A 46381-nucleotide genomic window follows, 5' to 3' on the forward strand; every position below is an offset into this window, starting at 1 on the left:
GCAATTTCAAAATATGATAAAAAGTAATCAGCAGCAAGCTCCCTGCCCAAAAGAACAAGGTGAAAAGAACGTGATTACTTCCTTGCGTAAATTCATAGCCTATAAGTACAAAAATCAAAACATGAAAAAAGACGATTTTTAAACTGGTTGTCCAGACTAGACTTTTGAAATTTCGGGTTCTAATTGCCATCTATAGCCTACTCCTCTCACTGTTGCGATTGCTTGCAGCCCTTCTTGTTTGCATTTTTGGCGAATCTGATATACGTATTCTGAGATGGAGCGAAGCTGTGTTTCTGAGCTTTCTGGGTAAAGCAAGGTATGCAGGCGTTCAGCTGAAAAGGTCTGCTTGGGATTGCTAGCTAGTAAATGCAGCAACTTAAACTCTCGCTCTGAAAATTTCAAGACTTTACCAAAACAGGCAACTTCATAGCGCTCTGGATAAAATTGACAAGAAGCAATTTCAGAATATCGCTCCTCCCGTCTTTCCTCCCGCCGAAAATGAGCCCTGACACGCGCCAGCAATTCTTTGGTCCCAAAAGGCTTGACAATATAGTCATCTGCTCCACGAAAGAGCCCTTCCACTTTGTCCGCCTCCAACTCCTTGGCCGTCAGAAAGATGATTGGACACGAAAGATGAGGACGAATATAGGAACACAGCTCAAAACCATTAACAGGCTCCATCATCACATCCAGCAGAATCAAGTCATATCCGACAAAATGCGTCAATTCTAACTCTTCTATCCGATCAAGCGTCGTCACATCATAAGCATCGAGCTCCAGGACATTTTTCACTAGCTTCAAAATGCTCCGGTCGTCATCAACCACCAAAATACGATACTGTCTCATGATTTCCATTATAGCATACCTCTAGCGAACATCTCGTTTCAAGGTTAAGAATATAGCAGAGCTCCAAACCAAAGCTAACCATAACAGCTGTGTTCCCAGCCCTGATAAATCTATTGAATGCTGAAGCCCTTCATACTCAAAAAGATTTAGGGTAGCCAGATCGGGCAGGTATTTTGCTTCCTTGATGAAAGTTGCCAACAAACGACTGAGACCAATCAAGAGAGGAAAGAGCACTGACACCGGCACAACCCAAGATTGAAATAGCAAAGCGAGGCCGGCAGTTAAAAAAGCCAGAAAAAGATTGCTGAGAAGACCAAAAGAGCTGTAATAAAGGAATTTCCCCAGCAAGGACCAGCTAAAGTCCAGGTCAAAACGAGCCAGCATAACAAAGAAACAGCTACTTATAATGACACTATAGAGAACCAAGAGCAGCAGGACCAGAAAAAGGAATTTCCCAGCCAACCAAGCCTTTCTATTTGATACGGTTAGAAAATTCGTTCGCATCCCAGACTTGACAAACTCCTGAGCAAAATAGAGGGAAGTAAAGATGACGATGACAGGCTGCGCCAGATAGAGGGCATGCAAAGCCTCGCTCAGAGCCTTTGTCTGGCCAACTGCCGTTTGACTGTAGTCAAGATTCATCAGAAAAAATGGAACGATTACCAGAGCCACCAAGGCTGCACCAAGAGCGAGATAGTAAGAACGGAACTTAATCCATTCACTTCTAAGCAGAGCTTTTATCATCAGTATCGCCCTCCTAAATCCGTCTTCAAAAAGCGCAGAGAGGTCATACCGCCGATGACTAGTGACCATGCACCAAGTATTAACAGTCCTTGCAAGGGATTGTTGGTATATTGGGAAGTTGGCGTTGCCGCAAACAACTCTCCTGCTGGCTGTGGCAGATAAGCTCCCCAACTCGTGTGAGCTGCCAGGTAGTTTCCCAGATTATAGATCTGGGGTACGAGAAATAGCAGAGGAACTAGCATGGTCCGAGCCAATAAACCTAACAAAAATGAAAGGATTCCCAATAAGGTTAGAGATAGGGTTTTCCACAAAATCAGAGTCCAAGCTGCCTGATTGAGCAAAATCGGATCAAGCCCTTCCTTTCCTAAAGCCAGATGCATGACCATATAACTAAAGTAGATTGATAAAAAGCTAGTGGCAAGAGAAAAGCAAGTAAAGGTCATGAGTTTCCCCACAAGCAACTTCAGGCGGTTATTACAGGTCAAGAGGCTAGTTCTCAAGCTATGAGACTGAAATTCCATAGCTCCCAAAATTCCAGCTAAGATGACCAAAACCATGCCTGCCATTGAGGCACCATTGAGGCCTAGATATTCCAGCGGGTCAATGGCTTCTGCCAGACCGGGAACCGTCTCAGGTGTGGCATCCAAGCCGACAGATAAATACTGTCGGCCCTCCAGCCAGGATACGGCAGGCACCAATAGCAGCATGAAGGCCATACTCACTTTGAAAGCCTTGGTTGAGCAAATTTTCAACCATTCTGAATGCAATAAAGACATCGTTTCTTTCATCTTAAACCTCCTCTGTCAAATCAAAGAAGAGATCTTCTAGGCTGTCTGAATCTTGCAGCACCTCTTCCAATTGTCCCTGCTCAATAATTCGCCCATGATGAATCAAGACTACATCATCTGTCACCATTTGCACCTCTGATAGGATATGAGAAGATAGAAGTACCGTTTTCCCTAAATCAGCCTGCTGACGGATGAACTTTCTAAACCACTTAATCCCACTTGGATCTAGTCCATTAGTCGGCTCATCTAATATAAGAAACTGAGGATCACCCAGCAAAGCTGCTGCCAAACCCAGCCGCTGACTTTCCCCTAGAGACAGGCTTGACAAAAGGTCCTTCCTCTTATGAGTAATTCCAGTCATCTCCAAAACCTCATCGATTCGAGACTTGGAAATAGCATTACTCGCCGCAATAATCCTCAAGTGGTCATAGACCTTTCGATTTGGCAGACCGCCAATGCCGTCAAAGGCTGCACCTACCGTTCTGAGCGGATAGGTCATTGACTGATAGGTTTGCCCATCAAAAGTCGCAGTCCCAGACGTCGCCCGATCTAACCCCAAGAGAATCCTCAAGGTCGAGCTTTTACCAGCACCATTTGGGCCCAGAAAGGCTGTAATCCGCCCGCTTCTAGCTGTAAAAGAAATATCTTCTAAAATCTGCTTGCTGCCATGCTTTTTGCAGACTCCTTCTATTTTCACTATATGTTCCATACTGAACTCCTTTTGATTTTTCTTTAGTATACAGGGGCAAGTTCAGAGAAAGTTCAGACAATAAAAAAACTTGCCTTGCGACAAGTTTCTTTTCTCATTTTTCAACCGCATCCCAGAGCTGGTGGATGCTTTTTTTCTGCACGGGATCGACAAAGTGTGGCGCGATTTCCACCAGAGATTGCAAGACAAAAGCTCGCTCAGCCACATAAGGATGAGGAACAATCAAGTCCGGACTGTATAGCTCTTCCTGTCCTATGTAAAGAATATCCAGGTCAATCACACGCGGACCCCATTTGATTTCCCGCACGCGCCCTATATCCGCTTCGATAGCCAAGAGGGTCTGCATTAACTCCTCAGGATTGAGCCAAGTCTCAACTTCAACAACTTGATTGAGAAACGGATCCTGCTCAACGCCACCCCAAGGCTCTGTCTGGATACGGCTTGATGCCTGCAAAACTCTTATATTTTGCTCTGCTATTTTTTCCAAAGCCGCATCCAGATTGGCAGCTAGGTTTCCTTGATTGCTCCCCAGAGCGATAAAGGCTTTCCGCTTTTGACGCACCAGCTTGACTGAGCAGGTCTCTAAAGGCAGCGGCACGGGTGCCCAAGGCTTCTTGACCTCCAAGCTGACCTTCTGCACCAAAGGATGAGTCAGAAAAATCCGATCAATCAGCTTGTAAGCCAACGTCTCAATCAAGTCTTCCTTGCTTTCCTGACACCAGTGGGTCAAATCCTGAGCCAATTCTCCATAGTGGATAGAAGCTGTCAGATCGCCTGCTTTGGCAGCCCGAGTCATATCATAGTCCAAAATCAGATCCAGCACAAAACGCTGGCCCAATTCTTTCTCTGCTCCAAACAGACCGTGATAAGCATACACTTCCAAATCCTTAATGCGCAGCTGATCCATTTTCTTATCCTTTCTGATTCAAGTTTCTGCATTTCATCCTTAATAAAACTATTTAGCCTTTCCTAACATGCTCCACCACTAATAAGATCAATGTCCCATCAGTTTGTAAGCTTCATTTTTTAGGTCCTTGTCCGTCGCTAAAATGCCACGCGCTGCTGTAGTAACCGTTGCAGTGCCAGGCTTTCTGACTCCGCGCATATTCATACACATATGCTCAGCTTCCACCCAGACCAGAGCCCCTTGAGCACCCAGATAGTCCATCAAGGCCTCAGCAATCTCTACGGTCAATCGCTCTTGAATCTGCGGTTTCTTGGCATAAACCTCAACCGTTCGGGCCAGCTTGGACAGGCCTGCTACCCGACCATTAGGCACATAGGCGATATGAACTTTTCCGTAAAATGGCAGGAAGTGATGCTCACACATGGAATGAAAGAAAATATCCTTCTCCACTACCATATTATTGTCAATGATTTCAAAAGACTTGGCCAGATGCTCCTCAGCAGTCTCACCCAGCCCCGCAAAGATTTCCTGGTACATTTTAGCAATGCGCTGTGGCGTCTCCTGCAATCCTTCGCGGCTTCCGTCTTCTCCAACCGCCTCAATAATCTGGGCTACAGCTGCTTCAATTTTCTTCGTGTCCATATACGCTCCTATGTTCATTTTTATTTTTGGATAACTGACTTGACTGAGAAGGACGCTCAGCAAAGTCTAACTCGCGATTCTCAAGGATTGATTTTCTAACCTGAGCCAGAAAATAAAGAGAACCCGTAATCAGCAAAAGCTCATCCGGCTCATGCTCTACTGCTAAATAATCTGCTAAATAATCCGGCCATTCTTTGTAAGACAGGCCTTGCTGCTCAGCCAAGGATTGCATGCTCTCTTTAGAAAAACTCCGCGGATCAGCAAAGGCTGTCAAGCTTATAGCTGCTTTGGGAATCTTTTGCAGCAGCTCCACCATATCATCCAAGGCCTTGGTTTGGATACAAGCAAATAAAATGTGCTTCTTATAAGTCGGATAATGCTGGTCCAGTGTCGCTGCTAACGACCGCAGGGCATGGGGATTATGGGCTCCATCCAGAAGAATAAGCGGCTGATCCGATATCCTTTCCAAACGCCCTGGCCATACAGCAGCAAGCAAAGCCCTCTCAACCTCTGCTTTTGTCAATAAGGGCAGCGACTGCAACTGACAGTATAGGTCACACAAGTGCAGAGCTAATCCAGCATTGTCCGCCTGATGCAGTCCCATCAGAGCTGTTTGATACGATTCTTTGGCCCGATAGGCATTCGAAAAGGAAAAGCACTCCCCCTCCTCTGACTCTTGATGTTCCACTTGATAAGCTTGAGACCAAGAAAAGAGCGGAGCATCTTTTTCAGCAGCCTTTTGCTCGACTACTGCCAGAGCCTCTGACTCCAACCTACCGGTCACAATGGGAACTCCATGCTTGATAATGCCAGCTTTCTGCTGGGCAATAGCCTCTAGACTGTCACCTAGCAAGGCCACATGATCCAGACCGACTGTTGTGATTGCAGTCAGTAAGGGCTGGCAGACATTGGTACTATCCAAAAGCCCACCCATGCCGACCTCGATAATAGCCACATCCACCTGCTGCTGGGCAAAATAATCATAAGCCAGAGCCGTCACAATCTCAAACTCAGTTACCCCCTGCAAGCTAGAGTCTGTCGCATGCTGGGCCAAAAGCTCTTGGTAAAGAGAAAGCAATTGCTGAAGGTCTTGATCGGAAATCGCATTTCCATTAATGGTAATCTGCTCATTGTAGCTGACTAGATAAGGAGAGGTGAAGGTACCAACACGCAGGTCTCGCACCTCCAATAGTTGGCGAAGATGGGCAATGGTTGAGCCCTTGCCATTAGTCCCTGCAATATGAATGACTGGCAGCTGCAAATGCGGATTCCTCCGCAACTCCAGTAAACGCTCCATCCGCTCCAAGCCAAAATTGGGACTGGCTGTCCGATAGGCTTCCAGCCAACTTAAATCAGGTAATTCTTGTTTTTTCATCTTACTTATACTGACCTAGATTGAGATCTTCTGTCTGCTGTGCTAGACGAATCGCATCGCCAACAGCAGCAGCCATCCGGTGCTTAGCCACTTCGTGCACTCTGACAACTTCAACACCTCTGCTAGCCGCAAGGCTAGTCAGATGGGCTGAAGCTGTATCACGGTTTTCAAAGCCTTCCTGAGTCTCAGGATTGACCTCAAAGCCGTTTTCTTCTAAGATACTAACGAGAAACCGCTTACGAGAAACCCCGAGAAAAATAGGAAAACCAGCCTGATGGAGACTATCCAGCTCCTGCAAAAGGAGCAGATTCTCCCGCTTGGTCAAACCGAAACCAATCCCTGGATCCAGCATGATATTATCACGCGAAAGGCCAGCGTTTTCGGCTACCTTCAAAGATTTCTCAAAACACTTCCACATTAGTTCTGCAATCGGCAGCTCTGCAAAAAGAGATAACTCTTCCTTTGTGAAGGCTGAACCAAAGCCAAATTCTGGGAAAATCCGTGAGCTGGCATGTTGAGGACGAGCCATCACTGGATTAAACATGATAATGACTGGCGCGCCATATTTCGCAGCAGTCTCTGCCATCTTTTCATCACCCAAAAGACCGGTAATATCGTTGATGATATCTGCACCCGCAGCCAAAGCCGCTGCAGCCACTTCCGACTTCCAAGTGTCCACAGAAATCACAATATCACTTTCCCGACGAATAGCTTCAATGATCGGCACAACCCGTTCTATCTCTTCTTGAATAGCCACAAAATGACTGCCCGGCCGAGTAGACTCACCACCAATATCCAGCATGTGAGCTCCCTCAGCAATCAGCTTTCTAGCCTGAGCCAATGCCGTCTCAACCGTATTGTAGCGCCCACCATCTGAAAAGGAATCCGGCGTCGCATTGATAATGCCACAGAGGCCCGTTCGGCCATCTGGAGCAATTGCTTTTAGATTCACCATTGATTTTCATCTCATTTCTATCGACTGCCCTGCTCTTCAACAAAAAAGGCACACTCATCTAGTGTACCGCAAAGCTCTCAGCAGATGCAGCATCCAGTCCTATGAACTGCACTCGACTTCACAAGAAGACCTTGTCTAGTCCCTTGTTTCATTTACCATTTTACCATAATTCTTCTATTTGACAAAACACTTTCTAAAAACAAAAGGGTAAAAGACTGAGAATAATCATATTTCGGAGAATATGGGCCAGCATAGACAGCTCCAAACGCTGAAAATAAGGCCTGAGGAGATGGGCAAAGACTAGTCCCAAAACTAGATAGGAGAGAAAACACAGAGTTTCCTGAAGATTTTTCGCAAGGGAAAAGCAGAGCAAACCTAGTGCAATCCCCCAGCTCTTCCGATAGCGAAGAGAGACGTCACTGTCAATAAATTTCGGTGCTGCAGGGGATAAAACAGCGATGTCAATCCCCAGAAGCAAAAGAGAAGATGACAGAAAACTCTCCGTCAGCATCTGCTCCACCGCCTGTCCTGACTGCGCCTCCTTGCCACACAGCAGAAGAACCCCCGCAGCATTGACCAAAATCATCAAAAAATACAAGAAAAGCAAGTGTCGATAGTTGCTTGACTGACGCAAGGAACCTTTGATTTCCTGAAGTTCTCTGGAAAAATAAAAGGCACAACAAAAAAGCAACCCCAGCAAGCCCACCATAAAAAGCAGATTAGCCTGACTAAAGACCAAGCGGTGAGGCATTGGATGAAACATGAGAAGCAGTCCCGTCTGAGTCAACATAGCCAGTAATAACAATTGAATGATTTTCTCTAATTTCAGCATATTCTCTCCATTCTTCTCTTATCATTATAGAAGAAGTAAGAGCAAGCTGGTAGAAATCCCCTCAAATGTCCTAATTTGTGCCTCAAATGACAAAAAAAGCAGATATTCTCTGCTTTCTTACTTGTTCACCAAACCTGTCAGTATCATAATGAGTACTGCAACTCCATTTCTCAGCATGTGTGCTAAAATAGACATTTCCAAACGCTTAAATATGTAAGCAACAGCAGCTAAAACAGCACCCATACCTGCATATATAACAAAACTGCCGATATTGGTCGGACCATGAAAAAGACCGAAAAGAATCACTCCTACAACCAAGCCCCAAACATAATGCTTGGTAAAAATCTTCTGAGGAATCAATCCGCGAAAGACTACTTCCTCCAAGATAGGAGCCTGAATCACGGCACCTACCACTAATAAAATCTTGGGTACATGCTGAAATAACGCATTCAAGGCATCCTGATTGGCAGTGGAAATAGCCTGGCCTTCCAGCAGCATGATAATTGCTCCCAGCATGTTGACGCCAATCATGACAACATTAGAAACAGCTAACCAGCCAAACGAAGACCATTTAAAAAAGCTAAAGTCAAGGCTCAGCAGTTCTTCTTGCTTAGCCATTCTCAGAACAAAAAAGACAATCAAAAGATATACAACCAGCACAAAGATAGTCTGTCCAGCTGAAAAACTCTTCTCAGAAGCAGTCATTTGCCGGATAAATATAAATGGTATCTGGCTGAGAAATAAGACAAACAAAGTCAGTAGAATGTACTCTAATTTTTTTAGAATTGCTTTCATGTCTTCCTCCTTTTCCTTCCTAGTATAGCTCAATTTTCTCTTTTTGTATAGACAATTCTTAACTGCAAGCATTTTGTATATCACTTATTGAAAACTAGTGCTGATAGTGACTATGAGATCGGATCGCTCAGTTTGTTCCAAAGCCAAAAACCAAGAAAATCCTTTCTTAAAGCATACAAAAAGCCCAGTCAAACTGAGCTTTTGAATTTCTTAATTTATTGATTTTTGAATCGTTCAACATCACGCGCGATGACCAATTCTTCGTCAGTCGGAATAACCAAGACTTTGACCTTGGCATCAGGACTGGAAATCACGCCTTCTGCACCACGCACATTCTTTTCTGGGTCTACGTTACAGCCAAACCAAGAAATACCATTAATAACCAGTTCACGAATGGTCACAGAATTTTCACCAATTCCTGCGGTAAAGATGATAGCATCAGCTCCATTCAAAACAGCAAGATACTGACCAATATATTTCTGAATCCGGTCTACAAAAATGTCATTAGCCAATTGAGCCTTGGCATCACCTGCCCGCATCGCCTCATGAATATCGCGCATATCACTAGACTTCTCAGAAACTCCCAGCAAGCCTGACTCACGGTTCAAGACGCGGCTAATATCTTCCGGAGTATTAAAGTCATCTGTGTATTGCATCAGGTAAGGAATGATGGCTGGGTCAATATCCCCTGTACGAGTTCCCATCATGACGCCGCCAAGTGGTGTGAATCCCATAGAGGTATCTACAGAAACGCCCTTGTCAACTGCTGTGATAGAAGCTCCGTTACCGATATGGCAAGTGATAAGTTTGAGTTCTTCAATCGGACGTCCCAAAATTTTAGCAGCTTCCTTGGCCACATACTCATGGCTAGTACCGTGAGCTCCGTACTTGCGAACCTTGTTTTCAGTGTAATATTTAGTCGGAATCGGATAACGATATGCTTTTTCCGGCATAGTTGTATGGAAAGAGGTGTCAAAGACCACCACACTGGTGATGTCTGGCAGAATTTCTCTAAAAGCACGGATGCCTGCAGCGTTGGCTGGATTATGCAATGGAGCTAGAAGAGACAGCTCCTCTACCTTTTGAATCACTTCTTCATCAACGAGGGCTGAATCCTTAAAGTGTTCACCGCCAGCCACAACACGGTGGCCCACACCGGTAATCTCATCATAAGATTCAATGATATTGAAACGTTTCAAATCGTCCAGCAAAATTTTTACGGCCTGCGTGTGATCTGCAATATCAAGAACCTGCTTCTCTGAACGACCATCAAACTTCACCGTTGAAATAGAATCCTTGAGACCAATCCGTTCCAGCAAGCCCTTAGCCAAGACCTTTTCTTCCGGCATCAAGTAGAGTTGCCATTTTAAGCTTGAGCTTCCTGCATTAATAGAAATTGTTTTCGACATTTCTTCACCTCTTTAAGCGTTTTCAAAATCATTATATCAAAATTTTGTTTGAATTTCACTATCTTTGTACCAGTTTTGAAAACTTTGACGGAATTTAAACATTTCTTCATGATCCTGCAAATCCCGCAGAGGATAGATAAAAGGCTGAATGTTATTCGCTTCTTGCTTCCTCAAGACAAAAAGGGTTTTGGCATGCTTGCTGCTTGAGAAAATAGATTCTGGTAAGGTTATCATCGCAATAAACTGAGCCTTGGCTAGGAGCCATTTTTTCAGCAGAGGAGCTTGAGCGCTGGTTAAGAGGTCATTTGGCGCCAGAAATATAGCATAACCACCTGGCTTCAGATATTTGAGCGATTGCTCCATCAGGAGATGATGGGCATAAGTGTGCTCATCCGTACTAGCCACTTCATAGCGGGAGGCGATACTGTCGTCTGGATAAAAACCGACCGGTAAATCACTGATAATGATATCACTCTCTTTCAGAACCTGAGGCCGAACTGCATCCCCCTGAGCAAAGTGAGCCTTAGAGTTCATAACCTCAGCAATGCTGGCAGAAAGGTCAATTAATAAATCATCTAGCTCCAGACCCAGATAGTCAATCTTCTTTTGGGTATGATTGAGAATAGTCTCAGCCAAATTTCCAGTTCCGCTGCCGATTTCTAATACATCAGCTTCCTCTCCGTGAGCTAGCTGATCCAGTAAGAAAGTAATCAGAAAACCAATTGTGTCAGGTGTGAATTGATGATTGACCTGCATGGGCTCCGTCTGGGCAGCCTTCATTAGGATAAACTGATAGGCTCTCCGCCACTCTTCCTTGTTCAAATGCAGAGCGCGGATTTTTTCATCGTTAGTCAGAACTTCTTGTAAGTCCGTATCTCCATCTAGGTAAATACCGTTCTGCTCAATCAGAGCATCGTAAAAATTGGTCGCCAGAGCGTTTTGGATATTCTGGACGTTTTCGAGAATCAGAGTATAAGCTTGTTCTATCTTTTCAAAATTCATGGAATCCTCCGTTTATCCTATCATACCAAAAATAAGGCCCCTTTCCAAGATATATAAAATTACAAAGATTTTACAGTTATATTAGTCCGACTTACCAGCTTCGTCCGAAACCGCTTTCTCCTTTTTCTCAGTTGGTTTCTTGTTTTCCTTAGCTTTCTCTTCCTCCTTCTTAGAAATGGTAAAAGTAAAGGAATAGGAATGACCGCTGCTGATCTGACTGCTGATTTCCAGTTCCTTCCCTTGCCTGCGATAGACAGCCTTGCCCTGCTCAAACTCCATCTCACCGCTATCATCCTTGGCTGTAGCTTTTGTCAGAACTGCCATTGCATAGGCTTCCGTCCTTTCCCTGTTGAAAAGCTGCAAACGCTGACTGCTGACTTGACGGTTGAGATAAAACTGCAGGAGCAGGCTAAAGACAGCAGCCATCAATAGCGCATACAGTAAAATACCAGCCTCAACTTTCTTCTTCCACACGATAGACGAACTCCCTCTCTAAGCCTTTTTCAAAGCGAAAATGAAGATAGACAAGCTTACCGTCCTGACGGACGTCAGCTGCTTCTAAACCATAAATCATCGGCTGGTAGCCGCGACCGCTCTTATCTGTTTTACGGAAATCATCGCCCTTAGATTTACCCAAGGCCAAGTCCCTGCCATCTTGTCTGATGTAGATTTTATTGTCTTCTACCTTGTCAAATTGACTTCGCGAAAGCTCCGTCTCCAGTTGGTCGGCAAACAAAAGCCACTCTTGCTGCTGATTATTCTCCTGCTGATGCAGTTCTGAAGATAAGAGCTGGGTCATAGCCTGAAAGACCAGTATTCCACCACTGAGAACCAGCAAGGCTACCAAGGCCTCCAAGAGAGTAAAGGCCTTGACTTTAAGGTTTTTGGACACGGATGACTACCTCCCCTTCGTGATAGACTAGCAGCTGCTTATCTGTCTTAAGCTGACGCACAGCAATTCCATTGATATGAAGCTCTTCTTGTCCTGTTTGCAGGGCCATACGAGCTACCCGAAGCACCTCTTCCTGCTGCAGAAGAGCCTGCTGATCCTTACGAGACCGACTAATCTGTCCCAAAAGCAAACTGGCAATAGCCGCAAAAACTGCCATGGCCACCAGAGCTTCCAGCAGAATACTAGCTTGAAGCTGTCGTCTTTTTAAACTTGCCATTGCCCATATAAAGCTGGTAAACAACTGTCCTGTCCTCCGTCTGAAAAGTAATTTTGCTGAGTGATGAATTTCCCCCAGCCCGGTCAAACTGAATGACCTGCTGCTCATGATTCTGCAGAGTTTGCGGAAAATCCAGCTCTTGATAGCCATTGGAAACCTGCCGTCCTGAAATCTTGAGAGACAATTTCTCATGGCCGGCTAAGCTCAGCCTCTGCGTCTCCTGATAGAGCCTCTCAAACTCTAAAAAGAAGAGTTGCTCTTGAACCTGATTGAAGCCAGCCCTCACCGAGCCAGATAAGCCCAGTAAGAGAAAACTAACAACAAAAAGAACAAGTAGACTTTCCAGCAGCGTAAAAGCCTTAATTGGCAACCGCTTGAGTTTCGCCACTGTGTTTTCCATAGTAAGCCTTATATGAATCTGCCTGTTTCTGGCTGATATTTCCTGCGCTGACTAGCTTGCTCAGACTAGCCTTTTCATTGGTATTCTTCAGTTCATACAGCTCCGCCTGGCTTTCTACCACCTTGACCACCGCTGCAGTTCCTGTATCTGAAACAGCATCTTTTTGCTTGGTCAGATTAGGCACAAAGAGCAGCAAGAGTACGCTGATAACCAGCAAGACAATCAGCATTTCCACAAGGGTGAATGCTTGAACTTTTAAGGTATTAAGTTTTTTCATTACAAATGAACCTCCATATTCTGATAAATGGGCAAGAGCATTGCCGCATAAAGTAAAACAATCACTAAGGCAACAAAAATAAATACTAGGGGCTGAATGAAATTCATGGCCCGGTTGATACGTAGAAAAAATTCCTCCCAGGTCTTTTCGGCATAGACTTCCAGTTCGCTACCTAACTTGGACTTGACCTCACCATACTCAATCATCAAAGACAATTCTTTCTTAAAGAAAGGGTAGCTTGCCACCTTGTCCGCATAGCCTTGACCAGCTTGCAAAGCGGCAGCCATATCTTCTCCGATTTCTTTAAAGAGCTGGGAAGGCTGCTCCTGCATAATCGCAAAAATCTGACTCAGTTCCAAGCCCTGACCAATCATATTTCCCCATTCACGAGCATAATAAGCTGTCAAGTAAGCCTGTACCAAACGACCAATAAAAGGCAGAGCTGCTAGTTTACTGAAAAAACGAATCTTGGATGACTTTCGATAGTAAAAGAGAGCCACTGAAACCAAGGCAGCTAAAGCAAGACTGCTCCACAAAAAGATCTGAGGCAGGTGATTAATCAGTCGGGTAGCTAGATTCTGGCTGTCCAATTGAGGCAAAAGATAGTTGCGCAATCCCAGCATGATAAGGACCAAGAAGCCCAGCAGCATGAGAGGATAGGACCCCACCTCTATCAATTTTTTCTTAACCTTGGATAGATTTTCCAGATAGGCCTTAATCTTGCCCAGACTAAGTGTCAGATTGCCATGCAGCTCAGATAAGGAAAGCTGGGTTACAACGCTGTCGGAAAATCCCAGTCGACTGACAATCTCTGAAAAGGACTGACCAGCTGACAAGCCTGCCCGCATTTCTGCCACATAAACCTCCTCCAGCAAGGCACTTCGTCTCAGAAAGTCTACAATCTCTGCTAGGTGAAAACCGCTACTGAAGAGATTATGAAAGAGCTCAATAATCTTTTTCTGCTTAGGCGTAGACAATTTTTTCGGTCTGCCTTTGCTCAGCACTGATATGTCCTTCTGCAAAAAGCTGATCAATCTGCTGATTCCAGATCTCGGATTCGTGCTCTTGATAGTTTTGACTGACAAAATCAACGACACCTCCTCCCCCAATTAAACGCTGGTAACAAATACCTTGCAGCACCATTCTTAGCTCATCCTCGCTAACACCCAATTCCAAAAGCCGCTCATAGACACCGCGAACACTCTTGGCATGAATCGTTGAAAAGACCGTAGCTCCGGTCAAACTTGCCCGAACCACTGCCCTAGCTGTCTCTCGATCACGGATTTCCCCGATAATCAAGAGATCTGGACGATGTCGCAGGGACAGCTTAATCAGACTGTCATAAGTCATGCCAATGGTTTCGTTCAGCTGCAACTGTAGCATAGCCTCTTGCTTAATTTCAACCGGATCTTCAATTGACATAACCTGCTGGCCAGAAAATTTGAGCTGAGCCAAATGATACATCAAGGTCGTCTTGCCGCTGCCGACTGGTCCTGAGAATAGATAGAGGCCACGAGCCTGAATTTTCTTGCGCAGCTCCGGCAATTGCTCAAACCAAAAGCGCAGCTCCCTGTCTTCATCATGCAGGAGCCGGATAACCAGACTTTCAAAACCACGGTAATCCCCAACTGACGAAAGCCGGATTGAAACCTTTGCTTCCTCACAGTCATAATCGCATGACCCAAGCTGACTGCGGCGCTTCTCTCCAACATTCATACCTGCGACAAACTTAAAGTGGCTGATAACAGCTGACAGAATCTCAAAATCATAAGTTTTTATAAAGCGACGTTCATCACCGATTCTCATATAAAGCTCATAGCAAGTAGTCTTAGGAATGAGGTAAATATCCTGCGCCCCCTCTTGCCGAGCCTGCCTAATCATTTCTTTTGCAATTTCTTGAACCATACATCCTCCTCACCTTACTATTCGCAAAAAATCCAGAAAAAGAAAAAACAGCGGAAGAAACTTAACTTCTAACAAGTTAGGTCTCTTCTGCTGCTATATTATCAGATTTGCAAAATATATTCTTTCGATTTAAAGAGGCTTAGCGTTTTTTAGTTTAACTGAACAAGCTTGGTGCTTTTCAAGACCGTTCTGCTTAGTATAGCCTGGCCGGTACTTGCTCTTAGGAATCTGGCAATCATTCTCCAGCAAAAACAGCGAGTGGTACTGCTGAACATTCTCATCGCACTCCTCGCACCAGCGCTGATCCTCCGGATCCCAAAAAATTGTCATTAAATCACTGCGGCTCTTATACAAAGGTGACTGCTCTTCCATTTGCAGCCAGCGGCTTTTATAATACTTAAGGGCTTCATAATAATCATCGAACTGCTTCTTTGCAACGATATCCTCTTCCCAGCCATCCAGAAACCACCACGGTTCATAGTCCCCGTACATCTCAATTACACAATACATACTCGTCCTCTCTTTGTACCGTATATTATATATGAATTCTTTGACGAACAAAACTATTTTGCTCAAAATCAGAAAACAAGAACTTTATTGGAACGGAGACAAGCACATCACTCTTCATGATATGAAGATTAACCTCACGGATAGTAATCTTAATAATCTTAGAAACAAATGTTGCGTTCTTATAAAGGCTTTCTATTTTAACGGTTTGTCAAATAAATCTTAATCTTTTTGTTCAAAAAAAGTGAGACAAATATCATTTTGTCCCACCTTATTGTCTGCATGAGCTTAAGCAAAATGTTCATCTTACTCGTTTCTGCATTATAAAGTTTCTAAAGCAATCATTGTAGTCACAGCTGCGTCATAGTAATTATCTGACGGCAAGCCTTGCATGAAGAGATATTTATTCTGCTGCACCAATTTGCGGAATTCAATGTTGTTGTTAGCCGCATAGAATACTGGAGCAGTAAAGCTGCCAGCCTGATTACTATTTAGAGCTTTCCCTTTCAAAGTGTAGCCCGCATAGATCTTTTCTTGACTGAGGAAGAAGTTCAACATCTTCTTCAGCATTTTTTGACTTTTTTCATCCTTGCTTTGAGCCAAGTTGTAAGGAAGTCGGCAGGCATTATAAGAATAATAGCCATCATTTGCAGACTCAACTGTATCAGCATCAGCTGCCCGAACTTTGTCGCCTTCAACCCAGATAAAGTCTGGTATCAAACCAGTCTTATTATCAGCGCTGATTGCTTCAAGTTTGCTGAGCATGTTATCCCGGATTGTCAGCCATTGCTTATCCTTTGTCAACTCATAGAAAGCTTGGAACTGCTGCGGCAATGTATCAGAAGTCCGCATGAGATTATAAAATTTCGATTCTGCATTTGCCCAGTTCCCAACTGTCAAAACGCCGTTGCTTTCATTATAGTTATATGCCAAGACATCTTTCAGAATAGCCTGTGCCTGATCTTGGTATTCTTTAGCCTTGTCTGGCCACTGTTTAGCAGCCTGAATCAAAGCATAGGCAATGTAGAGATCGCCGTCTGTAGCATTGTTTTCGTCTTCATGGTTGCTCTTACCATCCTTAATCGTCTGTTTCCAAGACATGAGCTGGGTATCTTTCAGACGATGAGCTAGATAATATTGGTAGAGCTTTTCAAAATCAGCCGAACTGGCATCGCCTTGCTTAGCTGCATCCACAGCAATCACCATGCCATAACCCTGTGCCTCAGACAGCACAACATCTTCAGTATTACTGTTTGTCGTCCTGATATAAGACAATTTGTCCTTGGTTACGACATATTCTTTAGACCATTGGCTGTATATCTTCTTTTTGATATTAGGAGTACTGCCCATGCGGGTGTACAGCAGGATACCAGCCAAAACAGCCAGAATTGTCACAAACCAAATAAATCTTAATCTTGTTCTTTTCACACTTTCTCCTAACCTGCAAATCGTTTTGTTTTAACCCACTTGGTTTCTTTCCGCTTCAAAATCTTGTCCAAGATAACAGATCCTACTGCATCTAAAGAAACAACGATAAAGAGCTGAGAGTAAGTCAAATAGGACACAAGGGCCAGCCAAATCTGTTTGGTGGTCGCCTGTCCAAACTGAGAAGCCAGGGCGATATTGATCTGCAAAAGATAAAGCAAAATCATCAGAAGCCAGTTAAAGAGCATCAGCTGGACGATATAGATATTCTGAGCATCAAAAGCGAAAGGAATCCGCACATCCGGGATAAAGAGCTGGGTAATCATTGCCGCTACATTGGCAAAGAAAACCAAGTCAGATAAGACAATCGCCAGATTGAACCAGAAGAAGATACAAGAATAATTGAACACTTCCAGTTTCACGCGCCAGTTACCGCCGCTAAAAAGATGCTTGAAGTTGGCAAGAACTACCTCGTAATTTCCCTTAGCCCAGCGCTTACGCTGCATGTAGTAGGACTTGAGGGTTTCTGGCTCTTGTTGGAAGGCCTCTGAATTATAAGCCAAAGCAATCAGCTTGCCGCTCTGCATAATCTTAAAGGAAATTTCCGTATCCTCTGTCAAGGCACCATTTTTCCAACCACCAATACTCTTAACAAACTCCGTGTTAATCAAGAAGTTCGTACCTGGAATCCGCCCAATCTTGAAGAGATGCCACATACCTACGTGGTAAACACGCTGAGTTACAACGATTTCTTGATTGATACAACGTGTCAGGAAGTTCTGGTTGGCATTGCGAGTCTTGTTGCGTCCGAAAGAAGCAACGTGGCGTTCTGGATCTTCCAAAACTTTCTTGACTAGGAAGTAAAGAGCATTCTTTTCTGGCATGGCATCCGCATCATAGACACAGATATATTCACCCTTGGCCATCTTCAGGGCATCATTCAGCACCCCTGCCTTACCTCCCGTACCTGTACGGTCTGTAATTGTAATATTGCGTCCAGCATACTCAGGCATAGCCTGTACTTTCAGCATTTCTTGATAAGTGTCATCCGAGCAATTGTCCGCAAAGAGCAGAACTTCCACTCGGTCATGAGGATAGTCCAAATCCAGAATGGCCTTAGTCGTCTGAGCGATAACCACATCTTCATTGTGGGCTGGGACAACGACTGTAACCATAGGATAATGTTCCAATGGGCTGGTATCCACGTTGAAGTCACTGCGTTTCATCCAGAAATGCACGGAAGAGCATAGAATAACCAAAGCCCAAGCCAGAGACATCCAGATGGAGAACAGAGTGACAATCATAATAAGTTGACTAATCATGACGAGTCACCGCCCTAAAATTTTTATTGACCCGATTGTAAATAACCAGATAATAAATGAAGAGGACCAAAAAGCTAATAGCAAAAAAGATACTTAGCACCATAGAGATGATAAAAAATACTTCTGTTAAAGACATGTGTTTACCTCCTAGTATTCTACGATAATGTCGGTTTCAAGCTGACGCTCCAGATTGCTCAAAGCGTCATCGAAATTATGGAATTTGTCAATATTTTGAGCGTTCAGTTTTAAACTGCCAGACTGAAACTGAATTTTTTGATCAGTTTTCTTATTCTCAAAGTGCATCATCGTTAAATCGTCACGCACTTTCTCTTGGAAATATTCCTTGACTTCCTGATCCAGATCTTCTACCAGAACGAGAAAGTTACCATTGGATACATAGTAAACTGTTTCTACATTCTGGAAGTCCCAGTTAAGCAGTCGTAAAATTCTCTTGAGCATCCGCTTGTACTCCCGAGAGTGAATTTGATAAAAATGATGATTATGCGCCCAATGGACCAATAAGGCCTGAAAGGCTGGAGCTTGTTTCTGATTTACTTTCTGAACCATTTCTTCATAGGCCTCAGCAGCATCTTCACTGTCATCCTGCACTAATCCCAAGCGCTGGTGAAGATAGAAATTCACTCGACTGGTCAGCCAAGCGCTGACAGGGAAGACATAAAGCAAGAAGAGAACTTGATTATCTGGTAGGTAGGTTACATCAAAGAGCAAGATTAAAGTTGCGATAACCACACCCAGAATCATAGCCCATGTCACCAAGAGATCGGATAGGACAAAGACACTAAAAATACCTAATAAAATCAGAGCGATTCCAATATAAAATATGTTAGCTGCAAAATTCCAACTGTAGAAAAGAATTAGTCCAATTGCCAGCACAAAGACTGCTAATGATTTTTCTAGTCCTTTTTTCCTAAACATTTTTTACTCCTGTCTTAAATTCTTCTGGCCTAGCCGTCTGCTTAAAATAGTGGGCAATAGCTTGAGCAATCCGCTCAGAAGCCTTACCATCACCATACGGATTGCTGGCTTGGGCCATTTCCTGATAGAGTGACTCATCTGTCAGCAGGGCTTCCATTGCCTCTGCTACTGCTTGAGTTTCTGTACCGACCAGCTTCAATGTGCCGGCCTCAACTCCTTCTGGTCTCTCTGTTGTATCACGAAGTACCAGTACAGGCTTACCTAAGGAAGGCGCTTCTTCCTGCACTCCGCCTGAGTCTGACATGATAAAGTAGCTTTTAGCTGCGATATTATGGAAATCCAACACATCTAAAGGCTCAATCAGATGAATTTTCTCATTGTCACTCAGAATTTCTCTAGCCGCTTCCTGAACCGCTGGGCTCAGGTGAACGGGATAGACAATTTCCACATCATCATGGGCATCTACAATCTGCCGTAGAGTTCGAAAGACCCTTCTCATCGGCTCACCTTGATTTTCCCGGCGATGCATGGTCACCAAAATCATCTTGCGAGCTGGATTAATACGATCAAGCACCTCGTGATGATAATCAGACTGGACGGTCAGCTTGAGAGCGTCAATAGCTGTATTCCCTGTCACAAAAACTGTTTCTGCTGGATGGTTTTCCTTGAGCAAGTTAGCCTTACTCTGTTCTGTTGGCGCAAAATACAAGTCAGTCAAAGAGTCGGTCATCTGACGATTCATCTCTTCTGGGAAAGGAGAATATTTATTCCAAGTCCGCAACCCAGCTTCTACGTGGCCGATACGAACTTGATTATAAAACGCTGCAAGACTAGCCGCAAAAGTCGTTGTCGTATCACCGTGCACCAGCATAATATCTGGCTTGTTTTCCTTTAAGATATCATCTAGCTTATGCAAGATCTTGACAGTAATATCTGTCAGGGTTTGATTCTTCCCCATAATATCCAAATCATAATCAGGCTTAATCTTAAAAGTTTCAAGTACCTGATCCAGCATCTGACGATGCTGAGCAGTCACAACTGTTGTCGTTTCAAACAAGTCTGCCTGCTTCTTCAGTTCAATAACCAGTGGAGCCATCTTAATTGCTTCTGGACGAGTTCCAAAAACAACCATTACCTTAATTTTCTTCATTTTTCCTCACCAAAAATCAACATTGTTATATTAACTTTTTACTAAAAAATGTTTGTTTTAAGTAACCTTAGTTATTTTACCATCAAGCGTTTCAATAATCAAAGCATGAACTATTATTTTATACTTTCTTAATAGTAATTTACATGTTGGTAACTTATTTAAGATTATTTTAATTTTCTTAACTTAACTGTAACTTAAAATTGCTGAAATTTTTCGGTTTTCTCAAAAAAATAAATAAAAAGGAAAGAACTTATAGGCTTAAAGTCGTATTTTATGCAGAATTTTGTGTTTTTTACCTATATTTTTTAATCCTTATTCATTGTAATAAAATATTATTCTATTTGTAATCTAATTGTTTTCTATTCTTTATATTTCAAAATCTTCCCTTCATGAATGAGCTAGCTAGATAAACGCCAGCTATCGTTCTCTACAAACTTCGACCACCACCATTAAAACCAACCTCCTCTTTTTTTAAATTTCAAACCTCTCCTCCTACTATTTTAGGATTTTTAAAATAGTATAACCTAGCGCTATCATACTACAAAAAACCAGCTACCTCCCTGATTAAAAATGAATATGGCGTCTCGCATCATAGAAAAACTGAAATAGGAAATCTTGACTGTTTCTTCTATAGTTGTTTATCCATAAAGGAGAACTTAACAACAACTTTCTAAGTATATTATAGGATAATATTTAATAGGGAGCAAGAAATTATCGGCTGCAACAAAAAATCCCTCCCGAAAATCGGGAGGGAAAGTTCTTTATTTAAGAACAATATTTTCTTCAGTTTCAAATCCACCTGGCAGTTCTGTCACTTCGTCGATAATTTCAACTTCATTGACAGCCTGAGGCTCCAAATTGCGGTAGCGGGCCATACCAGTACCAGCTGGGATAATCTTACCGATGATAACATTTTCCTTAAGTCCGAGCAGATGGTCTTTCTTACCACGGATAGCAGCATCTGTCAGGACACGAGTTGTTTCCTGGAAGGAAGCTGCAGACAAGAAGCTGTTTGTCTCAAGGGAAGCCTTGGTGATTCCCATGAGGACTGGACGAGCTGTCGCAGGTACACCGCCTGAGATAACCACATCACGGTTAGCATCTGTAAAGTCGGTGATATCCATAAGAGTTCCCATAAGAAGATCTGTGTCACCTGGATCCATGACGCGCACCTTGCGAATCATCTGGCGAACCATTACCTCAATGTGTTTGTCGCCGATTTCTACCCCTTGGCTGCGGTAAACTTTTTGTACTTCGGCAAGCAGGTAAGTTTCAACAGACAAGACATCGCGGACAGCCAGCAAGTGCTTAGGCTGGATAGAACCTTCAGTCAAGGCAGCACCACGAGAAACTTGGTCACCCACTTCTACCTTCATGCGAGCTGTAAATGGTACCACATATTCACCTTCGCCAGTTTGGCCTTTAACAAAGACCTTCTTGGTACGAGTAGATGCATCTTCTTCGATAGCAGTAACTTCACCCTTGACTTCAGTGATGACCGCTTCCCCTTTCGGATTGCGGGCTTCAAAGATTTCTTGGACACGAGGGAGACCTTGCGTGATATCGGTATTAGAGGCAACACCACCCGTGTGGAAGGTACGCATGGTCAGCTGTGTACCAGGTTCCCCGATAGATTGAGCAGCGATGGTTCCGACTGCTTCACCGACTTCAACCGCATCACCAGTTGCCAAGTTGATACCGTAACAATGACGGCAGACACCGTGGCGGGTGTTACATGTGAAGACGGAGCGGATGGTCACTTCTTCAACACCAGCATTAACGATTTCACGCGCCTTGTCTTCGGTGATCAATTCATTTGGACCAATAATGACAGCACCAGTTTCTGGATGTTTTACTGTTTTCTTAGTGTAACGACCATTGAGACGCTCTTCCAGAGACTCGATCATTTCCTTGCCTTCTGTGATAGAAGTGATGAGCAAGCCTCGGTCTGTACCACAGTCATCTTCACGGATAATCACATCTTGGGCAACGTCAACCAGACGACGAGTCAGGTAACCCGAGTCGGCTGTCTTAAGGGCCGTATCGGTCATACCCTTACGAGCACCGTGGGTTGAGAAGAACATTTCCAGAACAGACAACCCTTCACGGAAGTTAGACAAGATTGGCAATTCCATGATACGTCCATTTGGCGCAGCCATCAAACCACGCATACCAGCCAACTGAGAGAAGTTAGAGATGTTACCCCGGGCTCCAGAGTCCATCATCATAACGATAGGGTTCTTCGGATCCTGGTTGGCAACCAGACGTTTTTCCAATTTCTCACGAGCTGCCCGCCACTCAGCAGTAACTGCATTGTAGCGTTCGTCATCAGTAATCATACCGCGACGGAATTGTTTAGTAATTTGTTCAACACGCTTGTGGGATTCTTCAATAATCTCAGCCTTGTCTTCGACAACTGGGATATCAGCGATACCCACTGTCAGACCAGCCAAGGTAGAATGGTGATACCCCAGATTCTTCAAGCGGTCAAGAAGAGCAGATGTTTCTGTCGTACGGAATCGTTTGAAGATTTCTGCGATGATGTTACCAAGATTTTTCTTCTTAAACGGAACATTGATCTCAAGCTGTTCAATGACTTCCTTGATGTCTTGTCCTGACTCCAAGAAGTACTTAGCTGGCACACCTTCTGTCAAGTTAGCATTGGTTGGCTCTTGCAGATAAGGCAATTCCTCTGGCATAATCGCATTAAAGAGGATTTTACCAACAGTTGTAATCAAAATCTTATGCTTCTGGTCTTCAGTCCAAGGTTTATTAAGACTGTCCGTTGCGATACCAACACGAGTATGCAAGTGAACATAGCCATTACGGAGGGCCATGACCGCCTCATCCATATCCTTGAAAATCATGCCTTCGCCTTCGCGGCCAGCCTCTTCCATGGTCAGGTAGTAGTTCCCCAAGACCATATCCTGAGATGGTGTTACAACTGGCTTACCATCTTTCGGATTCAAGATGTGCTCAGCAGCCAGCATGAGGATACGAGCTTCAGCTTGGGCTTCCTCTGACAATGGTACGTGGATGGCCATTTGGTCACCGTCAAAGTCAGCATTGTAGGCTTCACAGACCAGCGGATGCAAACGAAGAGCTTTACCATCAATCAGAACTGGCTCGAAGGCCTGAATTCCCAGACGGTGAAGGGTCGGTGCGCGGTTAAGAAGCACTGGGTGTTCCTTGATCACTTCTTCCAGAATATCCCAGATACGCTCGTCTCCACGCTCTACCAAGCGTTTGGCAGCTTTTACGTTTTGCACGATATCACGCGCAACAATCTCACGCATCACAAATGGTTTAAAGAGCTCAATCGCCATTTCACGCGGCACACCACATTGATACATTTTCAACGTAGGACCAACAGCGATAACGGAACGACCTGAGAAGTCAACCCGTTTACCCAGCAAGTTTTGACGGAAACGACCTTGTTTCCCTTTGAGCATGTGGCTCAGTGACTTGAGCGGACGGCTGCCTGGCCCAGTGATTGGACGGCCACGACGACCATTATCAATCAAAGCATCAACCGCTTCCTGAAGCATCCGCTTCTCATTTTGAACGATGATACCAGGTGCATTCAACTCAAGCAAACGAGCCAAACGGTTGTTCCGGTTGATAACACGGCGATAGAGATCATTGAGGTCAGAAGCCGCAAAACGACCACCATCCAGCTGAACCATCGGGCGCAAATCTGGCGGAATAACCGGCAGGATATTAAGAACCATCCATTCTGGCTTATTGCCAGACTTGTAGAAGGCGTCCAAAACATCCAAGCGACGGACAGCCTTGATCCGTTTTTGACCTGAAGCAGTTTTCAATTCTTCTTTGAGGACAGCAATCTCAGCTTCCAAGTCCACTTGTTTTAAGAGGTCTTGAATAGCTTCTGCTCCCATTTTGGCTACAAATGAACCTGCACCGTACTCGCGTAAACGCTCACGATACTCACGCTCCGTCATGATGGACTTGTGCTCTAGCGGTGTATCCTTAGGGTCAATCACCACATAAGCCGCAAAATAAATGACTTCTTCCAGGGCACGTGGGCTCATATCCAAAGTGAGCCCCATGCGGCTTGGAATTCCTTTAAAGTACCAAATATGTGAAACAGGAGCCTTCAGTTCGATGTGACCCATGCGCTCACGGCGAACCTTAGCACGAGTTACTTCAACACCACAGCGGTCACAGACGATTCCTTTGTAACGAATCCGTTTGTACTTACCACAGGCACATTCCCAGTCCTTTGTTGGACCGAAGATCACTTCGTCAAAAAGACCTTCGCGTTCTGGTTTCAGGGTTCGGTAATTGATTGTTTCAGGTTTCTTCACTTCCCCATAAGACCATGAACGGACCTTATTGGGAGAAGCTAGGGTGATTTGCATACTTTTAAAACGATTTACATCAACCACTATTTCTTACCTTTCTTCATTTTCTAATCAGTGTGTATTCTTATTCTTTTCCTTCAGCCTCAAAAGCTGCTTTCGCTTCTTGAGCTGCTTTTTCACGCGCTTTTTCAAGATCATCAACGTGAATCACGTCATCATCTTCACCTTCGTCTAGGTCACGCAGTTCTACTTCATTGTCATCTTCATCGAGAACGCGCATGTCCAGACCAAGAGATTGCAATTCTTTGACAAGAACGCGGAAGGATTCTGGCACACCTGGTTTTGGAATTGGTTTCCCTTTGGTAATAGCTTCATAAGCCTTCAAACGTCCGTTGACATCATCTGACTTGTAAGTCAGGATTTCTTGCAGAACGTTAGAAGCACCGTAAGCTTCCAAGGCCCAAACTTCCATCTCACCAAAACGTTGTCCACCAAACTGAGCTTTACCTCCGAGCGGCTGTTGGGTAACCATTGAGTAAGGTCCTACTGAGCGGGCATGGAGTTTGTCATCTACCATGTGGTGGAGCTTAATCATGTACATGACACCGACAGATACACGATTGTCAAACGGCTCACCGGTACGTCCATCATAGAGAATGGTTTTAGCATCACTGTCCATACCAGCTTCGCGCACTGTATCCCAGAGATCTTCTGAGCTTGCTCCATCAAAGACTGGTGTCGCAATATGGATGCCCAAGTTACGTGCTGCCATACCAAGGTGAAGCTCCATAACCTGACCAATATTCATACGAGATGGTACCCCGAGTGGGTTCAACATGATATCAACTGGTGTTCCATCTGGCAAGTAAGGCATGTCTTCCACAGGAACGATACGGGATACAACCCCCTTGTTTCCGTGACGACCAGCCATCTTATCTCCGACCTTGATCTTACGTTTTTGAGCGATATAAACACGAACCAGCATATTAACGCCAGATTGCAGTTCATCACCATTAGCACGGGTAAAGATCTTCACATCACGAACCACTCCGTCGGCACCGTGTGGCACACGCAGAGAGGTATCACGGACTTCACGAGACTTGTCACCAAAGATGGCATGAAGCAGGCGTTCTTCAGCAGAAAGGTCTTTTTCACCCTTAGGAGTGACTTTTCCGACTAGGATGTCGCCTTCCTTGACTTCCGCCCCGATGCGGATAATCCCCATTTCGTCCAGATTGCGCAGGGCATCTTCCCCTACGTTTGGAATTTCGCGGGTAATTTCTTCAGGACCAAGCTTGGTGTCGCGAGTTTCTGATTCGTATTCTTCCAAGTGAACAGAGGTGTAGACATCGTCTTTCACCAGACGTTCACTCATGATAACCGCATCCTCGAAGTTGTAACCTTCCCATGTCATGTAAGCAACGATTGGGTTTTGTCCCAGGGCCATTTCTCCATTTTCCATAGAAGGTCCGTCAGCGATAAAGTCGCCTTTTTCAACGACATCGCCAACTTTCACCAAGGTACGTTGGTTGTAAGCAGTTCCCGAGTTAGAACGGCGGAATTTTTGAATTTGGTAAACATCAAGAGAACCATCTTCACGGCGGACTTCAACCTTGTCTGCATCCGCATAGGTAACCTTACCATCATGCTGAGCAATAACCGCTGCACCAGAGTCGTGGGCAGCTTGGTATTCCATACCAGTACCGACGTAAGGTGCTTTTGGATCAATCAAAGGCACAGCCTGACGTTGCATGTTGGCACCCATGAGGGCACGGTTGGAGTCGTCATTTTCCAAGAAAGGAATACATGCTGTCGCTACGGCAACTACCTGCTTAGGCGATACATCCATGTAGTCTACTTGGTCTGATGGGAATTCTTGGTTATTACCTTGGTGGCGTCCCATAACGATAGGCTCAGCAAAGCCGCCTTTTTCATTCAGCTTAGAGTTGGCCTGCGCTACGATAAATTCATCTTCCTCATCAGCAGTCAACCAAACGATTTCGTTGGTTACTACGCCAGCTTCACGGTCTACCTTACGGTAAGGCGTTTGAATAAAGCCATATTTGTTAAGGTGTCCATAAGAAGACAAGTTATTGATCAAACCAATGTTTGGTCCTTCAGGCGTTTCAATCGGACACATACGACCGTAGTGAGTATAGTGCACGTCCCGCACTTCATAACCAGCGCGGTCACGTGTCAAACCACCAGGTCCCAAGGCAGACAGACGACGCTTGTGAGAAAGCTCAGACAGCGGATTGTGTTGGTCCATGAACTGTGACAATTGTGAAGAACCAAAGAATTCTTTAATAGCTGCAGTTACGGGACGGATATTAATGATTTGCTGTGGAGTTAGTACTTCGTTATCCTGAACAGACATCCGTTCACGAACATTACGCTCCATCCGAGAAAGTCCTAGACGGACTTGGTTAGCCAAAAGCTCACCAACTGCACGAATACGACGGTTCCCCAAGTGGTCAATATCATCTACGCGACCAATGCCTTCAGCCAAGTTGAGGAAGTAGCTCATCTCAGCCAAGATATCAGCTGGTGTCACAATCCGTACCTTGTCAGAAGGATTTGCGTTACCAATGATGGTCACAACGCGGTCTGGATCAGTCGGTGCTACAACCTTGAACTTTTGCAATTCTACAGGGTCTGTCAAGACAGCTGAGTCGTTTGGAATATAAGTGATTTTGTTCAAACCATTGTCCAACTGCTCTGCAATGCTGTCAATCACACTGCGGGTCATAACTGTACCAGCTTCAACCAAGATTTCTCCTGTTTCAGCATCTACCAATGGCTCTGCAATGGTTTGGTTCAGCAAGCGTGTCTTGACATTGAGTTTCTTATTAATCTTGTAACGACCAACTGCTGCCAAGTCATAACGATGCGGATCAAAGAAACGCGCTTCAAGAAGGGAACGAGAACTTTCAGCCGTCTTAGGCTCACCTGGACGAAGACGCTCATAGATTTCTTTCAGAGCTTCATCTGTACGGGAGTCCATTGGGTTCTTGTGGATATCTTTTTCAATGGTATTGCGCACCAAGTCGCTGTCACCAAAGATGTCCAAGATCTCATCATCACCTGAGAAACCAAGCGCACGCACCAAAGTGGTAAATGGAATCTTCCGTGTCCGGTCAATACGAGTGTAGGCAATGTCTTTTGAGTCTGTTTCCAACTCTAACCAAGCTCCGCGGTTAGGAATAACCGTTGAACCGTAGCCAACTTTTCCGTTTTTGTCAACTTTATCGTTAAAATAAACCCCTGGAGAACGCACCAACTGGGATACGATAATCCGCTCACCACCATTGATGATGAAGGTTCCCATTTCAGTCATGATTGGGAAATCGCCAAAGAAGACTTCCTGAGTCTTGATTTCACCAGTTTCCTTGTTAATCAGACGGAAGGTTACAAAGATTGGCGCTGAGTAGCTGGCATCGTGGATACGTGCTTCTTCCAGCGTATATTTAGGCTCACGGATTTCATAGCCAACAAATTCCAATTCCATGGTGTCGGTAAAGTTTGAAATAGGAAGTACATCTTCAAAGACTTCCTTCAGACCATGATCCAAGAAATCTTGGAACGAATCCGTTTGGATTTCAATCAAATTTGGTAAATCAAGAACTTCCTTAATTCTTGAAAAACTACGACGGGTACGGTGTTTACCGTATCGAACTTCATGTCCTGCCAAGTTTTTACTCCTTTATGATAAGATACTAAGCCCTTGATAAAGCGAGAAGAAGCATATCTTTACCTCACGCTTTTTAGAGCGAGTTCTGTGAAATGTTTTCAGAGAAAAATCCTCTGTCATTTACAACGCTGCAAAACAGCCACAATCAGTCCCTTTTGTTTAATTTTCAGAAAAATTAAATTATGATTACACAACCCGTTTTTCCTAAAAATAGGCACAAAAAGAGCAGCTAAATCTGACTTATTCAAGTTTGATTTAACTGCTGTAAGCTTCTATTTGGACAATATTTCAAATAAAGCACACGACAAATTATTGTTACCATTATACCTTATTTAGCTAGAAATTGCAAGGATTTCATCCGCTTTCTGAAAAGTTAAAACTGTTCTTGATGCGCTAGTTCCCTTGCCGATTATTGTTAGAATTGGAGCTGGAATTAGAATTAGCAGTAGAACCGCCCAGGATAGCTGACCAAGCCTTCTGATAATCCGCATCTGATGCCCCAATACCAAAGCGATAGGTCGTGGTCGGAGCACCATTTTTAGCCCAATAGCTAGGCACTGTCGGACCGCTGAGATTAACAGAGCGGCCGTTTACCGTTACTGTACCTGGCTTTTCCCCTGTGGACTTGAGTACATCAGACTTAATCACACTCGGATCAAGAGTGAACTTATCACCAACACCCCAGGCATTTGGATCTGCCTGATAGATAGCATCTGCCATATAGGCCATGTAGGAGGCATTATTATTATAACCAGTCAACGCCGCCATAGAGCTATTATCATCATGACCAATCCAGCCTCCCAAAGTCATCTTTGGAGTAGAAAGCATCAGCCACATATCACCGTTGGTGTTGGTCGTTCCAGTCTTACCAATCCAATCGGCTCCAGCCAAGGTTCCATTGACCTGACTGATTCTGGATTTATAGGTCGTAGTAGCCCCAGAATTGATAACTCCCCGCATGAGCTCCTGCATAATCGTAGCAGCTGCTGGACTGTAAATCTGAACAGGATTGGCCTTATGCTGGTAAATCACCTTGCCATCTCGGTCTGTGATTTTTTCAACCATATATTTTTTCTGGTAGGTTCCATTATTAGCCAAGGTTTGGAAACCATTGGTATGCTGAGCTACAGATACTTCAATTCCCCCGCCCATAGGCAGACTCTCAATGCTGTAGTCATCAATGTAATAGCCCATTTTTTCCATATAGCCACGGACATTGACACCTTTTTCGCGCAATCCGCGGTAAGTCCAATAAGCAGGGATATTCCAAGAAGTATTGAGAGCTTCTTGCAGGTCCATCATGGCTGTACCACGGCTGTCCACGTGCATGATTGGGTCACCACTTGAAAAGTTAGTCGGATAGTTAGAAAGAACGCTGGCGCTGCCCATCAGACCTTGGTCAATAGCAATCCCATAAGCCAAAATTGGCTTAATAGTTGAACCCGGTGAGCGTTCCGTATCAAAGGCGTGATTGTTCTGATTAGAAGCATAGTCTCTGCCTCCGACAAAGCCAATCACAGCACCGGTTTTATTATCCAAGAGAACATTTCCCACTTCAACTGCACCAGTTCCGTCATCCAAGACGCCGCCATAGTTGGCTACTGCATTTTGCATAGCAGTGTGGATGTTCTTGTTAATCGTGGTGGTGACAGTATAGCCGCCATCGCTCAGTTCCTTAGCGGCCAATTCCTTGTAGGCTTTGACAGTGTCATTGTTTTTCAGCTCTTGCTGGGAAACATTGTCCCGCTGAATCAAGTACTCATACATGGTCTGCTGGGCTTCTTCGACAGCTGTGTAATAAAGGTAGCCATGTGAAGATTTTTCCGAGCTTTCAGAAGGCTTAAAGTCCTTGGTTAAGTCGTAGTCCTTGTACTCTTGGTACTCTTTCTCGCTTAGACGGCCCGTCCGATACATATTATAGAGCACATCCTTGGCACGTTCCAAGCCCAAAGCCATATCTCCTGCACTCTTGAGACTACCATCCGCTGCATAAGGCGAATAAACAATCGGACTCTGTGGCAAGCCGGCAATAAAAGCAGACTGGGGCACAGTCAAATCCTTAGCAGAAACACCAAAAATTCCTTGAGCAGCTTCTTCCACACCAGCGATATTCTGCCCCTTATTGTTGCGCCCAAAAGGCGAAACGTTCAAGTAGGTGGTCAAAATATCATCCTTGGACATGTAGCGCTCCAAAGCCAGCGCATCAACAATCTCCGCTGCTTTCCGCTTGAAAGTCGGTGCATCGCCCACCACCTGCTGCTTGATCAACTGCTGAGTAATAGTTGAACCCCCGCTGGACGAGCCAACTCCGACAACAGAGCCGAGCGTAGCCCGAAGCACAGCCTTGGGCACCACTCCGTTATGCGTTTCAAAGTTCTCATCTTCTGTAGCGATAACGGCTTTTTTTACATTTTCAGAGATGGCGTCACTCTTAACTGGAATGCGGAGCAAATCATTATCCACTTCTGCAATCAAGCTGCCATCAGCATAGGTAAGCTTAGAAATACCAGAGATATTATTCACCTGCTTGACCAGCTCTTCTTGCTTGGGCACTTCAACCTTACTGAAAAGACTAGCTGCATAGCCTATCCCAATCCCAGCACCGATGACGCCACCGAAGAAGATAAACACAAAAGCCATATTCATCAGAAGTTTAAAAGTCCGCAAGAAAACAGCAAAAACATCACCGATAGACCAGCCATTGTTGCCACTAACGATCTTCTTGCTCCATTCTGGAAGATGTATTTTTTTGATAAACTGCTGGGCTTTTCCCCAGAACTCTTTTAATTTCTCTATTAATTGTTCCAAGTTTGATTCTCCTTGTTATCTTCCCATTATACCAAATATCTATGATTTATTTCAAGGAAACATTGCTATTTAAAAGCTTTATGATACAATAGAGTAACATAAATTTAAAATATAGATAAGCCAATTTCTTGGCTTTTAGAATAGGAGAGACATGATGCACATTTTTGATGAGCTAAAAGAACGTGGCTTGGTATTCCAAACCACTGATGAAGCAGCTTTACGCAAGGCCTTAGAAGAAGGACAAGTCTCTTATTATAGTGGATACGATCCGACCGCTGACAGCCTGCACCTTGGCCACTTGGTAGCCATTCTGACTAGCCGCCGCTTGCAACTAGCTGGCCACAAACCCTACGCTCTGGTTGGAGGAGCGACTGGATTGATTGGCGATCCATCCTTTAAGGATGCAGAACGCAGCCTCCAAACCAAGGAAACCGTAGAAGGCTGGGTGAAATCTATCCAAGATCAGCTTTCTCGTTTTCTGGACTTTGACAAGGGCGATAATAAGGCCGAAATGGTCAACAATTATGACTGGTTCAGCAGCATCAGCTTTATCGACTTTCTGCGCGATGTCGGTAAATACTTCACTGTCAACTACATGATGAGTAAAGATTCTGTCAAGAGCCGGATTGAGACAGGGATTTCCTATACAGAATTCGCCTACCAGATCATGCAAGGATATGACTTTTATATCCTCAATCAAAACCACGGCGTAACCCTGCAAATCGGTGGTTCTGACCAATGGGGCAATATGACAGCAGGTACAGAACTCCTGCGCCGCAAAGCTGACAAGACTGGCCATGTGATAACCGTTCCGCTCATTACCGACGCTACTGGCAAAAAATTCGGCAAGTCAGAAGGCAATGCTGTCTGGCTCAATCCTGACAAGACTTCTCCTTACGAAATGTATCAATTCTGGATGAATGTCATGGACGCAGACGCTATCCGCTTCCTGAAAATCTTCACCTTCCTATCCTTGGATGAAATCGAAGAGATTCGCCAACAATTTGAAGCTGCACCACACGAACGCTTGGCTCAGAAAGTCCTAGCTCGCGAAGTGGTCAGCCTAGTTCACGGTCAAGAAGCATATCAGGAAGCTCTCAATATCACTGAGCAGCTCTTTGCTGGAAATATCAAGAATTTGTCCGTCCAGGAACTCAAACAAGGTCTGCGCGGTGTGCCTAACTATCAGGTCCAAGCAGAAGACAACCTCAATATTGTAGAACTGCTTGTGACAGCCGGCGTGGTAAACTCAAAACGTCAAGCTCGCGAGGACGTCCAAAACGGCGCTATCTATCTCAATGGTGAGCGCATTCAAGATTTAGACTATGTCCTCAGCGCCTCAGATAAACTGGAAGACGAGCTGACAGTTATCCGCCGTGGTAAAAAGAAATACTTTGTCCTTACCTACTAAAGATAAAAATCCGATTACCTGAATCGGATTTTTCTATGTCTTACCAAGGAAAGGACATTCAACTTTATAAAAACAGATAGAAAGAGAGTTCTCATGAAACCAAAACTCGCCCGCTTTGCCCAAGCTTCGGCTCTGGCCTGCCCACTTTGCCAGCAAAGCTTGGCTATGGAAGAAAGCAGCCTCAAGTGTCTTAATCGCCATTCCTACGACATCGCCAAATTCGGTTATGTCAATCTAGCTCCCCAGGTCAAACAAGCTAGAGACTATGACAAAACGAGCTTTCAAAATAGAAAAGTCATCTTGGAAGCCGGCTTTTATCAGCATATCCTAGATGAGTTGCAGGATCTGCTGCAGACCCTGCCTGAAGAACAGACCATTCTAGACGTCGCTTGCGGAGAGGGCTACTATGCTCGAAAAATTCAGGAAAAATTCCCCAACAAAGAAATTTACGCCTTTGATTTATCCAAAGATTCTATACAGTTAGCTGCCAAAAGTGATCAGAGCCTTGCTGTAAAATGGTTCGTAGGTGATTTGGCACACTTGCCCGTTCAGGATCAAAGCATGGATGTCTTGCTGGACATCTTCTCACCAGCCAACTATCATGAATTTCAGCGAGTATTGAAAAAAGAGGGACTTATCATTAAAGTCATCCCAACAGAAAATCATCTGAAAGAAATTCGAGCTAAAGTAGCTGACCAGCTCCGTCAAAAAGATTATTCTAATCAAGATATCATCCAGCACTTCCAGAAGCACTTTACGATTCTATCTAGAAAAACCGTAGAATCAACCCATGCTCTGCATTCTGAGGAGAAAACTGCCCTGCTGCAGATGACTCCTTTACTCTTTCATGTTGAAAAAAATCTAATCAATTGGGAGCAGCTTACACATGCCACCATTTCAGCTGAGATTCTTATCGGAAAACTAAAACAAGAAAAAATCTGATCACCTTTCAGTAAAAAATGATGTTATAACCGCCATTTTAAAAACGCAGACAAGCCTGTCTGCGTTCTTTGTTTATCAACTGATTAATAGACTGTCTTCTCTGTCTCTGGATCAAAGAAGTGCGCTTTATTGAGGTCAAAGCCTAGGTCAATACCCGCACCAGTTTCTAGGTAGTCCCGTGAATCCACACGCGCTACAAACTCACTAGAACCCACTTGGCAGTAGAGATGGGACTCTGCTCCCAGCAATTCTGAAACAGAAATTTTGGCATGCACAACTGAATTCGGGAAAGTTTCCAAGAAAGCAGCTTCCGCATTGATATCTTCCGGACGAATACCAAAGATCAGCTCCTTGCCCTCGTAACCTTTCTCCCGCAGAACCTTGAGAGCTCCTTCTGGTACAGTCAAGCGCAGACCTTCTGCGACAATCTCATTCCCTTCAAGTTTAACTGGGATGAAGTTCATAGCTGGGCTACCGATGAAGCCAGCAACGAACTTATTAACTGGGTTGTTATAGACTTCCTGCGGCGTACCAATCTGCTCCACTCGTCCAATCGTTCCAGTTCCAGCGGGATTCTTGGTCGCTGACATGATAACGATACGATCCGCCAAGGTCATAGCTTCAGTCTGGTCATGGGTAACATAGATAGTTGTTGCCCCGATACGGCGGTGAATCTTGGCAATCTCTGCCCGCATGGACACACGCAACTTAGCATCCAAGTTAGACAGAGGCTCATCCATAAGGAAAACCTTTGCATCCCGAACGATTGCACGTCCCATAGCTACCCGCTGACGCTGACCGCCAGACAAATCAGCTGGCTTACGCTGCAAGAATTCCTTCAAGCCTAGGATTTCTGCTGCTTCATTGACCCGTTTATCAATATCTTCCTTGCTGTACTTGCGCAGCTTGAGACCAAAGGCCATGTTGTCGTAGACCGTCATGTGGGGATAGAGGGCATAGTTCTGGAAGACCATGGCGATATCACGGTCTTTGGGCGCTACATCATTGACCACCGTACCGTCAATAGAGGCAGTTCCTTCTGTGATGTCCTCAAGACCCGCAATCATACGCAGCGTAGTTGATTTTCCGCAACCAGAAGGACCGACAAAAACGATAAATTCCTTGTCCTTGATATCTAGATTGAAGTCTTCCACCGAATAGTGGTCGCTGTTAGGATATTTTTTATAGATATTTTTCAGATTTAATTCGACCATAATAAGCCCCTTCTTTTGAATAAAAATATTTTCTTTTAAGCTCTCGTTTGCAAAGCGCTTTCACATTGTCCATTATATCGTTTTTTTTTGACTTTTTCAAGCACTTTTAGTAAAACGTTTGCATAATTTTTGAAAATTTTTTCCATAAAAAAAGAGACCAAGTGGCCTCTTTAAAACTTAATCTTCCTTTTTTCTACTACGGAGTGACAATCCAGCTGTGCCTAAAGCACTGATAACTCCTGCAACTGTTAAAAGAGCATTAGAAGCTTGACCCGTATGCGGCAAGACTGACGCATCGCTCTTACCTTCCTTGTTTTTAAGCTGAGCTGGCTGGGTGACCTTAGCTGATGAAGACTGCTCTTGTACTGATTTGGCCCCATCAACTGCTGGCAAAATACCGCTAGTTACTTGGTAAGCAGGTAAAGCATCAGCTACTGCCGCGTCAGCAGCATTGACACCACCAGTAAATTCCGGAAGAGCCGCCATTTGAGGAGCGCTGTCTGGATGTGCACTCCTGACTGATGGCTGAACGCCAGCATCATAGGTGTTATTTTCTGTCATGGTTGGCTCTGAATCATTGACGCCTCCACTAAATTCAGGCCGTGTTGCTGTTGATGCTTCTGAATCATTAACATTGCCACTGAATTCTGGTTGTACTGAGGACTGCGGAGCTGTATCGGGATGAGTTCCAACTTCATGGCTAGACAAATCATATTCCGACGCCGTTGCTATTGCTGGCTCAGAGTCGCTGACGCCTCCACTAAATTCTTTCCTGGTTTCTTGTGGTGAATCACTTGGAATAGAAGAAGCTGTCTTAGCTTTAGCAGCATTCTTGACAATCGCTTCTAGATTTTCAAGAGCTTTTGTCTGCTCAGCAGCAATCTGTTCCTGCAGCTTCTCTGCTTTTTCAGCACTGTCTACACTATCATCTAGCTGCGCAATCGCATCTGTCACCGTCTTTAATACTGCTCGAATCTTTTCTTTAGCTTGCTTTTTATCGAGTTCTGAAAGTCTTTGGTGATGTTCAATTGCTTCAATCTGTTTGTCGACTTCTTCTTCAAGCTCATCTAAAACCAAATCTTTGCCAACTGGATGAATCGTGTCCAAGCTAGCAATTCCAGCTTCCTCAATTCTCTCTAGTTCTTCTTCGGCATCAGCCTTTTCAAGCGCTGTTTTCGCATCTGCTAGAGTTGCTTCCGCTTCAGCTTTAGCCGTAGCCCGTTCTGCATCTGACAGATTCGGGTTGCTCCGTAAGTCTGCTAGCTTATCAGACAGAGCAAGATCTAGTTTCAGTCCAGTCGTAGCTTTCAGCAAACCTTGCTTCTCTGCCGCTACCTGTTCTTGAATTTTTTCGGCATCATCAGGACTTTCAACCCAAGCATTATAAGCTGCAATTGCTTTTTGAGCTATGGCTGCTGCATCTTCAATTTTCTTTTTAGCTGCAGTTTTTTCCTCAACAGAAAGACTTTGACTCTTCTCAACAGCCTCGATAGTAGCTGTTTTTTCTTCCTGAATTTCTTTTAAGAACTGCTCTTTGCCAATAGGGTGAATCTTGGCTAAGCGGGCTATAGCTGTTTCTTTTTCCCGGTCATAGACTTCCTGAGAATCTGCTCCTTCAATAGCCTTCTTGGCTGCTTCCACCACCTGCTCTATCTCGCCTCTAACTGCTTTCTTTTCTGCTTCTGAAAGATTAGGATTTGCTTCCAAGTCAGCTAACTTGGCAGCCAGAGTGAAATCTACGGTTGAACTTGCTATAAATTTGAAAAACTTATCTTCCTCGGTTACTGCCTGCTCTTGAATCACTTCCGCTTGCTCAGCTGTTGCTGCATTGACATCTAATTTCTGAATTGCATCCTCTGCTTCTGCAGCCTTCCTCCTTGCAGACTCCTGGAAGCTTTTCTTTTGCTCCTCAGGCAGTAAATCGCTGCTATCTACAAGTTTGTCAAACTCTGTTTTTCCATTTTGGATTTCATCTAGAAGCAAATCTTTGCCGACTGGATTGATAGAGTTGATGTCTGCCAATCCATCTTCCTTAGCTTGATCAATCCTTTCTTTATCCTCAGCTGCAGCAATTTCATTCTGAGCCTTCGCAGCTGTTTGATTGACTTCCTCCTTAGCTGCTGCAAGCTCCTCATCTGACAAATTTGGATTATTCCCAAGATTTGTCACTTTTTCAGCCAGAAACGTGCCTACTTCCGTATTAGCAGCCTCCCTGACCGTTGTCAAATCCTGATTTACTGGCGATGCAACGACCGGAGTCTCTACTGCATTTGCCACAGGCTGCTCCTCATCTGCCACCACCATACTGTGACCTAAAAACAGAGCACAAATAAGGACTGAACCAACACCTAAAACTGACTTCCGAATAGAATATCGCAAAACTTTTTCTGTTCTTTTCATTTTATTCTCCCCTGAACATATTTTATTATCCCAATCAGTAACCCTTAATAAAAAGTCCAGTCAAACCTCCCATAAATCTTTCAGATTAGGTAATCGTTAAACTACACTTTCTATTTGACTTCTGATAAGTTTTTCTTTTATTATTTTATCATATTAACTTGTTAAAACAAAAGAATTATCGGCTTGATTTATGTACATTTTTGTGAAATCGTCCAGTTTTTAAACAGACAAGATGTCCAGAAATTAAACTAAAAATTTTTCCATTTAACAATGTGTAAACTTTTTTAGTAAAAATTCTGGGCTATTTTCTAGCTTATTTCAGACAGAAAAAGTAAAATGGTATAGGAGGGATAAAATTATGGCTCTTAATACACGAGATAGGATTTTGGATGCATTTTTTGAATTAGCAGATAAACAGCCAGACAGGTCGCGTTTTACCTTTACAGAAATCGCTAAAGAAGCCGGCTTGTCCAGACAGGCTATTTACAAACGACACTTTAATAACACTACTGAAATTATCGAATACATTCGCCAAGATATGGTGAAGCAAGCCTTTGCCCCCAACTGGAATAGCAACAATGCTGAAGCGGACTTAGATCCTTTCACTTTTTTGGCTCAAACGATTCTTCCCGCTATTTATGAGCAACGCCAACGCATTAAAATATTATATACTAGTTCTGTCGATCCCCTGTGGAGCGATTTTATTACTGCCAGTTACAAGGACTGGATCGAGCAGAATCTAAATCTTGACCACCAAAAATTAGGTATTCCTGAAGACCTTGCCAATCAACTGCTGGCCGGCTGGATTAGTTCTCTTATCGAGAATTGGATCACTCAGGATGACCCCGTTCCTTGCAAGCAGTTCTCTAAGACATTTCTCAACCTTGTATCTTCACCTCTAACCAGCTTTGCTGCCTATGATAGTCCAGCTGGTCCTTCAAATAAAATTGTTATCGCATAACCAACTAGAAGAAAAACAGAGAAATGACAGAACCGGTCCTTGTAAGGGAAGACTGGTTTTTTAATATTTTTATATTAAATTTTAAAAATAATTGGACATTTCCTCTATAAAGTGTTATCATTTTAGTTGACAAGCGGTAAACTATTTTGTTGGGATTTGCGCTATTTTTAGACAAACCAGCAAGAACTTAATAAAAAAGAAGGAAGGTACTTATGCCCCAAGATACTCGAGACAAAGTCGTCAATGCCTTAATTGAGCTGGCAGAGCAAAATCCTGAAAAGTCTTATTTTACTTTTTCAGAGATTGCAAAACAAGCTGGTCTATCGCGCCAGGCTATCTATAAAAAGCATTTTAGTAATGTTGAAGACATTATCCAATACATCCGCCAGACAATTATGACTCCGTTTTTGCCCCTGTATGAAAGCTACGAAGAAGGAAATGGAGAAAATCCGTTCTGCTTCTTTGCCCAACATATGATTCCTACCCTTTATGAACATAGGAAATGGATGAAGGTGCTCTATACTACAGCTATCGATCCTTTCTGGAGTGACTATCTATCTACCTTCTTCACTCAGTGGGTCGTGCAAAATTTAGAAATTGACTCTAAAAAATTGGGAATTCCAAAAGAAATGGCTACGGAAATTGTTGTTAGATGGATTAACTCCCTCATTGAAATTTGGATTATCAAAGAAGATCCTATGCCAGCAGAGGATTTCGCCAAGCTCTTCCTGAATGTGATTTCAACCCCTATGGATCAGTTTATAACACCTCACAGTGAATCCTAATTCAACTCAAAATTATGAAGCCCGCCTAATTTAGGCAGGCTTTTTTTGTCTGTAAAATTTCTTACTCTCCCAAAGAAAAGAGAGCAGATAGTCTTCTGCTCTCATCAATATATAAGCTATAAAATTAAACACCAAGCTTCATTTAATCCACGCGATAATAGAAGCTGCCTTGTTCGTCAAAGCTATTCAGGCCAACACCTGTCCAGATTCTATCTTGGCCAGCATCGGAGTTGTCTGTAAAGTTTTCCTTGTCTGCGACCTTAACTCCCTTAGGAAGAAATTCAATCAGAAAACCTCCGCTTTCTCCGCCATAGACACCGCCAGCAGCAGTGCCATAATCTGTCAGAGAAGCTCCGTACAATTCATAAACACTTGAAACCAAGCCCTTGTCATCAAAAACAAGCTGGTTGCCAGAAGCATCCTGCCAGGTTCCTTTAACGCTGGCATAATTGCCATTTACAAGTGCTGAAATGTCCATCGTTTCCTTCTTTTCCTTGGTTTTTTCTGTGCTCGCACTCTCTGAGCTAGTGCTGCCAGCCGCTGAAGATGCTGCTGCAGTTGATTGACTGGATACCTGCTCCACAGAACTTGATACTGAGCCAGTACTGCTAGCAGGCGTCTCTGATTGATTCGTAGCACCGCCCTTTGAGCAAGCTGTCATAGCTAACAAAGCAGCTCCTGCTAGTAAAAAAGGTAAAGCTTTTTTCTTCATTTTTCTCCTCTTTCTCACGGTAAGATAAATCATGTGATTAGTAACATTATAGATTATTTTATCGCTTTTTACAAGAAGAATTCTAGCAACTGGGCAGGCGAAAAGCTACTGACTTTATTCACTCAGCTTCTGCCACATCCAGAACCCTGTAGATTGTTTTTGCCAGAGCTGCTTCATAATCTGATGCACCATAAGGCTTATCAGTTGTGACTTGGGCTGTCTGCTTTTCTAAGTCCACAACCACATCTGACACTCCCTCCATAGACAGGAAATGCTTGGTGACGTGTTTGACACAGTTTTGACAAGATAAGTTTTCTAATTGAACTGTTTGTTTCATAGATTCATTCCTCCGTATATTTCTTCATTTTAAAGCGTCCTAGACGCAGAGCATTGGCCACAACTGACACTGAGCTCAAGCTCATGGCCAGACCAGCCAACATAGGATTGAGCAAGGGACCGCCGAAAAGATGCAATAGCCCCATAGCAATCGGGATGCCCAGTGTATTGTAGGCAAAAGCCCAGAAAAGATTTTCCTTAATATTGCGGATAGTCGCCTGGCTGAGCTTGATAGCTTTGACTACATCCTGCAAATCACTATGCATGAGCACTACATCTGCCGACTCAATAGCTACATCAGCGCCTGATCCGATGGCAATTCCCACATCTGCCTGAACCAGAGCCGGCGCATCATTGATACCGTCTCCGACCATGGCCAGTTTTTTACCAGCTTCCTGCAAGTCTTTGATAGCAGTGGCCTTACCATCTGGCAATACACCTGCGATAACTTTTTGGATTCCAGCTTTCTGGGCAATAGCTGTCGCTGTTTCTTCACGATCACCTGTCAGCATGATAACTTCCAGCCCCATAGACTGGAGCTCTTGTACAGCCGACAGGCTGCTGGATTTCATCTCATCTGCTACCGCTAAAATACCAGCTAGCTGTCCATCTACTGCGACAAACATGGCTGTCTTCCCTTCTTGGGAAAGCTCCAACAACTGCCCTTGAAAGGCACTGCTATCAATGTGCTCTTCTTTCATCAATGACTCATTTCCCACCAGAAGATGCTTACCTTCAACCTGAGCTGACAAACCTCGGCCAACAATGGCCTCAAAATGACTGACAGGTAGCAAGCCAAGTCCCTCCTCTTCAGCTGCTTCCAAGATAGCCTGAGCCAAAGGATGCTCAGAATGCTGCTCAGCGCTAGCTATTAGCTGCAACAAGTCAGACCGATTCAAATCACCCAAGGGCAACAGATCTGTCAGACTGGGCTTACCAACTGTAATCGTTCCCGTCTTATCAAGAACAATAGTATCCAGTTGATAAGCAGCCTCCAAAGCTTGACCAGACTTAATCAGAATTCCATTTTCAGCCCCTTTGCCAGTCCCAACCATGATGGCTGTCGGAGTGGCTAATCCCAGCGCACAAGGGCAGGCAATGACCAGAACCGCGATAAAGATTGACAGAGAAAAGCTAAGGCTCTCACCAGCTAGAACATACCAAGCTAGCGCAGACAAAGTAGCTAAGCTCAGCACGATTGGAACAAAATAAAGCGAAATCTTATCGGCTAAAGCCGCTATCGGCGCCTTAGACCCCTGTGCTTCCTCCACCAATCTAACAATCTGAGCTAAGGTCGTATCCGAACCCACCCTAGTTGCTTGATAGTCAATACTACCATTTTGATTGATTGTTGCACTGGTAATGGTATCGCCGACCTTCTTTTCAATCGGGACACTTTCACCAGTCATCATAGACTCATCCACAAAGGTCTGCCCCTCCGTCACAAGGCCATCCACAGGCATACGCTCCCCTGGCTTGATACGGATAATATCTCCAACTCGGATATCCTCTGTATCAATCATCACAGCCTCACCATAACGAATCACTGTCGCCTGACTAGGCACTAGCTCAAGCAGAGACTGAATCGCCTGAGACGTTCTCCCCTTGGCTGAACTCTCCAGATATTTGCCCAGAAGAACCAAGGCAATAATCACTGCAACCGACTCAAAATAGAGCTGATGAACAAAGGCATGATAACCTAGAAAAACCTGTCTGACCGAGTAGAGACTGTAGAAAAATGCTGCGCTGGTTCCCACTGCAATCAGACTATCCATATTGGGATGTCGCTTGATAAGATTGCGAAATCCTCTCTGATAGAAGCCGCGACCAATCCACACAGCAGGCAGAGTCAACAGCAGTTGTGACAGAACAAAGACCAAGGGATACGCCATATGGTCCAAGAAGCTAGGTAGAGGAAGGCCGACCATACTGCCCATCGAGATATAAAGCAAGGGCAGAGCCGTGACCAAAAGAATTAGTAATTCTTGCTTTTTCCTTTTCAATTCCTTCGCTTTCATTGCAGCCTCTTCGCTCACATCGGACGGTCGGTCTTTTCCTTTTTCTTCTGCCTGATAACCAGCCTCGGCTACAGCATCCAGCACTTGCTGGCTGTCAAATCCTGCCTTAGGCAGCAAACTGAGACGTTCTGTCGCCAGATTGACACTGACATCCTCAACCGTTTCTAAATCTTTGACCGCCATCTCCACTGTCATAGCACAAGATGCACAGGTCATTCCTGATAGCTTGTATTCTTTTTTCTCACTCATCAATGCGTCTCCTTTCCATGCCCGCACCGACACTGACCTTGCGGACAGTGGCATTTAATTTCCAGCGGAGCCGAAGCTCTTTTCTTATCAATGACTTGGCTGAGCCGCTCCAAGTCCCTTTGACTGAACTGACTTCTCTCAATCATCGAAATCAAAAGATCTCCGTGTTTAGTATTACAGATATTGTCAAAAAGCGCCTGCCAAGTACTTTCCAGATGATCCTCTTCTAAAATCCGAGCATCGTAGTAAAACTTGCCCTCTATCTTTTCCATAGCGATAAATTCTTTTGTCTTCAGACGATTCAAAAGGGTCTTGATGGTTGCCGGTTTCCAGGAAAAATCAGCTTCCAAACGAGCTATAATCTCTGTACTGCGACTGTGTGGATAAGCCCACAGCACACGCATGACTTGCCATTCTGCTTGGCTAATATTTTGCTGTTCCATTGTTTAACACCTCCTTATCATTTACATTTGTAATCTAACTCTTTATTAGTTTACATCTGTAATCGTAATTTGTCAAGTATTTTTATCATCATTTACCGATATACAAAAAAAGAAGGCGGGATAGTCCCGTCTTCTTACTTTATTTATATTAGTGCGCCAGCATTTCTTGGGCAATTTCTTGACCGGTTAATTTACTTGGATAGTAGGTTGGCCAGTTTTCCAGCTCGTCAAAGAGTGCTTCCTGGCTTTCGCCACCATAGAAGATATGGAAGTGAGCCGCCTTGGTCGGTGCAATGTTGTGGTCGCTAAACTGAACATACTTGTACTCCCCAGCATCCTCGTCTGTCGCTTCAAACATGAAGCGAACTCCACGATTTCCCTTAGAGTAAGTCAAAGTGTGCTTGCCAACGTATTTATACGTATATTTCTTGGATTTTCCATCTACCACAAATTCCATAGTCTTGTCTGTGATATTGATATTGGATACATCCGTCTTGTAGCCCTTGTCATAGTAGTCCTTGTATTCAGCTGCCGTCATTTTTCCAGTCAGCTTAGCCTTGTAGTCAAAGACTTGGTCCAAGGTCCCATCTTTCAGATAAGGATAAACAGACTGCCACTCGCCAGCATAGTCAGACAAAGTACGATCCTTGACGGCACTGTCTTCAAAGTAGCCGTTTTGGACTGTCTTATCGTCTTCTTCTTTCTCGGCTGCAATCTCCGCTCCCTCTTGGTCAGTTGTCTTCTTGAGAGCCTTTAGATTGGCCTGCATGATAGAAACATAGTCAGCTCCATCCTTGGTCTGCTCCTCGGTCAAGCTTTCCAGCGGATTCAAGACATCAAGTTCTACCCCTGTTTCCTTAGCTAATGTAGAAGCCAGAGCTTGAGAAGCATTCTCTTCAAAGTAGATATACTTGATTTTATTTTTCTTGATATACTCGGTCAATTCAGCCAAGCGTGAAGCGGATGGCTCACTGTCTGGTGAAAGTCCAGAAATTGGCACCTGCTTCAAACCATAGTCCAATGCCAGATAGTTAAAGGCTGCGTGCTGAGTGACAAAGCTCTTTTGCTTGGCGTTGGCCAACCCATCTTCATATTCCTTGTCCAAGGCTTCCAGCTTCTTGATATAAGCCGCTGCATTTTTCTCAAAAGCCGCTTTCTTGTCAGGATAAGACTTGCTCAAGCTATCACGGATGTTCTCCACCATTTTAATAGCTCGCTTCGGTGACAGCCAGACATGGGGATCATAGGCATGATGATGTCCCTCTTCACCATGGTCATGGCCTTCTTCCTCTTCACCACCAGGCAGCAAGAGCATATTTCCAGTCGCCTTGATAACTGTTTCTTCCTTATTTTTCAAAGTTTTTAACAGATCAGGAACCCAAGTCTCCATGTTTTCATTTTCATAGACAAAGGCATCTGCATCCTGAATCGTCGCAACTGCCTTAGCTGAAGGCTCATAATCATGCGGCTCTGTACCTGCCCCGATTAGAAGTTCAACATTGGCCTCATCTCCAGCCACCTGCTTGGTAAACTCATAAACAGGATAAAAAGTCGTGACAATATTGAGCTTGCCATCTGCATTTTTTTGATTGGAACAAGCTACTAAGAAAATACTCAGTAAACCTGCTAATAGTAAGCTAATTTTTTTCATTTTCTGCTCCTATTTCATAAATTTTTTGACCAGATTGACCAGCAAGAACAAGCCGACGAAGATAATCGTAATGCTGGCACTAGCTGGCGTCTCTGCATAGTAAGAAATATAAAGTCCGGCAATCATACCAAAGAAACCAATGGCATTTGCCAACAAAATAACCGACTTGAAATTTTTCCCAATCCGCAGAGCAATACTGGCCGGCAAGACCATAATGGTCGAAACTAGCAAGGCTCCCGCAGCTGGAATCATGAGGGCAATCGCAACACCCGTCACGATATTAAAGAGAATGGACATGGTACGCACAGGCAGCCCATCCACAAAGGCCGTATCCTCATCAAAGGTCAAGATGTACATGGGGCGAATGAAGAGGAGGGTCAATACAAGCACCACAGCAGCAATAACAAAGAGAGAAATCACCTGTTCCATACTGATAGTCACAATGGAGCCAAACAAATACTGATCCAGACTCATTGAGCTAGAACTCTTACCCTTACTCATAACAATCAAGGAAATAGCTAAGCCGGTTGACATAAGAATGGCTGTACCGATTTCCATGAAATTCTTATAGATTGTTCGCAGGTACTCTAAGAAGACTGCTGCGATAATGACGACAAGCACCGTTGTGAGAGTGGGCGATAGTCCAAGAACCAAACCAGAAGCCACGCCTGCCAGTGAAACGTGACTGAGCGTGTCACTCATAAGGCTCTGCCGCCGTAAAATCAGGAAAGTCCCCAGAATCGGCGAGAAGAGGCTCATGGCAATAACTGCTAAGAAGGCTCGTTGCATAAAATCATAGGAAAATAGATTAAGCATGACTCACCTCCTGTCCATTGTCGCTTTCATGCACATTGAAACAGCGCCAAGGTGAGTCCTGATTACGGACCAGATGAATGTTGCGGTCAGCATATTTACGAACTTCTTCCGGATCGTGTGTAATCATCAAGACAGCTTTCCCATGCTGATGAGCACTATGGTGCATGAGTTTGTAAAATTCATCCTTACTGCCTGCATCCATCCCTGTTGTCGGCTCATCTAGGACAAAAATATCCGGATCCGAAGCAAACATTCGAGCAATTACAGCCCTCTGCTTTTGCCCGCCAGAGAGAGAACCAATGCTCTTATCCCGATGTTCCCACATTCCAACCGACTCCAGACTTACCTTAATATGCTCCTCATCATGCTCATTCAAATGACGAAACCAACCCTTGCGCGGATAACGTCCCGACTTAACAAACTCATATACCGTACTAGGAAAACCAGCATTAAAACTGGCAATCTGCTGAGGCAGGTAAGCAATCCGCAGTTTCTTGCCTCGCACATTGGTCTTGGAAATCTTCACTTCCCCATGCTTAGGCTGCAAAATACCCAAACTAGCCTTGATAAGCGTCGTTTTAGCAGCTCCATTTTCCCCCGTTAAAGTTACAAACTCACCGCTGTCTAGAAAATAATGAATATGCTCTAGCACAGGCTCCTTGTCATAGTAAAAGGAAAGATTATCCACTGTGATATATCTCATTTACCAATCTCTCCCACTAAGGCTTCCAAGAACTTCGCAATCACCGCCTGTTCACTAGCAGAAAACTGCTCTGCCAATTTTTGATAGGTCTCCAAAGTATGCGAGTGATGATGCTGATGTTCCTTTGCAATCGGCTGAGCTAACTCAGTCAAACGGTAAAAGGTAACCCGTGCATCCCTCTTATCTTTAAAGGCTTGCAGCATCTCTTGCCGAACCAAGGATTTCACAGCCTTAGTCACAGCAGCTTGACTCACATTCAGTTTTTTTGCCAAATCAGAATTTGTCAAAGATTCCTCAGACAAAAGCATCAAAATATGCTCCTGCGTATTGGTTAAAGGCACATCACTCGTGCAAGAACCAATCAGAATCTCATGCTGATTTTCTGCCTTCAAAATAACTTCATTAAAAAATTGATCGATCTTCTCTGCTAAATGAGTCATTTCCTCCTCCTTCTCTTAACCAGTTAAAGCTTTACTGGTTAATTATACCACAAAAAAGAAAAGAGTCAAGAATTTTCAGTAAAAGTAAAATGCTTTTCACAAAAAATATTTTATCATACAATTAGATTCTTAAGTCCTAAATAAAACTCAATCATAGAATGAAAAGCAACAAACTAAGCTGCCTCTTATTAGCATTCTAGATTCTATAAACAATTTGATGGTGAGTCCATTACATTAGTTGAGTGTGGATTTACAAGTAAAATCATGATTCAATCTTCCGCATTAGCTTGCAAATAATTACTAAAGAAAAAACAAAAAAACGAAGTAAAAATACTTCGCTAAACTTAAGCTATACCGGCGGCCGGGGTCGAACCGGCACGT

43 protein-coding genes and 1 tRNA gene (2 of these 44 only partly in view) are annotated in these 46381 nt (G+C 44.1%); 4 read left to right on the forward strand and 40 right to left on the reverse strand.

What is annotated here, in order from left to right; all coding sequences use genetic code 11:
* From J1C77_RS10765 to pbp1b, 29 genes are all read right to left on the reverse strand, one after another.
* Positions 1-190 carry the beginning of a sensor histidine kinase gene (locus J1C77_RS10765; RefSeq protein ID WP_002923045.1) on the reverse strand. The gene continues 848 nt to the left of window position 1, outside the view, so the window shows 190 of its 1038 coding nt (coding positions 1-190); the start codon lies at positions 188-190; the stop codon falls past the left edge of the window.
* A complete protein-coding gene (locus J1C77_RS10770) occupies positions 157-855 on the reverse strand; it encodes a response regulator transcription factor (protein ID WP_002923044.1) in 699 nt (232 codons plus the stop codon). The genes J1C77_RS10765 and J1C77_RS10770 overlap by 34 nt, the downstream gene beginning before the upstream one ends.
* 12 nt (positions 856-867) lie before the next feature.
* A complete protein-coding gene (locus J1C77_RS10775; protein WP_002923043.1) occupies positions 868-1590 on the reverse strand; it encodes a hypothetical protein in 723 nt (240 codons plus the stop codon).
* Positions 1590-2378 carry a lantibiotic ABC transporter permease gene (locus J1C77_RS10780; RefSeq protein WP_002923042.1) on the reverse strand — a complete coding sequence of 263 codons (789 nt, stop codon included), beginning with the start codon at positions 2376-2378 and terminating at the stop codon, positions 1590-1592. The genes J1C77_RS10775 and J1C77_RS10780 overlap by 1 nt, the downstream gene beginning before the upstream one ends.
* 1 nt (position 2379) lies before the next feature.
* Positions 2380-3087 (reverse strand): ABC transporter ATP-binding protein, encoded by a 708-nt coding sequence (locus J1C77_RS10785; RefSeq protein ID WP_002903490.1) that lies wholly within the window; start codon positions 3085-3087, stop codon positions 2380-2382.
* A gap of 94 nt (positions 3088-3181) precedes the next feature.
* Positions 3182-3994 (reverse strand): 2-amino-4-hydroxy-6-hydroxymethyldihydropteridine diphosphokinase, encoded by an 813-nt coding sequence (folK, locus tag J1C77_RS10790; protein ID WP_002903491.1) that lies wholly within the window; start codon positions 3992-3994, stop codon positions 3182-3184.
* 87 nt (positions 3995-4081) lie between these two features.
* Positions 4082-4636 carry a GTP cyclohydrolase I FolE gene (folE, locus tag J1C77_RS10795; RefSeq protein WP_002903492.1) on the reverse strand — a complete coding sequence of 185 codons (555 nt, stop codon included), beginning with the start codon at positions 4634-4636 and terminating at the stop codon, positions 4082-4084.
* A complete protein-coding gene (locus tag J1C77_RS10800; RefSeq protein ID WP_002923034.1) occupies positions 4617-6011 on the reverse strand; it encodes a bifunctional folylpolyglutamate synthase/dihydrofolate synthase in 1395 nt (464 codons plus the stop codon). Before J1C77_RS10800 ends, folE begins: the two co-directional genes overlap by 20 nt.
* 1 nt (position 6012) lies before the next feature.
* Entirely contained in the window at positions 6013-6966 is a 954-nt protein-coding gene (gene folP / locus J1C77_RS10805) for a dihydropteroate synthase (RefSeq protein WP_002923033.1), read from the reverse strand.
* Between the two features lie 193 nt (positions 6967-7159).
* Complete coding sequence (locus J1C77_RS10810; RefSeq protein WP_002923032.1) at positions 7160-7798, reverse strand: hypothetical protein; 639 nt, start codon at positions 7796-7798, stop codon at positions 7160-7162.
* A gap of 117 nt (positions 7799-7915) precedes the next feature.
* Complete coding sequence (locus tag J1C77_RS10815) at positions 7916-8665, reverse strand: CPBP family intramembrane glutamic endopeptidase (RefSeq protein WP_002911071.1); 750 nt, start codon at positions 8663-8665, stop codon at positions 7916-7918.
* Positions 8666-8808: 143 nt separating this feature from the next.
* Positions 8809-10002 carry an acetate kinase gene (locus tag J1C77_RS10820; RefSeq protein WP_002911070.1) on the reverse strand — a complete coding sequence of 398 codons (1194 nt, stop codon included), beginning with the start codon at positions 10000-10002 and terminating at the stop codon, positions 8809-8811.
* A gap of 36 nt (positions 10003-10038) precedes the next feature.
* Positions 10039-11004 carry a class I SAM-dependent methyltransferase gene (locus J1C77_RS10825; protein ID WP_002911069.1) on the reverse strand — a complete coding sequence of 322 codons (966 nt, stop codon included), beginning with the start codon at positions 11002-11004 and terminating at the stop codon, positions 10039-10041.
* A gap of 81 nt (positions 11005-11085) precedes the next feature.
* Positions 11086-11478, reverse strand: a complete 393-nt coding sequence (gene comGG / locus J1C77_RS10830; RefSeq protein WP_002911067.1) for a competence type IV pilus minor pilin ComGG — start codon at positions 11476-11478, stop codon at positions 11086-11088.
* The gene (gene comGF, locus J1C77_RS10835; RefSeq protein ID WP_002923031.1) at positions 11459-11896 is read right to left on the reverse strand and encodes a competence type IV pilus minor pilin ComGF; all 438 of its coding nucleotides are present in this window, start codon (positions 11894-11896) and stop codon (positions 11459-11461) included. The genes comGG and comGF overlap by 20 nt, the downstream gene beginning before the upstream one ends.
* Positions 11880-12173, reverse strand: a complete 294-nt coding sequence (gene comGE / locus J1C77_RS10840; RefSeq protein WP_002923030.1) for a competence type IV pilus minor pilin ComGE — start codon at positions 12171-12173, stop codon at positions 11880-11882. The genes comGF and comGE overlap by 17 nt, the downstream gene beginning before the upstream one ends.
* The gene (gene comGD / locus J1C77_RS10845; protein WP_023916700.1) at positions 12139-12573 is read right to left on the reverse strand and encodes a competence type IV pilus minor pilin ComGD; all 435 of its coding nucleotides are present in this window, start codon (positions 12571-12573) and stop codon (positions 12139-12141) included. Before comGD ends, comGE begins: the two co-directional genes overlap by 35 nt.
* The gene (gene comGC, locus J1C77_RS10850) at positions 12533-12850 is read right to left on the reverse strand and encodes a competence type IV pilus major pilin ComGC (RefSeq protein WP_002896769.1); all 318 of its coding nucleotides are present in this window, start codon (positions 12848-12850) and stop codon (positions 12533-12535) included. The genes comGD and comGC overlap by 41 nt, the downstream gene beginning before the upstream one ends.
* A complete protein-coding gene (comGB, locus tag J1C77_RS10855) occupies positions 12850-13884 on the reverse strand; it encodes a competence type IV pilus assembly protein ComGB (protein ID WP_260467831.1) in 1035 nt (344 codons plus the stop codon). The genes comGC and comGB overlap by 1 nt, the downstream gene beginning before the upstream one ends.
* The gene (gene comGA, locus J1C77_RS10860) at positions 13814-14755 is read right to left on the reverse strand and encodes a competence type IV pilus ATPase ComGA (protein WP_002923026.1); all 942 of its coding nucleotides are present in this window, start codon (positions 14753-14755) and stop codon (positions 13814-13816) included. Before comGA ends, comGB begins: the two co-directional genes overlap by 71 nt.
* 129 nt (positions 14756-14884) lie before the next feature.
* Entirely contained in the window at positions 14885-15265 is a 381-nt protein-coding gene (locus J1C77_RS10865; protein ID WP_002901723.1) for a DUF1033 family protein, read from the reverse strand.
* Positions 15266-15583: 318 nt separating this feature from the next.
* Positions 15584-16690: a glycosyl hydrolase family 8 gene (locus tag J1C77_RS10870; protein ID WP_002923025.1), complete on the reverse strand. Its 1107-nt coding sequence runs from the start codon at positions 16688-16690 to the stop codon at positions 15584-15586.
* 8 nt (positions 16691-16698) lie between these two features.
* Complete coding sequence (locus J1C77_RS10875; protein WP_002901729.1) at positions 16699-18009, reverse strand: glycosyltransferase family 2 protein; 1311 nt, start codon at positions 18007-18009, stop codon at positions 16699-16701.
* The gene (locus J1C77_RS10880; protein ID WP_002896778.1) at positions 18002-18145 is read right to left on the reverse strand and encodes a hypothetical protein; all 144 of its coding nucleotides are present in this window, start codon (positions 18143-18145) and stop codon (positions 18002-18004) included. Before J1C77_RS10880 ends, J1C77_RS10875 begins: the two co-directional genes overlap by 8 nt.
* Before the next feature lie 11 nt (positions 18146-18156).
* Complete coding sequence (locus J1C77_RS10885; protein ID WP_002896779.1) at positions 18157-18945, reverse strand: hypothetical protein; 789 nt, start codon at positions 18943-18945, stop codon at positions 18157-18159.
* The gene (wecB, locus tag J1C77_RS10890) at positions 18938-20095 is read right to left on the reverse strand and encodes a non-hydrolyzing UDP-N-acetylglucosamine 2-epimerase (RefSeq protein ID WP_002923019.1); all 1158 of its coding nucleotides are present in this window, start codon (positions 20093-20095) and stop codon (positions 18938-18940) included. The genes J1C77_RS10885 and wecB overlap by 8 nt, the downstream gene beginning before the upstream one ends.
* A gap of 761 nt (positions 20096-20856) precedes the next feature.
* Positions 20857-24504, reverse strand: a complete 3648-nt coding sequence (gene rpoC / locus J1C77_RS10895; protein WP_002907455.1) for a DNA-directed RNA polymerase subunit beta' — start codon at positions 24502-24504, stop codon at positions 20857-20859.
* A 40-nt stretch (positions 24505-24544) separates the two neighbouring features.
* Positions 24545-28111 carry a DNA-directed RNA polymerase subunit beta gene (rpoB, locus tag J1C77_RS10900; protein ID WP_002903503.1) on the reverse strand — a complete coding sequence of 1189 codons (3567 nt, stop codon included), beginning with the start codon at positions 28109-28111 and terminating at the stop codon, positions 24545-24547.
* Between the two features lie 393 nt (positions 28112-28504).
* Positions 28505-30919: a penicillin-binding protein PBP1B gene (pbp1b, locus tag J1C77_RS10905; RefSeq protein ID WP_002923017.1), complete on the reverse strand. Its 2415-nt coding sequence runs from the start codon at positions 30917-30919 to the stop codon at positions 28505-28507.
* Between the two features lie 154 nt (positions 30920-31073).
* Here pbp1b and tyrS point away from each other — a divergent pair, with 154 nt between their 5' ends.
* Entirely contained in the window at positions 31074-32330 is a 1257-nt protein-coding gene (gene tyrS / locus J1C77_RS10910; protein WP_042763120.1) for a tyrosine--tRNA ligase, read from the forward strand.
* A gap of 93 nt (positions 32331-32423) precedes the next feature.
* Entirely contained in the window at positions 32424-33272 is an 849-nt protein-coding gene (locus tag J1C77_RS10915; RefSeq protein WP_002923014.1) for a methyltransferase domain-containing protein, read from the forward strand.
* 83 nt (positions 33273-33355) lie between these two features.
* Here the strand turns inward: J1C77_RS10915 and J1C77_RS10920 are convergent, their stop codons facing one another.
* Together J1C77_RS10920 and J1C77_RS10925 are read right to left on the reverse strand one after the other, a co-directional pair.
* Positions 33356-34486 carry an ABC transporter ATP-binding protein gene (locus J1C77_RS10920; RefSeq protein WP_002896829.1) on the reverse strand — a complete coding sequence of 377 codons (1131 nt, stop codon included), beginning with the start codon at positions 34484-34486 and terminating at the stop codon, positions 33356-33358.
* A 177-nt stretch (positions 34487-34663) separates the two neighbouring features.
* Positions 34664-36886 carry an SIALI-17 repeat-containing surface protein gene (locus tag J1C77_RS10925; RefSeq protein WP_002923010.1) on the reverse strand — a complete coding sequence of 741 codons (2223 nt, stop codon included), beginning with the start codon at positions 36884-36886 and terminating at the stop codon, positions 34664-34666.
* 358 nt (positions 36887-37244) lie between these two features.
* On the opposite strand from J1C77_RS10925, the gene J1C77_RS10930 reads away from it, so the two are divergent.
* Both J1C77_RS10930 and J1C77_RS10935 read left to right on the forward strand, forming a co-directional pair.
* Positions 37245-37847, forward strand: coding sequence for a TetR/AcrR family transcriptional regulator (locus J1C77_RS10930; protein WP_002896831.1), 603 nt, complete (start codon positions 37245-37247; stop codon positions 37845-37847).
* A gap of 212 nt (positions 37848-38059) precedes the next feature.
* Positions 38060-38632 (forward strand): TetR/AcrR family transcriptional regulator, encoded by a 573-nt coding sequence (locus J1C77_RS10935; protein WP_002896832.1) that lies wholly within the window; start codon positions 38060-38062, stop codon positions 38630-38632.
* 142 nt (positions 38633-38774) lie between these two features.
* On the opposite strand, the gene J1C77_RS10940 is transcribed toward J1C77_RS10935, so the two are convergent.
* The 9 genes from J1C77_RS10940 to J1C77_RS10980 form a co-directional block, all read right to left on the reverse strand.
* A complete protein-coding gene (locus J1C77_RS10940) occupies positions 38775-39377 on the reverse strand; it encodes a DUF6287 domain-containing protein (RefSeq protein ID WP_002923008.1) in 603 nt (200 codons plus the stop codon).
* A gap of 85 nt (positions 39378-39462) precedes the next feature.
* Positions 39463-39681: a heavy-metal-associated domain-containing protein gene (locus tag J1C77_RS10945; RefSeq protein WP_002923007.1), complete on the reverse strand. Its 219-nt coding sequence runs from the start codon at positions 39679-39681 to the stop codon at positions 39463-39465.
* A gap of 4 nt (positions 39682-39685) precedes the next feature.
* Entirely contained in the window at positions 39686-41947 is a 2262-nt protein-coding gene (locus J1C77_RS10950) for a heavy metal translocating P-type ATPase (RefSeq protein WP_002923006.1), read from the reverse strand.
* On the reverse strand, positions 41947-42390 hold the full coding sequence (locus J1C77_RS10955) for a CopY/TcrY family copper transport repressor (protein WP_002923005.1): 444 nt from the start codon (positions 42388-42390) through the stop codon (positions 41947-41949). The genes J1C77_RS10950 and J1C77_RS10955 overlap by 1 nt, the downstream gene beginning before the upstream one ends.
* Before the next feature lie 148 nt (positions 42391-42538).
* Positions 42539-44041, reverse strand: a complete 1503-nt coding sequence (locus tag J1C77_RS10960) for a zinc ABC transporter substrate-binding protein AdcA (protein WP_002923004.1) — start codon at positions 44039-44041, stop codon at positions 42539-42541.
* 9 nt (positions 44042-44050) lie between these two features.
* Positions 44051-44857, reverse strand: coding sequence for a metal ABC transporter permease (locus J1C77_RS10965; protein ID WP_049547781.1), 807 nt, complete (start codon positions 44855-44857; stop codon positions 44051-44053).
* Positions 44850-45560 carry a metal ABC transporter ATP-binding protein gene (locus tag J1C77_RS10970; RefSeq protein WP_002923000.1) on the reverse strand — a complete coding sequence of 237 codons (711 nt, stop codon included), beginning with the start codon at positions 45558-45560 and terminating at the stop codon, positions 44850-44852. The genes J1C77_RS10965 and J1C77_RS10970 overlap by 8 nt, the downstream gene beginning before the upstream one ends.
* Positions 45557-46000 carry a zinc-dependent MarR family transcriptional regulator gene (locus tag J1C77_RS10975; RefSeq protein WP_002922999.1) on the reverse strand — a complete coding sequence of 148 codons (444 nt, stop codon included), beginning with the start codon at positions 45998-46000 and terminating at the stop codon, positions 45557-45559. The genes J1C77_RS10970 and J1C77_RS10975 overlap by 4 nt, the downstream gene beginning before the upstream one ends.
* Before the next feature lie 352 nt (positions 46001-46352).
* A tRNA-Leu gene (locus J1C77_RS10980) sits at positions 46353-46381 on the reverse strand (it continues 55 nt past the right edge of the window).

Source organism: Streptococcus sanguinis, from assembly GCF_050223295.1.
GTDB classification, from domain to species: domain Bacteria; phylum Bacillota; class Bacilli; order Lactobacillales; family Streptococcaceae; genus Streptococcus; species Streptococcus sanguinis_X.

Excerpts from the sequence above, each read along its gene's own strand:
- J1C77_RS10960 (WP_002923004.1), bottom strand. The coding sequence starts at position 44,041 with ATGAAAAAAATTAGCTTACTATTAGCAGGTTTACTGAGTATTTTCTTA.
- folP (WP_002923033.1), bottom strand. The coding sequence starts at position 6,966 with ATGGTGAATCTAAAAGCAATTGCTCCAGATGGCCGAACGGGCCTCTGT.
- J1C77_RS10935 (WP_002896832.1), top strand. The coding sequence starts at position 38,060 with ATGCCCCAAGATACTCGAGACAAAGTCGTCAATGCCTTAATTGAGCTG.
- comGA (WP_002923026.1), bottom strand. The coding sequence starts at position 14,755 with ATGGTTCAAGAAATTGCAAAAGAAATGATTAGGCAGGCTCGGCAAGAG.
- J1C77_RS10880 (WP_002896778.1), bottom strand. The coding sequence starts at position 18,145 with ATGTCTTTAACAGAAGTATTTTTTATCATCTCTATGGTGCTAAGTATC.
- J1C77_RS10820 (WP_002911070.1), bottom strand. The coding sequence starts at position 10,002 with ATGTCGAAAACAATTTCTATTAATGCAGGAAGCTCAAGCTTAAAATGG.
- folE (WP_002903492.1), bottom strand. The coding sequence starts at position 4,636 with ATGGACACGAAGAAAATTGAAGCAGCTGTAGCCCAGATTATTGAGGCG.
- J1C77_RS10875 (WP_002901729.1), bottom strand. The coding sequence starts at position 18,009 with ATGATTAGTCAACTTATTATGATTGTCACTCTGTTCTCCATCTGGATG.
- comGD (WP_023916700.1), bottom strand. The coding sequence starts at position 12,573 with ATGGAAAACACAGTGGCGAAACTCAAGCGGTTGCCAATTAAGGCTTTT.
- J1C77_RS10970 (WP_002923000.1), bottom strand. The coding sequence starts at position 45,560 with ATGAGATATATCACAGTGGATAATCTTTCCTTTTACTATGACAAGGAG.
- J1C77_RS10965 (WP_049547781.1), bottom strand. The coding sequence starts at position 44,857 with ATGCTTAATCTATTTTCCTATGATTTTATGCAACGAGCCTTCTTAGCA.
- J1C77_RS10770 (WP_002923044.1), bottom strand. The coding sequence starts at position 855 with ATGGAAATCATGAGACAGTATCGTATTTTGGTGGTTGATGACGACCGG.
- J1C77_RS10810 (WP_002923032.1), bottom strand. The coding sequence starts at position 7,798 with ATGCTGAAATTAGAGAAAATCATTCAATTGTTATTACTGGCTATGTTG.
- J1C77_RS10925 (WP_002923010.1), bottom strand. The coding sequence starts at position 36,886 with ATGAAAAGAACAGAAAAAGTTTTGCGATATTCTATTCGGAAGTCAGTT.
- J1C77_RS10815 (WP_002911071.1), bottom strand. The coding sequence starts at position 8,665 with ATGCTTGCAGTTAAGAATTGTCTATACAAAAAGAGAAAATTGAGCTAT.
- J1C77_RS10785 (WP_002903490.1), bottom strand. The coding sequence starts at position 3,087 with ATGGAACATATAGTGAAAATAGAAGGAGTCTGCAAAAAGCATGGCAGC.
- J1C77_RS10950 (WP_002923006.1), bottom strand. The coding sequence starts at position 41,947 with ATGAGTGAGAAAAAAGAATACAAGCTATCAGGAATGACCTGTGCATCT.
- J1C77_RS10940 (WP_002923008.1), bottom strand. The coding sequence starts at position 39,377 with ATGATTTATCTTACCGTGAGAAAGAGGAGAAAAATGAAGAAAAAAGCT.
- J1C77_RS10955 (WP_002923005.1), bottom strand. The coding sequence starts at position 42,390 with ATGGAACAGCAAAATATTAGCCAAGCAGAATGGCAAGTCATGCGTGTG.
- J1C77_RS10930 (WP_002896831.1), top strand. The coding sequence starts at position 37,245 with ATGGCTCTTAATACACGAGATAGGATTTTGGATGCATTTTTTGAATTA.
- folK (WP_002903491.1), bottom strand. The coding sequence starts at position 3,994 with ATGGATCAGCTGCGCATTAAGGATTTGGAAGTGTATGCTTATCACGGT.
- J1C77_RS10780 (WP_002923042.1), bottom strand. The coding sequence starts at position 2,378 with ATGAAAGAAACGATGTCTTTATTGCATTCAGAATGGTTGAAAATTTGC.
- tyrS (WP_042763120.1), top strand. The coding sequence starts at position 31,074 with ATGCACATTTTTGATGAGCTAAAAGAACGTGGCTTGGTATTCCAAACC.
- J1C77_RS10945 (WP_002923007.1), bottom strand. The coding sequence starts at position 39,681 with ATGAAACAAACAGTTCAATTAGAAAACTTATCTTGTCAAAACTGTGTC.
- comGC (WP_002896769.1), bottom strand. The coding sequence starts at position 12,850 with ATGAAAAAACTTAATACCTTAAAAGTTCAAGCATTCACCCTTGTGGAA.
- J1C77_RS10825 (WP_002911069.1), bottom strand. The coding sequence starts at position 11,004 with ATGAATTTTGAAAAGATAGAACAAGCTTATACTCTGATTCTCGAAAAC.
- J1C77_RS10885 (WP_002896779.1), bottom strand. The coding sequence starts at position 18,945 with ATGTTTAGGAAAAAAGGACTAGAAAAATCATTAGCAGTCTTTGTGCTG.
- J1C77_RS10865 (WP_002901723.1), bottom strand. The coding sequence starts at position 15,265 with ATGTATTGTGTAATTGAGATGTACGGGGACTATGAACCGTGGTGGTTT.
- J1C77_RS10920 (WP_002896829.1), bottom strand. The coding sequence starts at position 34,486 with ATGGTCGAATTAAATCTGAAAAATATCTATAAAAAATATCCTAACAGC.
- comGE (WP_002923030.1), bottom strand. The coding sequence starts at position 12,173 with ATGGCAAGTTTAAAAAGACGACAGCTTCAAGCTAGTATTCTGCTGGAA.
- J1C77_RS10915 (WP_002923014.1), top strand. The coding sequence starts at position 32,424 with ATGAAACCAAAACTCGCCCGCTTTGCCCAAGCTTCGGCTCTGGCCTGC.
- wecB (WP_002923019.1), bottom strand. The coding sequence starts at position 20,095 with ATGAAGAAAATTAAGGTAATGGTTGTTTTTGGAACTCGTCCAGAAGCA.
- J1C77_RS10800 (WP_002923034.1), bottom strand. The coding sequence starts at position 6,011 with ATGAAAAAACAAGAATTACCTGATTTAAGTTGGCTGGAAGCCTATCGG.
- J1C77_RS10775 (WP_002923043.1), bottom strand. The coding sequence starts at position 1,590 with ATGATAAAAGCTCTGCTTAGAAGTGAATGGATTAAGTTCCGTTCTTAC.
- J1C77_RS10975 (WP_002922999.1), bottom strand. The coding sequence starts at position 46,000 with ATGACTCATTTAGCAGAGAAGATCGATCAATTTTTTAATGAAGTTATT.